Below are 57105 nucleotides of genomic sequence, written 5' to 3'. Positions count from 1 at the left end.
CGGCCAGCGCCGGCGGCGTGGCGCGCAGCAGCGTGTCGCGTAGCCAGGCGGCCGGGCCGGTCCGGGTGGTGAGCCGCGACTGACGGCTGGAGGCGGCCATGAGCCGGTTGGCTCGTGGCCGCCTTTCGGCGTCGTAGCGGCCGAGCCGTTCGGCCGCCTCGGCCGGGGTCGCGCCCTCAAGGTGTTCGACCAGGGCCGCGGCGTCCTCGAAGGCCTGGCTCGCGCCCTGCCCCAGATCGGGGGTCATGCCGTGGGCGGCGTCGCCCAGCAGGCAGATCCTGCCGGTCGCGTAGGTCGCCAGCGGCTTGGCCAGCCGGGTGATGGGGTCGACGTGGACGTCTGCCACGGCGGTCGCCCGCAGGACGGCCGGCACGGCCGGGTGCCAGTCCGCCATGAGCTCGGCCACCTGCTCCCGGGCCTGCTCCGGCTCCGGGACGGTCGCGGGCATGGGGGTGTCGGTGAACCAGTACAGGCCGCCCGGCCCCATCGGGAACAGGCCGAACATCGCGCCGCTGTGCCGGTCGATGAGAATCGCGGTGAGCAGGTCTTCGACGCCGGGGATCGTGCCGAGCGTGCCGCGCAGGTCGAGGCGGCCGGTCCGTTCGGTGCCCGGGTGAGCGGGGAACAGGCGGGCGCGCAGGCGGCTGCCGATCCCGTCGGCCACGACCACGGCGTCGGCGTCGGCGTCGTCGACGCCGTCGACGAGCACGCGACCGGGCTCCTCGGCGAGGCCGCCGACGGCGACGCCCGTCCGGATACAGTCGGCCGGCAGCCGCTCCCGCAGGGTGCGGTGCAGAACGGCGCGGTCGACGACGATGGTCTGGCCGTAGCGTTCCTGGGCCTTGGCGGCGTCGGTGACCAGGAGCGGACGGCCGGCGCGGTCGCGCAGCCCGCCCTGGGTGGTGGGCGCGGCGTGCTCCCGCAGGGGCGCGCCCAGGCCGAGGCTGTCGAGGGCGGCGAGGCCGTTGGGCATGACGACGATGCCGGTGCCGGTTTCGCGCAGGTCGGGGGCGCGTTCGTAGAGGGTGACGTCGTGGCCGGTCAGGTGGAGGCCGGTGGCGGCGGTGACGCCGCCGAGCCCGGCCCCGACGATGGCGATTCTCATGGGGGTCCCGTCATTCACTACGGTCGTACTAGTACTGCTATTGGTAGCATGGCCGGGTGCCGCCCACCAATCCGGACCGCCGCCGGGCCCTCACCGACGCCGCCATCGCGCTGCTCGCCTCGTCGGGGGTGCACGGCCTGACCCACCGCACCGCCGAACGCGCGGCGGGGCTGCCGACCGGCACGGCCTCCAACTACTTCCGCAACCGTGAGGCCCTGCTCGTCGCCGCGGCCGAACGGGTGGTCGAGCTCCACCTGGCCGACATGGACGCCGCCGCCGGCCGCCTGACGGGAGAGCCCGACCTGGTCGAGTTGCTGACCGACTCGCTCCTGGGCGCGGCGACCGTGCTGCGCGACCGCTACCTGGCCATCTTCGAGCTCCGCCTGGAGGCGGTCCGCCGCCCCGAACTCAACCGGGCCCTGGAGGGCCTTCAGGCGGTGGCGACGGTGTTCACGGCCGGGCACCATGCCCAGCTCGGGCTCGCGATCCCGCCCGAGCGGGTGCCGGGGCTGATCGCGCTCTACGGCGGCGCGCTGTTCACCCTGGTCACAGCCCCGGCGGGCACGGTCACGCGGGAAGGGGTCGAGCGGATCGTGCGCGCGATGGTCCCCGCGCCGCCGCCGGTCGCGGGCGGCGGCGGGCGGGCCGGCTAGGGCTCCTGGCGGGTGATGGCCGGGTGCAGGGCGACGACGATCCGGTGGTCGCGGCCTCCCGGTGACTGTTCGTCGTGGTAGCGGGAGACGAGGGAGGCCACGGCGGCCGACAGTTCCTCGGCGAAGGCGGCCCGGTCGCGGGGGCTGGCGAAGCGGACGGCGCCGTCGATCGCGAACGTGGCGACCTTCTGCTGGGCGCGCTCCGAGCGGGTGATCAGCGCGCCGACGTCCTTCACGAGCTGGGCCGCCACGGCGAGCAGCCACGCCGCCGACAGGCGGTCGGGCCGCCGGGAGGGATCGGGTTCGACCGCGCCCAGCGCGGCGGGCGAGATGACGTAGGAACCGGCGGTGGCGCGCATGACCCGCTCGGTGACGTTGCCCTTGCGGCGTTCTTCGACGAGCTCGACCAGGCCGTGCTTCTCCAGCGTCTTCAGGTGGTAGTTGACCTTCTGCCGGGGCAGGCCGATCTTGGTGGCGAGCTGCGTGGCCGAGCCGGGCTCGGCCAGTTCGGCCAGGATGCGGGCGCGGACCGGGTCGAGGGAGACCTCGGCGGCCGCGGGGTCGTCGATGACCGCCACTTCGAACATGGCCTCAGGTTCTCACCGACAAGAAAAATTGTCAAAAGCCCCGCAAGAAATCGGCCGCCACGGGCGCGGCCACCTTGCCGCCGCCTCCGCCGCCCTCCACCACGACCGCGAACGCCACGTCGTCGCGGTAGCCGTGGAACCACGCGTGGGAGGGCAGCTCGGGCCCGCTGCCGTATTCGGCCGTGCCCGTCTTGCCGTAGGCGCCGCTGGGCAGCCCGGCCGACTTGGCGGTGCCCTTCGAGACCACGGCCCGCATCATCCCGCGCAGGTCGTCGGCCACCCCGTCGGGCAGCGGCCGTTCCTTGGCCTTCTGCTTCAGGCCCGGGACCAGCGTCGGGGGCCGCCAGGTGCCGTCGGCGACGGCCGCCGCGACCGAGGCCATGATCAGCGGGCTGGCGATGATCTTCGCCTGGCCGAACGACTCGGCGGCGAGCTCGGCGTCGGAGGTCGCCTTCGGCATGCTGCCCTTGCTCGCCGGCACGCCGATGTTGAGCGGCTGGTTGAAGCCGAGGCTGCCGGCGGCGTCGTAGAGGCCCTCGGCGCCGAGGTGCTCCTGGGCCAGCGGGGCGAAGGTGGTGTTGCAGGAGTAGGCGAAGGAGTCGCTGAAGCTGATCGTCCCGTACTCCGCGTTGTCGCTGTTGCGGATCTTCAGGCCGCCGACGACCGCGTTCTCCGGGCAGGTCACGCTCTCGCCCGGGTCGACGCCCTTGGCCAGCAGGGCGGCGGCGGTGACCGTCTTGAAGGTCGAGCCGGGGGCGTACTGGCCGTTGAGGGCGCGGTTGAAGTCGCCGCGGTTGTTGGCGATGGCCAGGACCTCGCCGGTCGAGGGGCGGATGGCCACGAGCGAGGCGGGCTTGTCGAGATCGCGGATGGCGTTGGCGGCGGCGTTCTGGATCGTCATGTCCAGGCTGGTCCTGACCGGTTCGCCCTTCTCGCCCTTGATCGACTCAAGGGGTTTGTCGCCGGCCATGACGTCGGTGGTGGGGGTGCCGGCCAGGCGTTTCTGGAAGGTCTCCTGGAGGCCGCCGCGTCCGATCGCCTGGTTCTTCCGGTAGGCGGGGCCGAGTTTCGCGACGTCCTTGTCGTCCGCCTTGTCGAGGAACCCGGCCAGTTGCTGCACCGACCCGCCCACGTCGGTGCCGTCGATGCGGTTGCCGTCGGCGTCGGTGAGCGCGGCCCGCTGCGGCCAGGTGGTCTTCAGCGCCAGCTTGGCGGTGCCGTCGATGCCGGGGTGGAGCGCCTGCGGCTTCCAGTCGACCTTCCACTGCCGGTCGAACACGACCAGGTCGAAGGTGCCCGTGTACGTCCAGGGCCCGACGTCGGCGATGTCGAGGGTGGCCGTGTAGGACGCCTCGTAGCGGTCGTCGCCGGCGGGGGCGACCTGGCCCAGCTCGACGTCCTTGACGGTCGCCTTCAGATCCTTCGCGATCGAGGCGGTGACGGTGTCGAAGGCGGCCGGAACCGGGGTGACCAGCTGGCCCTTCATCGCCGTCAGGTCGTCGGCCGCCCAGGCGGCGGCGTAGAGACGGGCGGTCTCCTGAGGGGTGCCGCGTGTGTGCAGCACCCACCAGGCGCCGGCTCCGCCGCCCGCGGCGGCGACCACGCACGCCACCGAAATGATCGCTATCGTTCGTCCCCGCACGGCGACGAGCTTAGCGAATTCGTTACGAATTGGGCCGTTTGGCGTAGCTGGGCACGTACTCCTGGCCGGAGAGTTCGCGGATGGCGTCCATGATCTGGTCGGTGACCTCGCGCCGGTCGCGGGCCTTGGCGGCGTCGCCCTCGAAGGTCATCGGCTTGCCGATCGTGACGTCGATGCGGTGCACGCGCGGCACCGACGCGCCCGGCGGCAGCACCTTGTCGGTGCCCGCCAGCGCCACCGGCAGCACCGGCGCGCCGGTGGTCAGGGTCAGCCAGGCGACGCCGATCTTGCCCTTGTAGAGGCGGCCGTCGGGGGAGCGGGTGCCCTCGGGGTAGATGCCGAACAGCCCGCCGTCGTTCAGGATGCCGGCGGCGGCGTCGAGCATCGCCTGGGCGGCGCCGGCGCTGTCGCGGTCGATCGCGAGGTTGCCGCTCATGATCACGCGGGTGATCGGGCTGCCGGTGAAGTATTCGTTCTTGGCGACGAAGGTGACCGGGCGGGGCATCAGCGCGGGCAGGAAGAAGGAGTCGAGCGCGGACAGGTGGTTGGCGGCGATGATCGCCGGACCCGTCTCCGGGACGTGCTCCATCCCCACGACGCGCGGACGCCAGAGCGCGTGCATCACGGGAACGCTGACGACTTTGGCGACGCGGTAGAACAGCGACGACAAGGGGGCTCCTCCCTCGGTTGACCGCTCCAAGCCTAGGTGTCGCCGGGACCGAGAGACGACGATGCCCCGCGCTGGGGCGGGGCATCGCTGGAGAACGTTTTAGGCCGGTGTGGTGGTCGCCTCCTCGGCGAGATGCACAACACGGTTCCAGCCGAACGGTATTCCGTGAAGGCGGTATATGCGGCCCGGGGGACACATCCACACCGGCACTACGTAGTTAACCACACGCGGGGGCTCCGTGTTCCCGCCCCGTAGGCTGGCCGCATGCCGATCACGACCCGCGCCCTCAACCGTGCCCTGCTCGCCCGCCAGGGTCTGCTGGAGCGGATGCGGCTCCCGCTGCCCGTCGTGGCGGAGCGGATCGGCGCGCTGCAGATGCAGTACTGGCCCGCGCTGGGCCCCGCGTTGTGGAGCCGCGCCCACGAGCTCGCGCCCGAGTCGCACTGGCACGCCCACTCCACCGGCGACCTGGTCACCGGCACCCTGCTGCGCGGCACCATCCACACCGTCACCCCGGCCGACTACCCGGCCTACGCGGCGGTGTCGGCGGCCTCCAAGGTGGGGTCGTTCCGGGCCGGTCCAGAACCCGAGATCGGCGAGCTGCTCGACCTGGTGCGCGAGATGGGCGCCACCCCGCGTCCGGTCGCCGAACTGGTGGCCGCGATCGACGAGTGGGTGGTCGCGCACCCGGGCGTGTTGTCCGACCGCGAGATCGAGCTCCAGCGCCTCTACCGGTGGACGTCGGTGATGATGCGGGTCGGGTTCATCCGCGTTCCGGCCGAGGGCACGTGGTCGAGGCGCACCCCGGTGCTGTTCGCGGCCGGCCCGGCCAAGGAGTTCCCGCCGCTGCCGGAGGCGCTCGACTTCGTCGTCCGCCGCCACCTGGGGGCGTTCGGCCCGGCCGCCGCCGAGGACGTCGCGTCGTGGATCGCCTGGAACATCACACCGGTCCGCGCCGCCCTGGAGGCCATGCCCGACCTGGTCACGTTCACCGACGAGGACGGCCGCACCCTCTACGACCTGCCCGGCGCGCCCCGGCCGGGCGAAGACGCCGAGGCGCCGGTCCGGCTGCTGCCGTGGTTCGACAGCACCCTGCTGGCCTACGCCCCCGCCCGCCGCGCCCGCATCCTGCCCGAAGCCCACAAGGACCAGGTCTACGTGAAGGCCAACGGCCAGTTCAAGCCGTCGTTCCTGGTCGACGGGCGGGTCGCCGGGTTGTGGACGATGGCGACGGCCAAGGGCGGGGCGGTGACGCTGGTCCTGACCCCGCTGGAGCCGGTCCCGACCCTGGCCAAGGCCGAGCTGGTCGCCGAGGCCAAGCGGTTGCTGGAGTTCACCCACCCGACCGCGACCTCCCATGAGGTGGTGTTCCGGGGTTAGAGTCCCCGCGCCATGCGGCGCCGGGCCAGGTGGAGCCCGAGGAGCGCGGTCACCACGGCCGCCGACGCGCCCCACACGACCGGCGCGTCGAGGAACCGCCCGGCGAACAGGGCACGCTCGGCCTCCACGACGTAGGTGACCGGGTTGGCGGCGGCGGCCACCTGCAACCAGCCCGGCCCGTTCTCCACCGGCAGCAGCACGCCCGACAGCAGCAGCAGCGGGAACATGACGACCTGGGTGACCCCGTAGAACAGCTCCCCGCCGGGCGCCGAGACGATGGCCAGCAGGAACGACAACCCGCCGAGCCCGATCCCGAACACGACGAGCAGCGTCAGCCCGGTCAGCACGCCCGGGACGTGCAGGTCGAGGCCGAGCGGGACGGCCAGCCCGATGATCAGGACCGCCTGGGCCAGCAGGACGACGAACTCCTTCAGCGTCCGGCCGACCAGCAGGGCGGTCCGGCTGACCGGGGTGACGAGCAGGCGCTCCATCGAGCCGCCGATGAGGTCGAGGAGCAGGAAGTATCCGGCCATCAGCGGCCCCGACAGGCACATCATGATCAGGATGCCGGGCACGAACCACTGCCAGGCCGGGCCCGGCGTGTCGGTGCCCTTCTCCAGCAGGGGGCCGAACAGATAGAGGAACAGCAGCGGCTGGGCCATGGTGAAGACGAGCGAGAGGGGATCGCGCCAGACGGGGGCGAACTCGCGGGTGAAGATCGTGGCGGTGTCGCGGAGGAAGGTCATGGTCAGGCGTCCTCGTCCTGGATGGTGCGGCCCGTCAGGGCCAGGAACACGTCGTCGAGGGTCGGGCGGGAGCTCTCGGCCGTGTCGGCCTTCAAGCCGGCCGCGTCCAGGGCGCGCAGGAACTCGGGCAGCGCGCGGTCGGCCGCCGCCACGCGCAAGGTCAGCTTCGGGCCGTCGCGGGTGACGTCGGCCGCGCCGGGCAGGCCCATCGCCAGTTCGGCCGCGCGGGGCGTGTCGGCCGGGTCGTGGAGGGTGACGGTCAGGCGGTCGCCGGCCAGGTCGGCCTTGAGGCCGCGGGCGGTGCCGTCGGCGATGATGCGGCCCTGGTCGATGACGACGACGCGTTCGGCCATCGCGTCGGCCTCGTCCAGGTAGTGGGTGGTCAGGAACAGGGTGGTGCCGTGGTCGGCGCGCAGGCGCAGGATGTGCGACCAGATGTCGGCGCGGCTGGCCGGGTCGAGGCCGGTCGAGGGTTCGTCCAGGAACAGCAGGGGCGGGCGGTTCATCAGGCCGAGCGCGATGTCCAGGCGGCGGCGCTGGCCGCCCGACAACGTCGACGGCTTGCGGGCGAACAGGCCGTCGAGGCCGACCACCGTCAGCAGTTCCTCGGCCCGCGACCGGGCCGCGCGGCGGGTCATGCCGTAGCAGCGGCCCTGGGTGACCAGTTCGTCGCCGATCCGGAACGCCTCGCCGGCGCCGCCCTTCTGGCCGATGTAGCCGATCCGGGCGCGCACGGCCGCCGCCTCGGTGGTGACGTCGTGACCGGCCACCCGGGCCGTCCCGGAGGTCGGCGGGAGCAGCCCGGTCAGCATCCGCAGGCAGGTCGACTTGCCGGCGCCGTTGGGGCCGAGGAAGGCCACGAGCTGACCGGCCGCCACGTCGAGGTCGACGCCGCGCACGGCGTCGACGGAGGTCTTCTTGAGGGTGTACGTCTTGGTCAGGCCACGGGCATGGATCATGAACCCTCCAGGTTTCGGGTTTTGGGGCAGGCCAAAGAAACCCCTGGTCGGGGGCGTTTCGGGATCGCCCCCATCCTGACCGGCCCGCGGGGCCCCAGGCAAACGTGAAAAGTACATTCACATTCGCTCTGACCTGCGGAAACGCCGGAGGGTGGCAGGTGTGCACCGAGGGTGAAACGGCCTTTGAGCTGGGCGGCAACCGGTTTTTGAAGATTTTTTGATCGGGGGCGATACGGTCGGGTCCATGAAGTACGCGCTGATGATCTACGGCACGCAGGCGGGGTACGCGGCGTTCTCGCCCGAGGAGTTCCAGACCCTGGTCGACCGCCACGACGCCTGGATCGCCGAACTCCGCGAGACCGGCGAGCTGGTGGCCGCGCAGGGCCTCGAAGGCGAAGACCAGGCCAGGTCGGTGCGGGTGCGCGACGGGATCCCCGTGGTCACCGACGGGCCGTTCGTGGAGGCCAAGGAGTTCCTGGCCAGTTTCTACATCGTCGAGTGCTCGGCCGAACGGGCCGTCGAACTGGCGGCCGGGCTGCCGGAGGCCGAGTTCTCCGCCGTCGAGGTGAGACCGGTGTACGAGGGCTCATGACCGGCGTCGACGCGGTGACCGACCGCCTGCTGCGGGAGCTGGCGCCGCAGGTGCTCGCGGTGCTGGTGCGCCGCTGGGGCCGCTTCGACGCGTGCGAGGACGCCGTCCAGGAGGCCCTGCTGGCAGCGGCGCTCCAGTGGCCCGTCGAGGGCGTCCCGGCGTCCCCGAAGGCGTGGCTGGTGACCGTCGCCGGCCGCCGCCTGGCCGACGAGGCGCGCGGCGACCAGGCGCGCGAACGCCGCGAGGAACGCGTCGCGGCGATGCCCGGCCCCGGCGACGACGTGGAGCACCACGACGACACCCTCACCCTGCTGTTCCTGTGCTGCCATCCGTCGATCTCGCCGTCGTCGCAGGTCGCCCTCACCCTGCGGGCCGTGGGCGGGTTGACGACGGGGCAGATCGCGCGGGCGTTCCTGGTCCCCGAGGCGACCATGGGCCAGCGCATCAGCCGGGCCAAGCAGTCGGTCAGGGCCGCCGGAGCCCGGTTCGAGCCGCCCCCGGCGGCCGAGTGGGAGGGACGGCTCGCGGTCGTCCTGCACGTCCTCTACCTGATCTTCAACGAGGGCTACGCCGCCAGCGCCGGAGAGGGGCTGCTCGACGTCGAGCTGACCGCCGAGGCGATCCGGCTGACCCGGCGGCTCCACGGGCTGCTGCCCGGCGACGGCGAGGTGTCCGGGCTGCTGGCCCTGATGCTGCTCACCGACGCCCGCCGCCCCGCCCGGACCGGCCCCGGCGGGACCCTGATCCCACTCGCCGAACAGGACCGTTCCCGCTGGAACCGGGCCCTCATCGCCGAGGGCACCGACCTGATCACCGAGACCCTGCGCTCGGCGTCGCTCGGCCCCTACCAGGTGCAGGCCGCCATCGCGGCCGTCCACGACGAGGCCCCCAGCGCCGCCCAGACCGACTGGCGGCAGATCCTGGTCCTGTACGCCACCCTCAAGCGCTTCTGGCCCGGCCCCATGGTGTCCCTCAACCACGCCGTCGCCGTCGCCATGGTCGACGGCCCCGCCGCCGGCCTCGACCTCCTGACCGAGGTCGAGCAGGACCCCCGGCTGAAGGGCCACCACCGCGTGGAGGCGGTCCGGGCCCACCTGCTCGACATGGCCGGCGACCTCGACGGCGCCCGCGCCGCCTACGCCAAGGCCGCGCGCCAGACCGCGAACCAGCCCGAACGGCGCTACCTGGAGCACAAGGCACGCCAGGCGGACCGCAGAATGGACAGGTGATGCGAGAACTCGCCGGCCTGGTCGGCGACGGGGGCGTGGTGGTCCTCAGCGGCGCGGGCCTGTCGACCGAGTCGGGCATCCCCGACTACCGGGGCGAGACCGGCCGGGCCCGCCGAGCCGACCCGATGACCTACCAGACCTTCACCACCAGCGCCGCCGCCCGGCGCCGCTACTGGGCCCGCAGCCACGTCGGCTGGCGCCACATGGGCCGCGTCGAACCCAACGCCGGCCACCACGCGGTCGCCCGCCTCGAACGGCTCGGCCTCGTCGACGGCGTGGTGACCCAGAACGTCGACGGCCTCCACCAGGCGGCCGGCAGCCGGCGCGTGGTCGAGCTCCACGGCGGCCTCGACCGGGTCGCCTGCCTCCGCTGCCGGGCCCGTGTCCCCCGCACCGAACTCGACGACCGCCTGAGGGCGGCCAACCCCGGCTTCGACGCGGCCGTCGGCCCCATCAACCCCGACGGAGACGCCGTCGTCCCCGACGAACTGGTGGCCGGGTTCACCGTGGTCGACTGCGCGGGCTGCGGCGGCCTGCTCAAGCCCGACGTGGTCTTCTTCGGCGAGAACGTGCCCCGGCCGCGCGTCGACGAGTGCTTCGCGATGGTGGCCGCGGCCCGGCTGCTGCTGGTGCTGGGCTCGTCGCTGACCGTCCGGTCGGGGCGCCGTTTCGTCGACCGGGCCGAGGCGCTCGGCATCCCGATCGCGATCGTCAACCAGGGCCCGACCGGCGGAGACGCCCAGGCGCTCCTCAAACTCGACGCGCCCCTCGGAGAGACGCTGACGGTGCTGGCGGGCTGACTTCAACACTTCGGCGGCGAGAGCCGTCTAGGTGATGTGACCTCCGACCCCGACTTCGCCGCGTTCGCCGCCGAACGCGCCGACGCCCTCTTACGGTACGGCTACGTCCTGAGCGGCGACCCCCACGACGCGGCCGACCTCACGCAGGAGGCGCTGGCGCGGCTGCACCGGGCGTGGCCGCGCGTCCGGCGGAAGGACGACCCGGAGGCCTACGTGCGGGTCGTCATGGCCCGCCTGCACATCAGCGTCTGGCGGCGGCGCCGCCGCGAGAGCCTGTCCGTCGACCCGCCCGACCGAGCGTGGGAGGACGAGCGTCCCTCCGACCGCGAGCAGGGACTGTGGCGGGCGCTGACGGTGCTGCCCCGCAAACAGCGCGCCGTGCTGGTGCTGCGCTACTACGAGGACCTGACCGACGCCGAGATAGCCCGGGTGCTGGGCATCGCGCGCGGCACCGTCCGCAGCCACGCGAGCCACGGCCTGGCCCGCCTGCGCACCGTCATCGGAGACACCGCGACCGACAGGAGCCTGCGATGACGCTGGAAGACGACCTGCGCGCCACGCTGGCGCGCGCCGCGACCCACGCCCCCGTCGCCCCGCCCGGCCTGCTCGACGGGGTCGCCCGCCGTCGCCGCCGCCGGGCCCGGTCCCGGCTGCTCGCCTCGGCGGCCGCCGTCGTGCTGGCCGCGACCGGGACGGTGCTCGCCGTCCGGCACGAGAGGCCCGAGCCCGTGGTGGTCACCCCGTCCCTGCCGGCCATCACCCAGGAGCAGGTGGCGGGGTCGCCGCCGGTCGAAGAGGTGTGGCCCGGCGCGGTCCAGATCGCCCCGGCCTCATTGAAGAACGGCAAGCGGCTGCGGCCGCTGCTCATCGCCGACGACCACACCACGCTGCTGACGACCTGGAGCTCCCACGAGAGGGCCGGCGCGGTCTACGCCTACGACCAGCGCACCCGCGAGTTGCGCCAGGTCACGCTCGTGCCCTCCCGCAAGGGCGAGATCGCCGACGGATTCGTGGTCGCGGGTGACCGGCTGGTCTGGCACGTCAAGACCGACACCTCCGCGACCCTGTGGCGGGCGCCGCTGGCCGGGGGGACCGCCGAACGGCTGCCGGGCACGCTGCCGCACGTGCCGTGGGCCACCGACCTGGTCCGCGACCGCCTCGTCTACTCCGCGGGCGACATCGGCGTCTTCAGCGTCCCGGTGACGGGCGGGCCGCCCGCGCCGGTGCCGGGCGGCGAGGGGCTGCACCTGCTGGAGTGGCCCTGGGCGGGCGACCCCTTCCGGCCCTCCGACGGCGAGAAGGACGTGCGCTTCCGGCGGCTCGTCAACCTGGAGACCGGGGAGGTCCGCCACGCCGCCCTCACTCCGGGCGACCGCTACGTCGTCTGCGGGGTGAGCACCTGCTCCGGGCTGCACGCCGACGGCAGGCCCTACGCGCGCGCCCGGGACGGGTCGGGCGAGCGGCAGGTGCCCGACCTGCCGCAGGGGCTGGCCGCCGACCGGTTCATGGCCCCGACGGTCACCGGCCGGGACGAGGTCGAGCAGTACGTCGTCGACGTGGTCACCGGGCGGTCCGGCAGCCTGGAGCTGAACGTCCCCCTGGACGGGGGCGAGCGGTCCTTCACCACGATGGGCGTGACCGTGGACGACCGGGACATGCTCAGCGCGCATCGGACCGGAGACGACACATTGGTGTTCATCGACCTGAAGCGGATAACCTCGGGCTCGTGATCGACGAGATCGGCGCCGTGGCGGCGCGTCATCTGGGGCGTCCGGCCCGGTCGGTGGTCAAGCTCGGCGAAGGCTGGGACAACGTCGCCTACGAGGTCGACGGCGACCTGATCGTGCGCGGCAGCAAGGAGGGCGGCGCGGAGGAGGTCCGCCGCGAGGCCGCGCTGCTCGCCGTCGTCGCGGAGGTCTCGCCCGTGCCGACCCCTCAGGTCGTCTTCGTGGACGATCAGGCGGGTGTGATGGCGTACCGGAAACTGGCGGGGGAACCCCTCGACAGCCGGCTCGGGCTCGCGGTCGCCGCACCACTGGGGGCCTTCCTCGCGGCCATGAACGCGGTGCCGAGGGAGCGCGTCGCCGACCTGGTGGAGGTCGACGACGAACCGTTCTACGCCTGGCTGGCCGGGACCATCGAGGAGTACAAGGAGGTCGTCAGGGACCATGTGCCCGACGACCTGCGCGACCCCGTTGAGAGGTTCCTCCGCGAGAACCCGCCGCGGAACGAGACCAAGACGCTGGCGTTCTGCCACAACGACCTCGGCGCCGAACACGTGCTGACCGACGGCACGACCGTCACCGGGGTCATCGACTGGACCGACGCCGCGATCTCCGACCCCGCCTACGACCTCGGCCTGGTCCTGCGCGACCTCGGCCCCGAGGTGTTCGCCGAGACGCTGCGCCACTACCGCGCCCACGGCGGCGACGCCGGGCCGACGGTGGAGACGCGCGCCCGGTTCTACGCGCGCTGCGCGCTCATCGAGGACATCGCCTACGGCCTGACCCAGCCCGGCGCCCGCCACTACGCCGAAGAGGGCCTGTCCCACCTGGCCTGGACGTTCGCCGACAACTGACGCAACACCCGCATCGTGTCGCCGGCCCGCTCCGGCGGCACGAACAGGTGGTCGTGGAAGTAGGCGGCCACCACGTTGCACGGGATGCCCTCCGCCGCCAGCGCGGCCGTGACGGCGGCCAGCATCCCGACGGCGGCCAGCGACGAGTGCACCCGCAACGTGATCCAGCGGCACGGGAAGACGCCCTCGGCCTGGCCGTGCGGGACCACCAGGGTCACGCCTTCGGGCTCGGTGAACGTCAGCACCGGGGTGAGGCCCGGTGGCGGCTCGGCGGCGGTAGCGAAGACGTAGACGCCGTCGTGGAGCACGGGGTCGAGGCCGGCCAGCAGGGTGGCGAGGTCGTGTTCGCCGGGCGTCATCCGATGACCGCCGCGACGATCTGGGACGGGTCGCGTTCGAGGTTGTCGCGGCTGTGGATGTAGATGTCGGTGGTCGACGAACTCGAATGGCCGAGCGCCTGCTGCAGTTGCTTGACCGAGGCGCCCCGGTCGCTGGCGACCGTCGCGAAGGTGTGGCGCAGGGCGTGGGGGGTCACCTTCGACTCCAGGCCCGCGGCCTTGGCGACCTTCACGACCAGGCGGTAGGCGTCGGCGCGGTCGAGGGCCCGGCCGCCCGCCGTGGCGAAGAGCGGGCCCGACAACCGCTCCCTGGCGACGCCCGCCAGGCGGGCGCGGTCGTCGAGATAGGCGTCGAGGGCGGCCGCGGTGGCGGGCGGCAGGTTGCGCACGCGGGTCTTCTGCCCCTTCCCGACGATCCTGAGGGTACGGTGGCCGCGCTGGTGACCCAGGTCGTCGATCGTGGCCGCCAGCGCCTCCGACACACGCGGGCCCAGCTCGATCATCAGCCGGATGAACGCGGCCGTGCGGAGGGCGGTCGGGCCCCTCGTCGCGTCGGCCGCCGCCACGAGGGCGCGGGCCTCCTCTTCGGTGAGGCCGACGGTCTCCGACTGGAAACGTTCGACCTTGGGGCGGCGTACCCGGGTGAAGGGGTTGGACTCCAGGACGCCCTCGTCGGTCGCGTAGGCGTACCACGACGAGATCGCCGACAACTTCCGCGCGAGGGTGCGCGGGGAGACCGGTTCGAGCCAGCGGGCGAACGCGTCGCCGTGGACGCGGACGGCCCGCAGCGGGTGGATCTCGTGCCGCTCGCAGAAGGCGAGCCACTGACCCAGGTCGGAGCCGTAGGCCGAGCGCGTGTGGGGGGAGGAGAACGACAGCAGCCAGGCCTGGGTGAGCCGGTCGAGCACCGCCTCGACGTCACGGGCCACCACGCCGTCGATCACACGTTCGGGCAGACTCATGATCGTCAGGATACTCCGGCGCGCGCCAGCAGCAGGGCCCTCTCGCGCTCGTTGCGCGTCAGCGCCGCCGCCCGGCGGAACTCGGCCCTGGCCTCCTCGTCGCGGCCCAGCCTGGCCAGCAGATCGCCCCGCACGCTGGGCAGCAGGTGGTAACTCCGCAGCGCCGGCTCGCCGGCCAGCTCGTCGACCAGGGCCAGCCCGGCCGCGGGACCGTAGGCCATCGCCAGCGCCACCGCCCGGTTCAGCTCCACGACCGGCGACGGCACCTCTTCGGCCAGCCGTTCGTAGAGGGCCGCGATGCGGGCCCAGTCGGTCGCCTCCGCCGTCTCGGCCCGCGCGTGACAGGCGGCGATGGCGGCCTGGAGCGCGTACGGCCCCGTCCCCGCCCGCTCCAGCGCCGCCAGCCCCGCCGCGATCCGGTCGCGGTCCCACTTCGAGCGGTCCTGGTCGGACAGGAGGATCGGATCGCCGTGCTCGTCGGTACGCGCGCCCAACCGTGACGCCTGGATCTCCAGGAGCGCCCGCAGCCCGTAGACCTCGGGCTCCTTCGGCAGGAGGTCGGCCAGCAGGCGGGCCAGCCGCAGCGCCTCCGCGCACAGGTGCGGCCTGATCCAGTCGTCTCCCGCGGTGGCGGTGTACCCCTCGTTGAAGATCAGGTAGACCACCTCCAGCACGGCTTCCAGGCGCTCGCCCAGCTCCTCGCGGCCCGGCACCTCGAAGGGCACCCGCTCGCCCGCGAGGGTCTTCTTCGCACGGGAGATCCGCTGGGCCATCGTCGCCTCCGGGGACAGGAACGCCCGCGCGATCTCGTCGGTGCTCAGCCCGCCGAGCAGCCGCAACGTCAGCGCCACCCGCGTCTGCGTGGTCAGGACCGGATGACAGGCGACGAAGACCAGCCGCAGGACGTCGTCCTCGATGGCGTCCGGATCGGGTTGCTCCTCGACGCCGGTGACGGTCCGGGCCAGTTCGGCGAGCTTCTCGTCGTGGCGTTCCCGGCGCCGGAACAGGTCGACGGCCCGGCGTTTCGCGACCGTGGTCAGCCACGCCCCCGGCCGGTCCGGCACGCCGTCCCGCGGCCACTGTTCGAGGGCCGCCAGCAGGGCGTCCTGGGCCAGCTCCTCGGCCAGGCCGACATCGCCGGTGAGCCGCGTCAGCCCGGCGACGACCCGGGCCGCCTCGGCCCGCCAGACCTCTTCCACCACGTGGTGCGCCTTGTTGGTCACCGCGCCATTCCACCAGACTGGGCGGATGCGATTCATGATCATGGGCCGGGGGAACGAGGCCACCGAAGCCGGGGTGTTGCCGAGTGACGAACTCATCGAGGCCATGCAGGCCTACAACGACTCCATGGCGGAGGCCGGCGTCCTGCTGTCGGCCGAGGCGCTGCACCCGATGACGCGGGGGGCGCGGATCTCGTACCGGAAGGGGAAGGCCGTCGTCATCGACGGGCCGTTCACCGAGACGAAGGAGGTCATCGCCGGGTTCTGGATCATCGAGGTGGAATCCAAGGAGGAGGCGGTGGCCTGGGCGTTGAAGATGCCCTACGTCCAGGACGGGGAGGAGGGGGTGGAGATCCGGGAGGTGTTCGAGGTGCCGGAACTGGACGAACGCATCGCGGAGGAACGGGCTCGGGGGGAGCGGTGAGGGGGCGTGGGTCGTCTGGGCCGGCTCGTGATCGGTGTTCAGGTTCGTCGGCTCGTCGGAGACGAATCGGCGGGTCCGTCTTGATGCCCGGCCTCTTCGGCCGGTCGGCGCACGGGACCGCGTGGCCGCTGACGGGGTTCGGGCGGCAGGCGTTAAATCGGTGGGAAACCGCGGGTGGGGACCGGCATGGTGGACGGCATGTTCTCTGATCGTCTGGCCGAAGGCCTGGCCGTTCCCGTCGAAGGGTGGGACTTCTCCTGGTTCGACGGGCGGGCCACCGAGCAGCGGGCCTCCTGGGGATACGCGCGGCTGCTCGCCGACCGGGCCGCCTCGGCGAAGGCGCTGCTCGACGTGCAGACCGGTGGGGGTGAGGTGCTGGCGTCCGTGCCGGTTCTGCCGCCGGTGGTGGCGGCGACCGAATCGTGGGAGCCGAATCTCGCCCTCGCCCGGCGGCGGCTCGGCGGCGCCGTCGCCCACGTCGCCGACGACGCCGACCTGCCCTTTCCCGACAGGCACTTCGATCTCGTCGTCTCCCGCCACCCCGTCGCCACCCGCTGGGACGAGATCGCGCGTGTGCTCACCCCCGGCGGTTGTTACCTGGCCCAGCACGTCGGGTCCGGGACGGTGCGCGAACTGACCGAGTTCATGATGGGCCCGGTCACCGGCCGCCGCCGTGACGGGGATGCCCGCACGACATATTCCGGCGTGGACGTCGTGTCTCTCGTGACCGCCGCCGAACGGGCCGGGCTGGACGTGGTCGACGTCCGGCACGAGGCGTTGCGGATGGAGTTCTTCGACGTCGCCGCCGTCGTGGTGTTCCTGCGCAAGGTCATCTGGACGGTCCCCGGGTTCACCGTCGACGCCTACCGCGACCGCCTGGAGACGCTGCACGACTTCATCGAGCGGCACGGGCCGTTCGTGGCCCACTCGCAGCGGATCCTCATCGAGGCGGTTCGCTGACCAGGGCCCGCGTCGCGATCTGCACCAGGGTGCCGAACCCGAACGCGGCGACACGTGGGTCGTGACCGGCAGGCCGCTCAAGTGGGGTTCGGCGCCGATCCGGGCGTTGACGGCCGGTCGGCGCCCGACGCCGTCGAGCGCCTGGGTCTAGCGCCCGGCCATGCCCGGCCCGACGCCTTCGCCGTGACCGAGAGCACCGACGAGCCGGCGGCCAGCACCAGGCAGACGGCGATCAGCCCCCCGATGAGCGGCCAGGGGATCACCAGCGGGACGTCGGCGTTCATCGCCTCGGCGAACGCGCCGCGGATGCCGAGCAGCGCGGGCAACGCGACCACCAGGCCCAGCCCGGCGCCGAGCAGCACCACGAGCGCCGACTCCGCCGCGACGATGCCGCGCGCCTGCCGGGGCGTCGCCCCCGACAGACGCAGCACCTCCAGATCACGGCCCCGGCCGGCGGCCGACATCACCATCGTGTTCACGATCGCCACTCCCGCGTACGCGGTGGACACCACGACCAGGAGCAGGGTCGCGACCCACACCAGCCGGTCTTCCTCGGCGTCGGCCTCGGCCGCGTAGGTCGCCACGTCGACGACCCGCGCCCCCGGACCAGGGTCGGGAGCCGCGCCGACGACGTAGGCCTCGTCGGCGAGGACCGCCGGGTCGTGCCGTCTCAGCAACTCCCGCGACACGAGCACGTCGGCGTCCGCGTCCCGGACGGTGCCAGCGACGGTCAGCCGCACCGAGGTGCCGTCTTCGAAGGACACCGGCAGCACCGCGCCCGGACGAAGCCCCCGATCCTCGGCCAGCCAGTCGGCCAGGAGGACCCGGTCGTCGTGGCGGAGCTGGTCGAGCGGGCCGGAGGCCTCACCGGCCCGCTCCAGGAGCTCCGGTGTGGCCCCGATGGTGCTCAGCGGGTCGCCGTTCGCCTCGAACACCGCGCTGAACAGGGACGACTCCCCGCCGGACGCATCGGTCAGGCCAGGTGTGCCGTCGGGCACGATGACCGCGTCGGCGCGGATCGTGGTGGCCCGGACGGCCGCGAAACCGGCGGCGGTCGTCTGCACCATCCCGGTGATCAGCACCGCGCACCCGATGGTGACCAGCACCGGCGTGGCCGTCGCGGCGGTCCGGCGGACCGCGGTTCTGGCGTTCTCCCGGACCAGCATCCCGACCGCGCCGCGCCCCCGGGTGAACGGCCACGACGCGTATCGCGCCACCGGCGGGACCACCACCGGCGACAGCAGCGCCAGACCGGCGATCACGCCCACCGCGGCGACCAGGCCCGACATCACGAACGCGCCCTCACCGTCCGAGCTCACCGCCGAGGCCACGCCCAGCGCGCACAAGGCCAGCCCGGTGATCCACCGCAGGCGCGGCATCGGACGGTCGTCGACCTCGGCCTCGCGCAGCGCCTCCAGGGGACCGACCCGCGCCGCCCGCCTCGACGCCGACCAGACCGCCACCAGCGTCAGCAGCACCCCGCCCGCGAACGACCCCGCCAGCGCGAGCGGCGACAGGCCGACCGCGAAGCCCGCCGGTTCGAACCCGACGTCGACCAGCACGGCGCCCAGCACCGGGGCGAGCAGCGCGCTGGCCACCACACCCGCCGCCGTCGCGGCGACGCCGACCACCAGCGCCTCGCCGTAGACCATGGCCCGGATCTGGCGCGGCGTCGCGCCGACGGCCCGCAGCAGCCCGAACTCCCGGCGCCGCTGCGCCACCCCGACGGCGAACGTCGACCCCACCACCAGGACGGACACGAGCGCCGAGAGCACGGCCATGCCGGTGAGGATCTGCATGCCGATCCAGCGGGTGCGTTCGTCGTCACGGGATTCCAGGACACTCCGGCCCTCGCCCGTGAGCACGTCGGCGAACCTGCCCGCCGCCTTCGCGATCGCGGTCACGTCGGCCCCCGGTTCGACGATCAGGCCGATCGCGCGCACTCCCGCCGAGAGGGGGGCCGCGTCGGCGTCGTTGAGGAAGACCCCCGGCCCGTCGACCGTGCCCGAGACGGTGTAGGTCACCGGGCCGCGCACCGTCAGCACCGGCACCCGGCTCCCCGGCGTCAACCCCGATGACCGGCCGGCGGCCACCTCGCCCGTTCGCGGCGCGGCCCCGGCCGTCAGCCGGTAGGGCGCCAGCATCGCCGTCGACCACGCGTAACCGCGTTCGGACGCCGCCGGTCTGCCGTCGATCACGGGCTGCGCGTAGAACGCGCGGTCGGGAACCGCCCGCGCGACCCCCGGGATCGCGGAGAGCTCCTTCAGCAGTGACGTGACCGTCTCGGGTGACCACGGGCGGTCGGGGGCGAAGCTGCCGTCTGCCCGCTCGGCCCTCGGCGCAGAGACGAACACGGGCGTGCCCGCCAGCCGGTCGGGCACTCTCGGTCCCGCCGAGGCCAGCGCCAGCACGCTCATCGACACCAGCGCCATGCCGAGGAACAGCACGACGAAACCGCCGGCGAACGAGTGCCACCGGTCTCTCACCGTCTCTCTCACCATCGCGAGGCTCACCATGTTCCCGCCATCCGGGCGGCGACGGTCTCGGCCGTCAGGGCGCCGGTGAACTCGTCGACGACGCGCCCGTCCTCCAGGAAGACCACCCGGTCGGCGTAGGACGCCGTCACCGGGTCGTGGGTCACCGTGATCATCGTTTGGCCGTGGTCGTCGACCAGGCGGCGCAGCATGCCGAGGACCTGGCGTGAGGTCTGGGTGTCGAGCTGGCCGGTCGGCTCGTCGGCGAACACCACGGCGGGCCTGGTGATCAGCGCCCGCGCGATCGCCACCCGCTGCTGCTCGCCACCCGACAGGCCGTTCGGCCGATGGCGGGCCCGATCGGCGAGGCCGACCTGGGCCAGCGCCTGGAGAACCAGCCCGGGGTCGGCGGGACGCCCGGCGAGGCGGAGCGGCAGCGCCACGTTCTGCTCGGCGGTCAATGACGAGACCAGGTTGAACGCCTGGAAGACGAACCCGATCCGCTCGCGCCGCAGCACGGTCAGGCCGTGTTCGTTCAGCGAGCCCAGGTCGGTGCCATCGATGACGACCGTTCCCCCGGTCGGGCGGTCGAGACCCGCGGCGCAGTGCAGCAGCGTCGACTTCCCCGACCCCGACGGGCCCATGATCGCCGTCAGGGTGCCCGCCTCGAAGCCGGCCGTCACCCCGTCGAGCGCCGCCACCGTTCCGTAGACGCGGCGTACCGCTTCCAATCGAACCTTCATGGCGTCAAGCGAAGCCGACCGGGTCGGGCCGGCGCATTGGTGCTGCGGCGAGGAGTGAGAGTAGTCCTGGCACTACCGTGCCGGTCCGGCTCGATCGGTTACGGTCGGGGCGTGCTGACCAGAACCGCGATGGCGGCGATGACGCGTCGGCCACTGGCGTTCCTGTGTTCGTCGTGGCCGTGGCGCGCGCTCGCCTATCTGCTGTGCAGCGCGGTCTACGCGGTGGCCGTGTGCCTGCTCATCTACACGGCCTATGTCTTCGGCGCCGGGACGGCGTTCGTCGCCGCTCTGCTCACCCTGATCGTGCTGGCGCTGCCGCTGGCGGCGTTCGAGCGGATGCGGATGCGGCTGGTCGACCGCACGCCCGCGGGCAATCCGCACGTGAAGCCGCCGGAATCGGGTCCGCGGTCCTGGCTCACCACACGCGTGCGGGAGCAGGCGACCTGGCGTGATCTCGGGTTCACGGTCGTCGCGCTGTCGGTGTTGTGCTGGATGGACCTCGGGCTGGTCTCATCGGCGTTCTGGTTGCCGCTGCTGCTGATGTCGGCGCCGTTCCAGCCGGGCATGCACTGGACCGACGGCCTGCCGCTGGTCGCGGCCGGCGTGTTGCTGGTGCCGCTGTCGGCCTACATGCTGGCGGCGTGGGCGGGCACCCGGGCCATGATCGCGCGGGCGGTCGTCGCGCCCGGCGACGCCGAGATCATCCGCTCGCGGGCGCGGCTGGTCGACGCGTTCGAGGCCGAACGCCGCCGCATCGAGCGCGACCTCCACGACGGCGCCCAGCAGCGGCTGGTGTCCCTCAGCATGAAACTCGGCCTGGCCCGCCTCGACCTGCCGCCCGGCTCGCCCGCCGAGGCCCAGGTCGCCGAGGCCCACGAGGAGGCCAAACGTGTGCTGGCCGAACTGCGCGAACTGATCCGGGGCATCCATCCCCAGGTGCTCACCGACCGGGGGCTCGGCGCGGCCGTCGAAGACGTGGCGGGGCGGTCGCCGGTCCCGGTCGACGTCGACGTGTCGCTTCCCGGGCGGTTGCCTCCGCCGATCGAGGCGGCCGCCTATTACGTCGTGTCCGAGGCGATGGCGAACATCGCCAAACACAGCGGGGCCCGGCACGGCTTCGTCTACGGCCGTCTCCACGAGGGCGCCCTCGTCCTGGAGGTCCGCGACGACGGCGTGGGCGGCGCCGACCCGGCCGCGGGTTCGGGCCTGGCCGGCCTGGCCGACCGTGTGGCCGTCACCGACGGCGTGATGAGCCTGTCCAGTCCGCGCGGTGGCCCGACCTTGTTACGGGTGGAGATTCCGTGTCCCGTATCCGGATAGATCGAGTGGTCATGGCGCGTCATCGCAGGCGGGTGACAAGGTCGGCCGCCCTGTCCTCGGTGGCCTTGGAGGTCGGGAAGGGGTGTTTCTCCGGTGGGCGGTTTCGCGGAGTTCCGGGTTCTCCGGTGACCCTGACGAGTCGGCCTCGAAGTGGCGTGTCCCGTGTCGTTGTGGAGGCCACCTACGGTCGGGCGCCGCATCTCCCCTGGCCGTCTTCGCAGGGCCCTGGCGGTGGTCCCGTGTCCCATCTCCCGGTAGCCGGGGCGAAGGTCCCTTTCGTGGAGGTCATGTGCCCCGTCTCCGGGTAGCTCTGGCCGAAGACGGCGTGCTCCTGCGTGAAGGGCTCGCCGGCCTTCTGGAGCGGTTCGGCCACGAGGTCGTCGCCGCGGTCGGCGACGGTGACGCGCTCATCGAGGCCGTGACCGCCCACGAACCCGACATCGTCGTCGCCGACGCCCGCATGCCGCCCGGCTTCTCCGACGAAGGCCTGCGCGCCGCGCTCGCCCTGCGCGCCACCCGTCCCCACCTCGCCGTTCTGGTGCTCAGTCAGTACGTCGAGCAGACCTACGCCGCCGAACTCCTCGACTCGGGCGGCGGCGTCGGCATCGGATATCTCCTGAAAGACCGCATCGGCGAGGTGCGCGAGTTCGTCGAGGCGGTCGAACACGTCGCGGAGGGCCACACGGTCGTCGATCCGGAGGTGGTGCGGCAACTGCTCAGCCGCCGCCGCGAACCGCTGGCCCGGCTGACCCCGCGCGAACTCGAGGTCCTCGGCCTGGTCGCCGAAGGCCGCTCCAACGCCGCCATCGCCCGCGCGCTGGTGGTCACCGAGGCGGCGGTCGCCAAGCACATCGCCAGCATCCTGGCCAAGCTCGACCTGCCCCCGGCCGAAGACGACCACCGCCGGGTGCTGGCCGTGCTGGCCTACCTCAGAGGCCGCTGATCCGGAGTTCCGGCGCTATCATTCCCTATCGTTCCCTATAATAGGGAATATGCAGCCCTATTCGGTCGAACAGGTAGCGAATCTGCTGGGCCTTCACGTCAAGACCGTGCGCAACTACGTCCGTGACGGGAAGCTGAAGGCGGTCCGCATCGGCAAGCAATATCGCATCACCCGTGAAGACCTGGAGGCCTTCACGGGCCGGCCGGTGGTCGCCGAGGCGGTGCGGCGGCAGCGGGCGGTCGAGGTGTCCAGCGTCGTCCAGGTCGACGCGATCAGCCGGGAGCGGACCGATCGGCTCTCCAACGCGCTGATCGCCGCCGCCAACAGCGGCGGCGGCGAGGGGAAGCTCCGGGTCGAGACCATCTACGACGAGGTCAGGGCCTCGTTGAAGATCATCGTGATCGGCGGGGTCGCCGACACCGCCGCGCTGCTCGCCATCGTCGACGCCCTCACCGAGGAGTGACCGTGCACTTCGTCCTGCCCGCCGACGGGCCCCCGATCGCCAGTGAGGCCGACGCGCTCGACGTCATCGGCGCGACCTTCGGGCAGGGGGTGACCTGGGTGGTCATCCCGGCCGAGCGGCTGCCCGCCGCCTTCTTCTCCCTGCGGACCGGGCTCGCGGGCGTGATCCTGCAGAAGTTCGCCCAGTACGGCTTCCGCCTGGCCGTCGTCGGAGACGTCTCCCGCCATGTCGCGGCCAGTGACGCCTTCCGTGACCTGGTCCGTGAATGCAACCGCGGCGACCAGACGTGGTTCCTGCCGACCCGTGAGGAGTTCGACGCCCGCGTCACGGCAGCCCGATGAGCCGCAGCGTGGCCGTGGTCGCCGCCGCCGCGATCACGATCACCGGGAACGGCGCCTTCCGGATGGCCAGCACTCCCGCCACCAGCACTCCGCCCGGCCGCGCCCATCCGGCGAACGACGAGGTCACGACCAGCGCGAACAGTAGAACGAGCGCGGCCAGCGACAGCAGGTCCTCCAGGCGGGGCGGAATCCGTACCCGATCCCGGAACAGAGGGCCGGCCAGCCGGAACGCCAGCGTCCCGGCGGCGAGCACCGCGATGGCGACGATCGGCATGTCCATGTTCAGGCCTCCTTCGGCCGGGCCGGCAGCCCCAGCAGCGACAGCGGCGCTGGCACCCGGGCGGGCGGGGTCGTTGGCATGTCCGTGTTCAGGGTTGCTTCGGCGGGGCCTGGCAGTCCCGGCGGGGGCAGCGGCGCTGGCATCCGGGTGGGCGGCGTCGTTGGCATGTCCGTGTTCAGGGTTGCTTCGGCGGGGCCTGGCAGTCCCGGCGGGGGCAGCGGCATTGGCATCCGGGTGGGCGGCATCGTCGGCATGTCCATTTCAGGCCTCCTTCGGCCGGGCCAGTAGCCCCAGCAGGGACAGCAGCACCGGCACCCCGGCGGGCAGCACCGTCGAAGCCGCCAAGGCGATCGCCCCGCCCGCCAGCACGGGCATGCGCACCCCGCGGTCGGACAGCGCGGGCATGATCAACGCCAGCAGCACCGCCGGGAACATCGCGTCCAGGCCCAGGGCGTCGGTGTCGCCGATGAAGGTCCCGGCCAGCGCGCCCACGACCACCGACACGTTCCACGCCGCGAAGAGCGCCAGGCCGCTGACCCAGAAGTAGTCGTGGCGTTCCCGTGCGTCCCGCCCTTTCAGGGCGAAGGCCACCGTCTCGTCGGTGATGAGCTGGGCGCCGTACAGGCGGCCCTTCACCGTGTCGGCGACGGCGAAGCCGAAGGGGAGGAGGCGGGCGTTCAGCACCAGGCCGGTCGCGACCGCGGCCACGGCGCCGCCGCCGCCCATCACGATGCCGATGGCGGCGAACTGGGCTCCTCCGGCGAACACGATCAGTGACATCACCACGGGGACCCACGGGTCGAAGCCGCCGGACACGGCGATCGCGCCGAAGGACGCCCCGACGATGGCGTCGGCCACGCAGACGAGGGCTATGTCGCGCAAAGCCGTTCGTGATATCGAACGCATGGCCATTAGGATGAACATAAACGGCAATGTTCGTCAAGGCGAACAATTAGACTTGTGGAGCGAACGGCTTGGACACCTCCGCCGCGTTGATCACGCTCATCGCCGCGTCGATACGGCGCGAACGCGACCGGGCCGGTCTGTCGCTGACCGAGCTCGCCAAGCGGGCCGGGATCGCCAAGTCGACGCTCTCGCAGCTCGAATCGGGCGCCGGCAATCCCAGCGTGGAGACGTTGTGGGCGCTGGCGGTCGCGCTGGGGGTGCCGATCAGCCGGCTCATCGATCCGCCCCGGCCGCACGTGCGGGTGATCCGGGCGGGGGAGGGGCCGGTCACGCACTCCGAGCGGGCCGACTACGCCGCGACGCTGCTGGCCTCGTGCCCGCCCGGGGCGCGGCGCGACCTGTTCCGCATCGACGCCGAGCCGGGGGAGGCGCGGGCGTCCGATCCGCACAACCCGGGCACGATGGAGCACGCGATCATCGGGCGGGGGCGGGCGCTCGTCGGGCCGACCGAGGGGCCCGTGGAGCTCGGGCCGGGGGATTACATCACCTACCCTGGCGACGTGCCGCATGTCTTCCGGGCACTCGAACCCCAGACCACCGCCGTGATCGTCATGGAGCACGTGTGATCGACCTGCGCTCCGACTGCGCCTCCTGCGCGGGGTTGTGCTGCGTGGAGCTGCCGTTCACCCGATCGGCCGACTTCGCCGCCGACAAGCCCGCCGGCACGCCCTGCGCCAATCTGACCGGCGACTTCCGCTGCCGCATCCACGACCGGCTGCTCGACAGCGGCTACCAGGGTTGTGTCACCTTCGACTGCTTCGGCGCCGGGCAGCGGGTCACGCGGGAGAAGCGCGACGTCGCGCTGTTCCCGCTGATGCGGCAGCTCCACGAGCTGCTGTGCTACCTCGACGAGGCCGGCCGGTACGGCCACGCCGCCGACCTGCGCGAGGAGACCGAGGCGCTGGCCGCGTCCCCGGTGATCGACGCCTTCGCGGTCGCCGAGTTGCGGGGGCGGGTCGGGGCGCGGCTCGGGGAGATCAGCGAGCAGGTGCGCGGGCCGGCCAAGGAGATGCGCCGTGACCTGGCGGGAGCCCGGCTGCGCGGGCACGACCTGCGCGGCGTGAGCCTGCGGGGGCGGCTGCTGATCGGGGCCGACCTGCGCGGCGCCGACCTCCGCGGGGCCGACCTGCTGGGGGCCGACCTGCGCGGGGCCGACGTGCGGGGCGCCGATCTACGGGGTGCGCTGTTCCTGACCCGTCCGCAGGTCGCCGCCGCCCGGGGCGACCGGGAGACCCGGCTCGACCTCGACCGGCCCGCCCACTGGCGCTGAGCGCATCCCCCGCCACTCGGGGCGCAGGCCGGTGAGGGTGGTGATCAGGAAGTAGGCCACGCCGCAGAAGACCAGCACCGGCACCAGGCCGGCGGCCGCCACCGCCGCGCCGGCCGCCAGGCCGCCGAGGGGCATGCCCGACCAGGCCACCGCGTCGCTGAGGGCGTTGACGCGGCCCAGCATCGCCCTCGGCACCCGTTCGAAGTAGATCGCGCCGATGATCGGGTTCAGGAAGCCGCTGCCGAAGCCGCCGATCGCGAAGACGGCGATGACCGCCCACAGCGGCACGTCGACCGCCAGGATCAGGAACCTCGGGGCGCCGATGACGAGGAAGCCGAGGAAGAAGACCATCCGGCGGGGCAGCCGGTGCGCGACCATCGCCGCGATCAGGGCACCGGCCACCGCCGAGACGCCCATGACGCTGGTGGCCAGGCCGATGGCGGCCGGGCCCCCGCCCGTCTCCTTCGCCCAGACCGGGAGGAGCAGGGAGGCGAAGGCGGCGTCCAGGAAGTTGGTGAGGCCGACCATGATCGTGATGGTCAGCATGAGGCGCTCGTTCCTCAGGAAGGCGAAGCCCTCGCCGAACCGGCGCCAGTAGCCGACCCTCGGGCCCGGCTCGGCATGGCGGTGGCCCATGTCCTTCGGCAGGACGGTGGCGATGATCACCGAGCCGAGGGCGAAGCAGGCGGCGTTGGCGATCAGGGCGACCATCGGGCCGGTCAGGGCCACCAGCGCGCCCGCGACCGCCGGGCCGACCGTGGAGGCCAGGCGTTCGGCGACGCCCGCGAGGCCGGCCGCCCGCTCCAGGGGGATGCGGCCGAGCTCCGCCGCCTCGGGGACCATGATCTCCTTGGCCAGGTCGCCCGGCCCGCGCACGGCCCCGATGACGGCGACGAGGACCAGCAGCAGGGGGAAGGACAACACGCCCGAGAAGTGCAGGATCGGGATCAGCATGGCCGCTCCGGCGCTGACCGCGTCGGTCCGCCACGACATCGTCCTGGGCCCCACCCGGTCGACGACCGGTCCGGCCAGGGCCTTGACCAGCACGTACGGAGCCAGCTCGCAGAACGCCACCAGGCCGGTCTGGGTCACGCTGCCGGTGGTGACCAGCACGAACCAGGGGATGGCGATCGCGGAGACGCGGGTGCCCGTGTGGGCGACGAGGGAGGCGGCGAACAGGCCCGCGACCGGGCGCCACGAGCGGCTCATGACGGCTCCGGCAGGGAGTGGATGACGATCACGACGCGTTCGGCGTCGTCGGGGGCTCCGGCGTCGGGGCCGTCGAAGCGGTAGCGGCCGACGACGGCGTGGAGTTCCTCGATCAGGCTGTGGGCCTCCTCGGGGGTCAGGCGCAGGGACCAGTCGCTGAGGTCGAAGACGTCGCGCCACGGGCCGGGCATCGTCTGGTGGGCGGACAGGGTGCGCTGGGCGCGCTGTCCCTGGACGTCGATCACCGACTGGAGGTACATGAACGCGGCCTCCGGTTCCTGGTCGGCCAGTTCCCGGCCTTCGAAGTGGGTGATGCGGTGGACCGCCCGCCACCAGCGCTCGCGGCCGTTGCCCCGGTTCACGTCCTCCTCCACGAACCCGCCGCCCGCGAGCTGGCGGAGGTGGTAGCTGGTCGCGCCGGAGGTGAGGCCCAGCCGGTCGGCGAGGCCGGTCGCGGTCTGGGGGCCGTAGAGCCGCAGCAGGCCGAGCAACTGCACGCGGACCGGGTGTGCCAGCGCGCGCAGGCCCTTGGCGTCGAGGAACACGGACTCGTTCATGCCGACCACCATAAACCGCAAAGAACTCTTTGCAAAGAACTCTTTGCGATTGGGGATGGCCGAAATCGGTACGCCACCGTAGGATCCGGGAGAAAGGGGATCATGCGCGCGTTCGTCATCACCGGCCCGTTCCAGGGCGAAGTCCTGGACGTCGAGCCGCCCGTGCCGGGGCCCGGCGAAGTGGTCGTCCGGGTCGAACGGGCCGGCGTGTGCGGCACCGACGCCGAGTTCTTCACCGGCGAGATGGCCTACCTGCACGACGGCCAGGCCCGCTACCCCCTCCGGATCGGGCACGAGTGGTGCGGTGTGGTGGCCGCCCTCGGGGCCGGCGTCTCCCGCGAGTGGCTCGGCCGCCGGGTCACCGGGGACACCATGCTCGGGTGCCAGACCTGTCACCGCTGTCTGGGCGGACGGCAGCACCTGTGCGCCGATCGGTTCGAGATCGGGATCCGGCACGGCCGCCCGGGGGCCCTGGCCGAATACCTGCCGGTGCCCGTTTTCGCCCTCCACGTCCTGCCCGACGCCGTCGGGCCCGCGCTGGGGGCGATGATCGAGCCGGGCGGGAACGCGCTGCGCGCCGTCCGGGCCGCCCGGCTGCGGGCGGGCGACCGGCTGCTGATCCTCGGGCCGGGCACGATCGGGCTGCTGGCGGCCATGTTCGCGGCGGCCGAGGGCGCCGAGGTCCACCTGCTCGGCCTGTCGACGGCGTTCGCCCGGTCGCTCGGCTTCGCCTGCCACACGGAGGTGCCCGACCTGCCGTTCGACGCGGTGATCGACGCCTCCAACGCCGCCCGCCTGCCCGCGCTGGCCGTCGAGAGGGTCGAACCCGGCGGGCGGGTGGTCTACATCGGCCTGGCCGGGGAGCCCAGCCTGGTCGACACCCGCGTGATCGCGCTGAAGGATCTGCGGGTGACCGGCGTGCTCAGCGCCTCAGGCGGCCTGGCCGGGACCATCGAGCGCTACGCCTCCGGCGCGGTCGACCCGACCCCGCTGATCGCCGCGACCGTCGGGCTCGACGACGTGGCCGGGGCGTTGACCGGGACATTGACAGGGACGTCGGCGGGGGAGCGGGATCCCGGTCAGCCCCCCAAGATCCACATCGACCCGTCGGCCCAGACCGAGTGCTCGTCGACGTAGGGCGCCAGCAGGCCCGCCAGCAGCCGGTCGCCCCGGCCGTGCAGCTCGTCGGCGGCGATGCCCCGGGCGATGCCGGCCAGCAGGTCGGCCACCTGGATGCGCGCGTCGAGATGGGATTCCACCAGCCGCAGCTCCTCCAGGGGGCAGGCCCGCTTCAGCAGGTCGACGCGTTCCTCGGTGAGGCTCGTCTGGCGGTCGTGGACGACCGTCACCGGGTGGCCCCGGCCCCAGTACTCCACCGCCCGAACGATCGCCGGCAGCAGCGGGTCGAGAGGCGCGGCGGTGCCCGGGTCGCGGGCCAGGCGCACCCGCAGGTCTTCGATCTGGGGGCGGGTCTTGGCCAGCCGGCGCAGCAGGTCGCCGGCCTCGCCGGGCGCCTGGGCCAGGTCGTCGACCAGGGCGAACACGTCGTCGATCGACCGGTCGGCGTAGGGGCGCATCAGGTCGTTGAAGCCCTCCAGCAGGTCCCGCCACCGGGTGCCGAAGGCCGCCGGGCCGAGCCGGTAGAGGCGGTCGCCGTCCTCGCCGATGAGGTCGGCGACGCGGCGGGTCATGTGGAGGGTCTTGTCGGTCAGGTGGACGTGGGCGCGGCCCTGGAGCGGACCCGTCGGGCCGAGCAGCCATTGGCGGGCCAGCCGGTGTTTGGCCCGCCGGATGACGAAGGCCTTGTATTCGGTGATGGGCGAGGGGGCGCGGCGCCGCACCTCGTCCATGCAGGCCTCGGCCTCGTCGAGGGTGAGCGCGACGCCGGCGTGGGCGAACACGTCGGTCACCCCGCCGATGAGCTTCTCGCCCTCCGCCCCCGACTCGTCACACCCGATCTCCATGCTGGCCATTAGACAATACGGGGCGTACTCCCCGCCTCCAGGTATGTGTCCGGTATGTGTATGGTGCCGCCCATGGACCAGCCCGAATGGTGGCGGCTCGAACGCCGCGCGGCCCGCGCCTGGCCGGCCGTCGACGTGGAGGAGAGGGACGGCTGGCTGCTCCGGCACACCCCCTCGGTGCCGCGCCGCCGCGTCAACTCCGCCCTGCCGCTGCCCGGATCGGCCCCGTCGATCGAGGCGGTCGAGCGCTACTACCGTGATCGCGGCCGGGCCGTCTGCGTCCAGGTCAGCCCGGCCGAGGTCCACACCGGCCTCGACGGCACGCTGGCCGCGCGGGGTTACCGCCGCGACGGCCCGACGCTGATCCTCACCGCCCCCACGTCGGCCGTCGCGGGCGAGGCCGCCTCGGTGGAGCGGGTCCGCGACCGGGCCCGCTGGCCGGAGGTCTTCGCGGCCCTCGACGACCGGGCCGGCACCGCCGGGGTGATCCTGCGCATCCCCGAACCGGTCGCCTTCTTCGCCGCGACCGTCGGCGGTGAGGTCGCCGGCATGGGGGTCTTCGCGGTGGAGGACGGCTACGCGGGCGTCTTCTGCATGGCCACCCGGCCCGATCACCGCCGCCGGGGGATCGCGTCGGAGGTGCTCGCGGCGGGCGCGGCCTGGGCCGAAGGGGAGGGCGCCCGGTGTCTCTACCTCCAGGTCGAGGAGGACAACCCGGGCGCCAGGGCCCTCTACGCCCGGCGCGGGTTCACCCCGTCCCACGCCTACCACTACCGGATCAGCGACTGAAGACCTCGTCGAGGACGCGCTCCACGAACTTCTGGAAGGTCGCCGCCTGGGACATCGCGGCGTCGTCCACGAAGGTGATCGACCCGGTCAGGGTGGTGCCGCCGTCGGGGGTGCCGTACATGAGCGTCGCGTAGCCCGACAGGCCGCCGTTGTGGTTGAGCAGGGCGCCGTCCCGCAGGACGAACAGGCCGAGGCCGTAGCCCGCCTTCGGGTGGGGGGTGCGCATCTCGTCCAGGAGCGGGGCCGGGAGGAGGCGGCCGCTCATCAGCGCCGAGAAGAACGTGTGCAGGTCCTCGGTGGTGGAGATCATGTCGCCGCCGGTGGAGATCCACGACGGGTTCTGGACGGTGACGTCGACCGTCTTCTCGGCCCCGTCCTCCTCGTAGCGGTAGTAGGCGTGGGCGTGCGGGCCGGGGATCTCCGTGTCGGCGCCCGGCAGGAAGGTGCCGGTCAGGCCGAGCGGGCCGAGGATCAGCCGGTGCGTCTCCTCGGCGAGCGAGCGGCCGGTGACCCGCTCGACCAGGAGCCGGGCCAGCACGTAGTTGGTGTTGGAGTAGCTCCAGTCGGCGCCCGGCTCGAACCGCGCGGGCCTGGCCAGCGCGAACCGCGCCAGCTCCTCCGGCGGGTACGTCCGGAAGCGGCCGTCCACCCACTCTTCGCCCAGCGCCGGGATGCCGGGGACGACCGTGCCGTCCTCGAAGTACTCGCCGGTGAAGTTGAACACCCCGCTGGTGTGCTGCAGCAGCATGCGCACCGTGATCCGGGGGTCGAGGCCGAAGCCGGGCAGGTGGCCGGCGACCGGGTCGTCCAGCCCGAACCTGCCCTCGGCGACCAGGCCCAGCACCACGGTCGCGGCGAAGGTCTTGGTGGCGCTGCCGATCCGGAACCGCCCGTCGGCCGGGGGACCCGCCGGCTCGCCCAGCCGGGCGACCCCGGCGGTGCCCACCCAGACCTCTCCCCGGTCGTGCAGGCGCAACTGCGCGCTGAGGATGCCGGCGCCGACGAGCTCGTCGATGGTCGCCTGAAGGGTGGCGGTGGTGGTGGACATCCGGTGCTCCTCGTGTTCGCGGTGATCGATGGGTCAACCGTCGCCGACCGCGCTGACATGGGACCGTCGTGGCACTGACACGCGGCGGCTACCGCAGCGGACGTAGCCGACGGGCCATCCCCGGCAGGACGCGCCGGGCCACGCCGGGCGGCGACGATCGGCCCATGAACACGGCATATCTGGGCGCGCGGCGGATCGTGACGCTGGTCCTCGCGGCCGCACTCCTCATTCAGGGCATCACCGCCGGGTTGCTGCTCGCCTCACCGGGCGGGCGCGGCATGCACCGGGCCAGCGCGATCCTGGTGCTGCTGGCGGCGCTGGCCTCTCTGGTGGTCTCGATCATGACGAAGGACCGGAAGGTGATCGTCCCGGCGGCGCTGACGCTGCTGCTGGTCTTCGTGCAGATGTACTTGGGATTCGCGCACTTCAAGGCGCTGCACGTGCCGATCGGCATGCTCATGTTCGGGGGCGTGGTCCACTCGCTGGGCTACCTCTATCCGGCCCGGCGGACCGCGTCGGCGGCGGCGTGAGGCTCACCCGGCGTGAGGCCCTGGCCACCATCGGCCTGGGCGGGTTCGCCCTGGTCACGGGGTGCTCGCTGCTGGCGGGCACCCCGGTGCCGCAGGTCCTGCGCAGCACCGCACCGCTTCCCGAACCGTTCGCCGTCCCGCTGCCCGTCCCGCCGGTGGCCCGCCCGGTCCGGCGCGGCGACGCCGACCACTACGACCTCACCGCCCGTCAGGCGGTCGCCGCCATCCTGCCGGGGCTGCGCACGCCCGTCTGGGGCTACGACGGCGTCTTCCCCGGCCCGACGATCGAGACCCGGCGCGACCGCAGGACGGTGGTGCGGCTCACCAACGGCCTGGCCGAGCCGACCGTGCTGCACCTCCACGGAGGCCACACCCCGGCGGCCTCGGACGGGCATCCGGCCGACCTCGTACTCCCGGGGGCGACCCGCGAATACGACTATCCGATGACGCAGCGCGCCGCCACGCTCTGGTATCACGACCACCGCATGGACCACACCGGCCCGCAGGTCTGGCGCGGCCTGGCCGGCCTGTTCCTGGTCCGCGACGACGAGGAGGACGCCCTGCCGCTCCCGAAGGGGGAACGCGAGATCCCGCTGGTGATCTGCGACCGCTCCTTCGCCGCCGACGGCACGATGCCCTACCCCGGCGTGCCGGGGAGGCCCGGCGCCAAGGAGGCCTACATGGGCGGGGTGCTGGGCGACGTCACGCTGGTCAACGGCGCGCCGTGGCCGGTGCTGAAGGTGGCCCGCGCCCGCTACCGGCTGCGGGTGGTCAACGCGTCGAACGCGCGGCCCTACGAGTTGTCGACCGGCGGCCCGATCGTCCAGATCGGCACCGACGGCGGCCTGCTGCCCGCGCCGAGAACCCTCGACTCGGTACGGCTCGCGCCCGGCGAACGGGCCGACCTCGTCGTCGACTTCGCCGCCCACCGGATCGGCGACCGCGTCGAACTGCGCGACCTCGCCGACGACGGCCGCGTCATGCGGTTCGACGTCGACCGCGACGCCCCCGACGACTCCGCGATCCCGGCCGTGCTCTCCCGCGTCGACCGGCTCGACCCGGCGTCGGCCACGGCGACCCGCGACTTCGAGTTCACCAGCGGCAACCTGCACGGCGGCACCGGCTGGCTGATCAACGGAAAGCCGTACGCCGCCGACCGGGTCGACGCCACGGTCAAGCTCGGCGCGACCGAGATCTGGCGCTTCACCAGCGACGTCAGCCACCCCATCCACCTCCACCTGGCGCACTTCCAGGTGATCGCCGACGGCACGCCGAACCCCGAGTGGAAGGACACCGTCGAACTGCGGGAGGCGCAGACCCTCGAAGTGATCGCCCGGTTCGACGGCTATCCGGGGCGGTACGTCTTCCACTGCCACAACCTCGAACACGAGGACATGGCCATGATGGCCACCTTCGACGTCATCCCCTGAACCGGGGCACCACCAGGCCCGACTCGTAGGCCGCGACCACGGCCTGCGTCCGGTCGCGCAGGCCCAGCTTGTTCAGCACCCGGCTGACGTGGGTCTTCACCGTCTCCTCGGTGACGGTCAGCCGGGCCGCGATCTCCGGGTTCGACAGCCCCTCGGCGATCAGCCGCAGCACCTGCGTCTCCCGGGGCGTCAGGCCCTCGACGGAGACCCTGGGCCGGAGCTGCGCGAACTCGCCGATGAGCCGCCGCGTGACCGTGGGCGCCAGCAGCGCCTCACCGGCGGCCACGACCCGGACGGCGTCGAAGAGGCGCTCGGCGGTGACGTCCTTGAGCAGGAACCCGCTGGCCCCCGCGCGCAGCGCGTCGTAGACGTACTCGTCGAGGTCGAAGGTGGTGAGGATGAGCACCCGGGCCTCCGGGGACAACCGCCGGGTGGCCTCGATGCCGTCCATCACGGGCATCCGGACGTCCATCAGCACCAGGTCGGGGGCGGTCCGGGCGCACACCCGGACCGCCTCCGCGCCGTCGGAGGCGGTGCCGACCACGGTGAAGTCGGGCTGGGTGGACAGCAGATCGGCGAACGCCGCCCGGACGACGGGGTGGTCGTCGGCGATGACGACGCGGATCACGCCGTCGCCCCGGGGAGGACCGCCTCGACCATGAACCCGCCGCCTCTCACCGCTCCGGCCCGCAGCGTGCCGCCCACCGCGCACGCGCGTTCCCGCATGCCCGCCAGTCCCAGCCCCTCGACCGGGTCGCCGAGCGCGGGCCCGTTGTCCCGCACCACCACCCGCAGCACGCCGTCGCCGTAGGCGAACTCCACGTCGACCGCCGCGCCCGGCGCGTGCCGCCGCGTGTTCGTCAGCGCCTCCTGGACGATCCGGTACGCCGCCAGTTCCGCCACCGGATCGAGGGCGATCGGCGTGCCGCGCAGGATGAGCCTGGTGGTGCCGCCGGAGGCGGCGCGGGCCGTGTCGACCAGCACGTTCAGCTCCCGCAGCCCCGGCTGGGGCGCCCGCTCCGGCTGCCCGGTGTCCTCGCGCAGGACGCCGAGCAGGCGGCGCATCTCGGTCAGCGCGCTCCGCGCGGTGTCGCCGATCGCGCGCAGCCGGTCGGCCCCGGCGGGCGGCAGGCCGGGGGTGGCCAGGCGGGCCGCCTCGGCCTGGACGGCGACCATCGAGATGTGGTGGGCCACCACGTCGTGCAGCTCCCGCGCGATCCTGGCGCGTTCACCGGCCGCGCTGCGGCGCAGCAGGCTCTCCTCGATGACGTCGCGCGCGGCGGCGGTCACCCGGGCCCTCCTCCTGGCCTGCCAGGCGATCCCGGCCAGGGCGGCGCTGGGGGCGAGCGCCGCCGCGACATGGGCGTGCCCGGTCAGCGCCAGCGCCAGGCACGGGACCGAGCAGGCCAGCGCCGGCCCGCCGGACGTCTCGCCCAGGCGGAACAGCGCGATCATGGTCGCCGCCAGGCCGGCGTACGCGGGCTGCCGGAAGGCCGTCACCGACAACACCGTGGCCACCGTGACCAGCACGGCGGCCGCCGCGCGCTGCGGCCACAACAACACCAGCGGCAGCGTCGTCGCCAGGCCCACCAACGCCAGGGCCATCGACTCGGACACACCCAGGACGAAGGCGGCCACCACGAGGAGAGCTGCGACGACACGCCCGTTCACGCAGGTCATTCTGCCCTTCCGGGGAGCGGCCGGCATCCCTCGTACGAGCTATCCCAAGACCGCTCCGGCGCGGGACGCCCCACCGCGGCACCGACCCTAGGGTTCCGGAGCATGGACGTGACCGTAGAAGTCAACGGGCTCCGGAAACGGTTCGGAGCGACGCGGGCCCTCGATGACATGACCTTCACCGTCAGGCCGGGCGTGGTCACCGGGTTCGTCGGCCCCAACGGGGCGGGCAAGTCGACCACGATGCGGATCGTCGTCGGCCTCGACCGGCCCGACGCGGGGTCGGCGCTGGTGGGCGGAGTGGCGTACCGGACCCTGAAGAGGCCCCTGACCCACGTCGGCGCCCTGCTGGACGCCGCGGCGCTGCAGCCGGGCAGGACCGCCCGGAACCACCTGCTCTGGCTGGCGCACTCGCAGGGCATCGGCGCCCGCCGGGTCGACGAGGTGATCGGGCTGGTCGGCCTCGAACCGGCGGCGCGGCGCAGGGCGGGCGGCTACTCCCTCGGGATGCGGCAGCGGCTCGGCATCGCGGCGGCGCTGCTCGGCGACCCGCCGGTGCTGCTGTTCGACGAGCCGTTCAACGGCCTCGACCCCGAGGGCATCGGGTGGATCCGCGGCCTGCTGCGGTCGCTGGCGGCCGGCGGACGCGCGGTGCTCGTGTCGAGCCACCTGATGGGCGAGCTCCAGGACGTCGCCGGGCACCTGATCGTCGCCGGTCGCGGCCGGGTAGTCGCCGACCGCGACGTGGCGGGCCTGATCGCGGCCGCCTCCGACGGCCGGGTGACCCTGCGCACGACCGCCCGCGAGGACGCCATGGAGGCGCTGGCCCGCGCGGGCGCGACCGTGACGGTGACCGGGAGCGACACGCTGACCGTGTCGGGGCTGCCGGGGGCCGCGACGGTGGCGGCGCTGACGGCGGCCGGGGTGCCGTTCGCCGAGGTGGGCGCCCACCGGGCGACGCTGGAGGAGGCCTACATGGAGCTCACCCGAGAGAGCGTGGAGTTCCGGTGATCCCGCTGCTGAGGTCCGAATGGACCAAGTTCCGCACGGTACGCGGCTGGATCGCCGGGTCGATCGTCGCGATCCTGCTCACCGCCGGCGTCGGCCTCCTGGGCGCGGCCGGGACGGTGCGCTCGTGCGAGGGACCGCAGGGGAACGTCTGCCCGGAGATCCCCATCGGGCCCGGCGGCCAGGCCGTCAGCGACCGGTTCTCCTTCTACCACCGGGCGCTCCCCGGCGACGGCGCGATCACGGTCAAGGTCACCGGCGTCAGCGGCGTCATCACCTACCCGCCGCCCGGCCACGACCAGATCGTCCCGGGCGTGGTGCCCTGGGCCAAGGTCGGCGTGATGGTCAAGCGCGACCTCACGCAGGGCTCCGCCTACACGGCCGTCATGGTCACCGGCGACCACGGCACCCGCGTGCAGGACGACTTCGTCAACGACCTCGCCGCCGGGCGCGACCCCTGGTTGCGGCTCACCCGCACCGGCGACGTGCTGACCGGCGCGACCTCGCCCGACGGGACGTCATGGCGGACGGTCTCCTCCACGCGCCTCGCCGGACCGGCGGTCATCGGGTTGTTCGCCACCTCGCCCTGCGACGTCACCCTCGGCCAGGGCTCCCTCGGCGGGGTCGTCGGCGCCTGCCGGCTCACCAACGTGACCGGGAAGTTCGAGCACATCGGCGTCGAGGGGGCGGCCGGGCCGTGGACCCACGACGACGTCGGGGCCGAACCCGGCGCGCCGTCGTTGTCGGTCGGGTCGGCGCGCGACTGGGGGAGCACGATCCAGCTCACCGGCTCGGGCGACATCGCCCCGGCGGGCATCGACGGCGGCGCGGTCATCGAACGCACCCTCAGCGGCGCGACCATCGGCCTGATCGCCGTGATCGTCGTCGGGGTGCTGTTCGTGACGGCCGAATACCGGCGCGGCCTGATCGGCGCGACGCTGGCCGCCAGTCCCGGCCGGACCGGCGTCCTGCCCGCCAAGGCCGTCGTGGTCGCGGCGGTGACGTTCGCGGGCGGGCTGGTCGCGGCGGCGGTCGCGGTGCCGATCGGCCTGCGGCTGATGCGCGACCGGAACAACGCCATCGCGCCGGTCACCACGCTCACCGAGGTCAGGGTGATCGTCGGCACGGCGGCGCTGCTGGCGGTGACGGCCGTGCTGGCCCTCGCCCTGGGGGCGCTGTTCCGGCGCAGCGCGGCGGCGGTCATCACCACGATCATGCTGGTCCTGCTGCCGCAACTGCTCGCCACGGCCTCGGTGATCCCGGCGCCGGCGGCCGAGTGGCTGCTGCGGCTCACCCCGGCGGCCGGCTTCGCCATCCAGCAGAGCATCCCCGCCTATCCGCAGGTCGAGGACTACTCCATCCCGGCGCTCGGCTACTACCCCCTGCCGCCGTGGGGCGGCTTCGCGGTGACCTGCCTGTACGCGGCGGCGGCCCTCGCCGCGGCCGTCGTGACGCTGCGCCGGAGGGACGCGTGACGGCGATCCGGTCGGAGTGGACCAAGTTCCGCACCCTCCCCGGCCTGCCGTGGCTCGTCGTCCTGCTGGTCGTGGTGACCGTCGGGGTCGGGGCGGCGGCCGCCGCGCTCGTGCCCTGCTGCGACGTGCTCCCGTCGCGGGTGTCCCTCGCGGGCGTCCTGGCCGGGCAGGTCGCCGCCGTCGCGCTGGCGGTCGGCGTCGTGTCGGGGGAGTACGCCACCGGCATGATCACCACGAGCCTGCTCGCCGTGCCGGGCCGGGGGCGGCTGCTCGCCGCCAAGGCCCTGCTGACGGGAGGCCTCACGCTGGCCGGGGCGCTGGTGGCGATCCCGGTGTCGGCGGCGGTCGGGCCCGGCGCCACGCCGACGGCCGTGGCCGGGTCGATCGTCTACCTCGTCCTGGTCTCGCAGCTCGCCGTCGGGGTGGCCGCGCTGGTCCGCGACCCGGCGGTGGCGATGGGGGTCACACTGGGCGTCCTGTACGGATTCCCGCTGGTCGCCCGCATGGTCCAGGATCCCGCCTGGCAGGAGCGGCTGGTCTGGATCTCGCCCATGGAGGCGGGGCTGGCGGTGCAGGGCGGGCTGGAACCCGTCGGCACCTGGGCCGGGCTGGCGGTGCCGGCGGTCTGGGCGGCGGTCGCGCTCGCGGCCGGCCGGGCGCGGGCGGGCCGGGCAAGGCTCACCGGGCCTTAAGACGGCCGTCACCCGGGCGGCGCGAACCAGACAGGCGGGGCTGGTGCCATCGTCGCGCACGCGTCCTCCCGCCGGGCGCTCGACCGCACCAGACCCCGTGAGCGCAGGGAGCCGGCATGCGCTATCTCCGTTACGTCGCCGTCGGCGACAGCCAGACCGAAGGCCTCAACGACGGCGACGAGTCCGCGGGTTACCGGGGCTGGGCCGACCGGTTCGCCGAGATGCTCGCCGTCCACCATCCCGGCCTCCAGTACGCCAACCTCGCCATCCGCGGCCACCGCACCCGCCACGTCAGGTCGGTGCAGCTCGGTCCCGCCCTGGCGATGAAGCCCGACCTGGTCTCCGTCATGGTCGGCATGAACGATCTGGTCCGTCCCGGATTCGACGTCGACGCGGTGATGGCCGACCTCGACGCCGTCTACGCCGCCTTCGCCGACGCTGGGGCGACCGTCCTCACCTTCACCTATCCCGACGTGACCAGGATCTCCGCGATGACCCGCCACCTGCGGCCCAGGCTGCTGGAGTTCAACCGGCGCATCCGCGAGTCGGCGCGGCGCCTCGGGGTGATCGTGGTCGACACGGAGTCCTGCGAGATCGGGGTCGACCCGCGGCTGTGGTGCCGCGACCGCGTCCACGCGACGCCTCTCGGTCATTCGCTGATCGCGGCGGGCGCGGCCCACGCCCTCGGCCTGCCGGGCGCCGACGACTCCTGGGCCGCGCCGCTGCCGCCGCTGGAGCCGCCGAACCGGCTGGCCCGTTGTCGCGCGGAGGTGGTCTGGGTGGTCACCTTCCTCGGCCCCTGGCTGATCCGCCGCCTGACCGGCCGCTCGTCCGGGAACGGCCGCGACGCCAAACGCCCCGCCCTCGCCGACGTCGTCTCCGGCCCAGCCTGATCACGCATTCCGGCAGACCGATAACCGGGACCTCGGTCACGGCGCATACCGGTGGAAATCTATCCGCGAGGTTACCCCCGCCGTCCGCAAGCGGACGGTTACCTGTTCCCACTGATGGGTGTGCGTTCACGAAGGCGGGGGCACATGGGCCTGATCCGTGGCGAACTGATCGACATCGTCGAGTGGAGGGGCGGGCGGCCGGGGGTCGTCGCCTGGCGGTACGACCGGCCGTTCGACGAACTCAAGAACGGCAGCAAACTGATCGTCCGGGAATGGCAGGTCGCGCTGTTCGTCCGGGGCGGCCAGATCGTCCGGGAGTGTCATGCCGGCACGCAGACCCTGCGGACCGGCAACGCCCCCGTGACCAGCAGGCTTCGTGGTTTCCGCTACGGCTTCCGCTCGCCGGACAAGGCCGAGGTGCACTTCGTCAGCACCCGCAGGTTCACCGGCCTCAAGTGGGGCACCCGGCGGCCCGTGCAGCTCCGCGACCCCGAGACGGGGCCGGTGCTGCTCGCCGCGCACGGGACCTTCTCCTTCCGGGTGGCCGACCCGACCGCCTTCCTCACCCAGCTCGTCGCCGGGCAGCCGATCGTCGAGGCCGGGCAGGTCGCCGAGGCGGTCAGGGGGCCGCTGCTCCGGCGGCTGACGAACACGCTCGCGGCCTGGTCGGAGCGGCGGACGGTCATCGGCGTGCTCAACGACGCGGCGCTGGCCGACGAGGTGGCCGCCGCCGTCAGCCGGGACCTGGCCGAGACCGGGCTGGAGATCTGCGACATCGACATCGGGGGCCGGACCACGCCCCTGCCACCGTGGGGGTAGCACGTGCACTGTGAGCTCTGTGGCGGCGTGACCGAGTACGTCCCTGGGGGCGAAGGCATGCGCTGCCCGTACTGTCAGGATTTCCAGCCTCTCGTGGTGACCGGGCCGGTGGCCCGGCGGCCGGTGGAGGCGCTGCGCGGGCGGCTGCCCGTGACCGTCACCGACGAGCATCGGGTGGTGTGTCCCCGGTGCGCGACCACGTCCACGCCCGCGTTGTTGTCGTCGCGGTGCCCGGCCTGTGAGACGCCGATCGTCCGGGAACTGGGCGGCGAGGTGCGGCCCGGCGCGCTGGTCCCGTTCGCGGTCGACCGGCGGGGCGCGTCCGCGGCCCTGGACGGGTGGGCGGCCTCGTTGTGGTTCGCGCCCGGATCCCTCGCCCGGGTGTCCGACACCGCCTCGACGCGCGCCACCTTCCTGCCGGCCTGGGTGTTCGACCTGGAGACCGTGACCCGCTACCGGGGACGGCGCGGCGACCACCACTACCGGATCGAGACCGACGGCGACGGGCGACGCCGCCAGGTGCGGCGCACCCGCTGGACGTACGCGCGCGGCACGGTCGGCCGCCGGTTCGCCGACGTGGTCGTGCCCGGGGTCCGGCACCTGGAGACGGCGCGACTGCCCGCCGCGACGGTGCCGTTCCGGGCCGAATACCTGTCGGGGGTGGAGACCGCGCGCTACACCGTCGCGCCCGACCAGGCGCTCGACCAGGCCAAGACGGCGGTGAGACCCCGCGTCAGGGCGGCCTGCCTGGCCGACATCGGCGGCGACGACCGGCGGCTGCACTCCGTCGTCACCACGTATCCCTCGATCGACGGGGATCTCGTCCTGTTGCCGTACTGGACCGGAACCTACCTGCTCGACGGGAGGACCTGGCGGTTCACCGTCGACGGCGTCACCGGGGAGGTGCGCGGGGAGCGGCCCTACAGCGCGGCCAAGCTGACCGTGCCGGTCGCCGTGCTCGTGCTGGTCGTGGTGGCGGCGCTGCTGGTGCTGCTCAGCCGGTGAGCCCCGCCGCCGTGATCATCGCGGTGCGGCCCCGGTCAGCGCGACCGGATCTCATCCCGTAACGCCCGCGCCACCTGAGCCATCAGCGCCTCCGCGCCGGGCTGGCGGACCGCCGCGACGCGCGACTCCGTCAGCGCCGCCACGGCGTAGACCCGGCCGTCCGCGTGTTCCACCACGCCGACCTCGTGGCGCAGGTTGAGCATGGTGCCGGTCTTGGACGACCACGTCGTCAGGTCGGAGGTGAAGTCGGGGGCCAGGCGCTGGCGGAGCACGTTGTCGCCCATCAGCTCGCGCACCCGCCCGGCCACCCAGGGGTCGATCCTGGACGGCCGCCACAACGCCGCCAGCAGGTCGACGAAGGCGCGGGCCGAGCCCGACGACCCCCGGGTCACGTCGAGCTCGGGCACCGGGTGGCCGCGTCCGGCGGTCGTGCCCTCGATGGCCAGCACATGGGCCAGGTGGCCGCCGAGCGCCTGCACCGGGCTCTCGGTCAGGTGGCGCAGCGTGTGGCGGACGGAGATGCCGCGCAGGCCGTGCTCCTCCAGGAAGGCGGCCACCATCGCGGGCGGGGTCAGCTCGAACAGGGCGTCGCCGGCGGTGTTGTCGCTGACCGTCATCGTCAGGTGGAGCAGGTCGTCGACGGCGATGTCGGCCGGGTGGCGGAACCGGCTGGTGCCCGTCGGGCCGGGGGAGTGGCGGGCGCCGGGGCCGACCGTCAGGCGGGCGGCGCCGTCGAGTTCGCCGCGCCGGATGCGGTCGAGGGTGGCGGCGGCCAGCGGGATCTTGACCAGGGACGCGGTGGTGTACTCGTCGTCGGGGTCGATGCCGATCTCCTCGCCGGTGCGCAGGTCGCGCACCAGGAACGAGCCGCGCAGGCCGCCCTCGTCGAGCATCCGGCGCAGGTCACGGATCACGCGTCAACCCCCAGGCAGGCGGCCACCCGACGCCATCCCCGCACCCGCTCGGCGTCGTCCCCGATGGCGGAGGCCACAGCGTACCCGCGCGTGAGGCGGATCTCACCGGCGGGCCGCCACGCCAGGCCGAGGTCGGCGGCCTGGCGGGGGGAGCACAACAGCAGGTCGGCCGAGACCATCACCTCGGCGGCGGCCGTCACCAGCGAGGGCGCGACGGCGACCTGGGAGGGGAGCAGGCCGGCGGCGTCCCTGATCCGGAAGAGGCGGTCCCTGATGTGCGGGACGTCGTCCTCCGGCTGGATCCAGATCCTCGGCCGGCGGCCCGACCTGTCGGCGCGGCCCGGCCGGAGGCTCTCGACGTACACGACCGGACCCGGCGGACCCGTCAGGCCGGCCAGGCCCAGATCGACCACCCACGTCGCGCCGTCCTCCGGCGTGGCGACCAGGGCGGCGCGGACCTCGCGGGAGCGCGCCAGTTCGGCCCTGATCCCGGCGGCGGCGGCGACCACGTCGAGGTGCACGCCCTCCTGCCGGGCCTCCACCGTCAGCAGGGCCAGGTCGCGGACCGCGCAGATCTCCGGGACGGCCAGCCGGAGCGGCTTGAGCCGGGCCTGTCCGGCCTCCCACTCCATGTCGTCGGCGAGCCGCACCAGGCGCTGCGCCGACGGGAGCAGGTCGCGGCCGAAGTCGGTCAGCAGCGCGCCCCGCGCGGACCGGTCGAAGAGCTTGGCGCCGAGGTGCTGTTCGAGGGCGGCGATGCGGCGGCTGGCCACGGGCTGGGGGACCTGGGAGGCGGCGGCGCCCTCGGTGAAGCTGCCGCGTTCGCTCACGTTGACGAACACTCTCCAGGCCGCGAGGAGGTCCACGACCAGGAATTATGTCATGAACGCATAATGTACGCTTTAGCTGTCTTTGACGGTATTTACGCTGACAGAACAGACTCCTCGGCATGCTTTCCTTCGTGATGTCCCTCGCCCTGCTCTCCGGTGGCGTCACCGCGCCGACGACCTCGGCGGTCGCGGAACTGCGCGCGCTGGAGACCTCCTTCAAAGGCCGCATCGGCGTGTACGCCCTCGACACCGCCACCGGCCGGACCGTCGCCTACCGGTCGGGCGAGCGCTTCCCGCTGGCCTCGACCTTCAAGGGAGTGCTCGCGGCGGCCGTGCTGGACAAGAAGCCCGACATCCTCGGAAAGCGGATCCTCGTCAGGAAGAAGGACCTGCTGCCGAACTCGCCCGAGACCCGGAAGCACGTCGGCTCGCGCATGACCGTGGCCGAGCTGGCCAAGGCGGCCGTCACCAAGAGCGACAACGCCGCCGCGAACCTGCTGCTCCGCCAGGTCGGCGGCCCCAAGGGCCTGACCCGGTACTTCCGGAGCCTGGACGACCACGTGTCGCGCCTCGACCGCGACGAACCCGGTCTCAACCGCTGGCACCCGGGGGAGCTCCGCGACACCACCACGCCGGCCGCCATCGCCGCGGATCTGAAGGTCCTCACCGTGGGCGGCGCCCTCGACGCGGGCGACCGCCGCACGTTCACCGGCTGGCTCGTCGCCAACGAGACCGGCGACGACCGGATCCGCGCCGGGCTGCCCAAGAGCTGGCGGATCGGCGACAAGACAGGGACCGGCGGCACCTACGGGACCGCCAACGACTACGCGATCATCTGGCCGAAGGGGTCGAAGAAACCGATCATCATGGCGATCTACACCAACCGCACCGACCGGAACGCCGCCGCCGACGAATCCGTCATCGCCAAGACCGCCACGATCGCGGCACGTGGCCTCGGGAAACTTTGATGCGCCTGCGTAACATGCCCGGCCTGCTCGTGGCCGGAATCGCCGCCGGGGTGCTCACCGCCGGCCTCGCCGTCCCGGCCGGGATCGCCCTGAGCGGGGTGGCCGAGACCATCGACCTGAGCCCCATGGAACTGGCCGAACCGCCGCTGGCCGAGAAGACCACCCTCCTCGACGCCGACGGCAGGCGGATCGCCCAGTTCTACGACCAGTACCGCGAGATCGTCACCATCGACAAGGTCGCGCCCGTCATGCGCACCGCGATCGTGGCCATCGAGGACGACCGCTTCTACCAGCACGGCGCCATCGACATCGAGGGCACCATCCGCGCCCTGGCCGCCAACCTCAGCGCGGGCGGCGTCGCCCAGGGCGGCTCCAGCATCACCCAGCAGTACGTCAAGCAGGTCCTTCTCAACAGCGCCACCACCGACGAGCAGAAGGAGGCGGCGCTCGCGCCGAGCTACGTCCGCAAGCTGAACGAACTCCGCTACGCGCTGTCGGTCGAGGAGAAGTACACCAAGGACCAGATCCTCGAGAAGTACCTGAACATCGCCTACTTCGGCGCGGGCGCCCACGGCATCCAGGCCGCGGCCAAACGCTTCTTCGGCGTCCCGGCGGCCAAGCTGAACCTGGCCCAGTCGGCGACGCTGGCGGCGGCGGTCCGGCTGCCGACCGCCACCGACCCCGAGGGCGGCAAGACCAACCGCGACGCGCTGGTCGCCCGCCGCAACGTCGTCCTCGACCGGATGGCCGAACTCGGCAAGATCACCCCCGCCGAGGCGGCGAAGGCGAAGAAGACCAAGCTCGGCTACAAGGGCGTGCCGATCCCCGGCGGGTGCGAGACGAGCGACTACCGCTACTTCTGCCAGTACGTCGCCGCCGAGGTCCTGGCCGACAAACGTTTCGGCAAGACCCGGTCGGACCGCGAACGCGCCCTCAGGCAGGGCGGCATGACGATCCGCACCACCCTGAACCCGACGATGCAGGACGCCGCCCAGAAGGGCATCGAGGCGTACGTCGGGAAGAAGGACGGGCCGGTGGCCGCCCAGGCGCTCGTCGAACCGGGCACCGGCGCGATCCGCGCGATGGCCGCCAGCCGCGACAACCTCGACTACAACGTGGTCGCCGACCGCGCCCACGGCGGGCTCGGGGGCGTCCAGGCGGGCTCGACGTTCAAGACGTTCACGCTGCTCACGGCGTTGGGCCAGGGCATGCGGCTGAGCGACGGGTTCAACGTCGGCGGGTCGTACACCGCGCCGTCGCCCTCGGCGTTCACCGACTGCGCCGGCAACGCCGTCGGCGACCCGAACCACGCGGTGACCAACGACGAGGGCTCGCCCGGCTACACCACCCTCCAGACCGGGACGTGGGGCTCGGTCAACACGTTCTTCATGGAACTGGAGGCGCGCGTCGGGCTGTGCGAGACGGTCAAGACGGCCAAGTCGCTCGGCATCAAGCGCGCCGACGGCAAGAAGCTCCAGGAGTTCGAGACCTTCACGCTCGGCATCAACGAGATGGACCCGGTGACCGTCGCCAACGCCTACGCGGCGATCGGCGCGCGCGGCAAGTACTGCGAGCCGATGGCCATCACCGCCGTCACCGACCGCGACGGGAAGAAGACGTCGTTCACGCCGGACTGCACGCAGGCCATCGAGGCGGAGGTCGCCGACGCCGCCGCCGACATCCTGTCCGGGGTGTTCACCGAGGGCACCATGAGGAGCGTCGGCGGCATCGGCCGCCCGGCGGCCGGCAAGACCGGCACCAACGACAACCAGTCGAGCGCCTGGTTCGCCGGCTTCACCCCCGACCTGGCCGGCGCGGTCAGCCTGGCCGACCCGCGCGGCGCCAGCACCCACAAGCTGAACAACGTGACGATCGGCGGCCGCTGGTACGGCTCGGTCTTCGGCGCGACCGTCCCGGGCCCGATCTGGAAGGCGACCATGCTGGCCGCGCTGGAAGGCGTTCCCGCGACGCCGTTCACCCCGATCGACCAGGCGCGGTTCGGCGCGGAGGAACGCTGGGACTTCTGGGACGACAACCCCTACGGCCAGGACCCGTGGGACCAGTACGGCCCCCCGGACGGCTGGGACCAGACCGGCCCCGGCACGACCGACCCGGGCACCGACGGTCCCGGGCCCGACGACCCCGGCCCGAACGACCCGGGCCCCAATGACCCCGGCCCCAACGACCCCGGGCCCGGCAACCCGGGGAACGGCGATCCGGGTCAGAACGACCCGGGACAGAACGGTCCCGGAAACGGGCCGGGCCAGGGTGGCACGCCGACCCCGTCGCCCGGGGCGGGCGGGGGCTGATCCCGTGGACTTCGAGCCTCACCGGGCCGGGAGCGGGAGGGCGGCACGTCAGGTGACGTCGTAGGCGTCCCGGGCCGACAACACCTTCGGGAGGTTGGCCCGGGACCAGGCGCACAGGGTGTCGAGCGGTTCGACCAGGGAGTGGCCGAGGGGCGAGAGTTCGTACACGACCTTCGGCGGGATGCCCGGATGGGCGGTCCGGGTCAGCAGGCCGTCGCGTTCCATCGAGCGCAGCGACTCGGTCAGCACCTTCGGGGTGATGCCGGTCAGCGGGACCTTGAGCTCGGAGTAGCGCCGGGGGCCGTCCTGGAGGCAGCGGATGATCTTCGCGGTCCACTTGTCGCCGATCCGGACGGGCGCGGTGACGGGTGCGCATCCGGCGAACATGTCGGGGTCGAGAGGCTCTGCCACCCTCGGGAGGGTACGTGAGTATCGTTGCGGAAACCAAGGGTGCGCAGGTTAGCGTCACGCCCCATGAGAATCGTGGTTTTCGGAGCGGGCGGCCGGGCGGGCCGCAGGATCGTGACCGAGGCGGGCGCGCGCGGGCACGAGGTGACCGGCGTCTCCCGCCGTCCGGGCGACTGGACGGTCGGCGACGTCACCGACCCCGTGTCGGTGGCCTCCCTGGTCGCCGGGCAGGACGCGGTCGTGATGGCGGCGGGCCGGCATGAGCCGGGCTTCTTCGCGCGGGCGGCCCGGTCCCTGGCCGACGGGATGGCCGGGGCCGGCGTGACCCGGCTCGTGGCGGTCGGCATCGGCACGACGCTGGAGACGCCGGAGGGCGTGCCGCTGTACGAGACGCCCGGCTTCCCGGAGGACGCGCGGGCCTTCACCCTCGGGCACGTCGAGGAGCTCGGCGTGCTGCGGGGATCGGGGCTCGACTGGGTGGTGCTCGCCCCGCCGCCGGTCTTCCTGAACGAGGAACCGGCGACCGGGCGGCACCGGATCGGCGGGCGCGCGGCGCCCGCAGACGAGACCTTCGGCTACGCCGACCTGGCGGCGGCCGTGGTCGACGAGGCGGAGCGGCCCACCCGCCACCGGGAACTGGTGGCCGTCACGGCCCGCTAGACCCATTCGCCCGCGAGGTGGAGCGGCGCGGCCTCGACCCCGGCGGCGGTCATCGCGCGCCACCAGGCGAGGGCCGTCTCCGGGTCGACCAGGCCGAGCACCGGCGGCAGGCCGGGGACGAGGGACTCCAGGCGGCAGGAGGCGATGGTGCCGGGCAACCAGGGCGCCGGCACGTCCTCGGCCAGCCGCCGTTCGATCCCCGGCATCGACAGCAGGCCGCCGCCGACCACCGTGACGTCCCGCCGGGCCCGCGCCTTGGCGACGTCGAAGCAGTGGGGGAAGGAGTCGTCCACGACGATCGTGCCGGGCCGCAGCCGGTCGACGTCGATGACGGCCTCGTGGCCGCTCACCGCCGCGACGATCAGGCCGGCCTCGTAGACCCGGTCGACGCCGCAGCTCTCCGCGCCGGGGTGCAGGCCGTCGAGCGGGGCCGCGCCGTCGCACAGCAGCAGCCGTCCCGGCGGGTCCTCCACAGTCAGCAGCAGGCCGAGGGCCGAGCGGCCGATGGAGCCGAGGCCGACGAAGGCGACGGTCATCTCACGCGGCGAGCGGCCCGCCAGCGCCTTCTGGACGGTCAGCACCACCGACACGGCCGTCGCGGCGTGGCCGGTGGTGACGGGCACGCCGGTCCGCCGTGCCACGTCGAAGCCGTAGCCGGTCAGCGACGGGATCATCCCGGCCAGCGACACGGTCCGCGCGCCCAGCGCGGCGGCGTGCTCGACGGCCTCGGCGGTGCGCGCGGCCAGGCCGGGCGTGCTCGCGAGCTCGTCGGCGAACAGCGGCAGGCAGACGAAGCCCGACCGGCCGAGCGGGGTGCGCAGCTCCTCGGCCAGGCGCGGGCGGCCGTCGGGGAAGAGCAGGGCGCGCACGCCCTCCCTGGTCAGGGTGGCGTCTCCGGCCAGGACCCGCACCTGGCCGAAGGGAGGCAGATAACCGACCAGGGCGGCGTCCAGGGTCGCGTTCAGGGCGGCGTCTCCGGCGACGGCCCGCACCTGGCCGAGGGGTGGCGGATAACCGACCAGGGCGGCGTCTCCGGCGACGGCCCGCACCTGTTCGAACGGAGGCAGATGGCCGACGAGGGTGGTGTCGCCGGCGAGCGGCCGCACCTGACCGGTCAGCGGCGGGCGGCCGGTCGGGGTCGCGTCCGGGGCCGGTAGTTCGGCTCGCAGCAGTCGTTCGAAACGTTCCGCGTCGGCCACGGCGGTGCGCAGCACCATCCGCAGGTCGCCGCCGGGCGTGGGCCGGACCGACAGGAAGGTCTGCGCGCCCACGGGGGCGATCTCCCCGTCGAGGTCCCAGGTCAGCCGCAGGCTGCGGCCCTCCAGTGGGCCAAGCGCGGTGAAGTCGAGGTAGCTGAAGAAGAACTGGGCCGACCTGATGTCCTCGGCCCCGGCCGCGCGGGCGGCGGTCACCTCCCCGGCCACCGCCCGCAGGTCGCCGGAGGCTGGCCGGACCGGCACCGCGTGCGCGTACGGGCCGAAGACCAGGTGGGCGTCGGGCGGCGCGTCGTCGCGGCCGGACACCGCGACGCCGAGCAGGAGGTCGTCGTGGCCGGTGAACGCGGCCAGCGCCCGGCGGTAGGCGGCCAGCACCGCGACGAACAGCGTCGTGCCCGCCTCCGAGGCGGCCCGCCGCAGCGGTGCCGCGCCGACGGTGAAGGCCGTCGTGCGGGCCGGTCCGGGCGCCACCACGGGTTTCCGGTACGCCGCTCGCCCGCCCGCCGGAGGCCGGAGCCGGGCGACGTGGTCACGGAACGTGCTGCGCGGCGCGGGCGACGCCACCCCGTCGTAGGCGGCCAGCAGCTCGCGCGCCAGCAGCGCGGCGCTGTAGCCGTCGCCGATCAGGTGGTGGGCGTGCACGACCAGCACGTGCTCGTCGGGCGTCAGCGTGACCAGGCGGAGCCGCAGCAGCGGCCACGCCCACGGCTCGAAGACGCGGGCCCGCTCGGCGGCGATCGACGCGGCCGGGTCGGCGGCGTCCTCGAAGATCACGGGCAGCCGCAGGGTGTCGGGAAGCTCCTGCTGCGTCTCGCCGGGGAAGATCGTGCGCAGCATCCCGTGCCGGGCCACGCAGGCGTCGACCGCGTGCTGGAACCGCTCCCGGTCGACCGGCCCGTGCACCCGCAGCGTCGCCAGCCACGCCTGGCCGGCCAGCCGGAATCCGCGCTGCGCGGATGTCAGCGGGAACGGCCCGCCGGCCGGCTGGGGGAGGAAGGCGGCGGGCTCGGCGTCGTCGATGGCCCGGGCCAGCGCGGCCAGCGTGCCGTGCTCGTAGACGACCGTCGGGCGCGGCAGCGGGTCGATGTGCTCACCGAGCATCTCGAACACGCGCAGGATCATGATCGAGTCGCCGCCGAGCGCGAAGAAGTCGTCCTCACGCGACACCCGCGGCACCTCCAGCAGCGCGCGCCACACCTCGGCGACCAGCTCCTCGGTCGGGGTCGCGGGCGGGGTCCCGCCGAGCTCGCGGCGGTCGATCTTGCCCGTGGTGGTCTGCGGGAGCGCGGGCACGATCTCGATCCGGGCCGGGATCATGTACGCGGGCAGCGTCGCCCCCAGGTGCCCGCGCAGCGCGACGGGGTCGGGGTCGCGGCCGGGCCGGGGTTCGACGAAGGCGGTCAGCCGTTCGCCGGTGAGCGCCACGGCGGCCCGCGCGACGTCCGGATGCGTGTGGAACGCCGCCTCGACCTCGCCCGGCTCCACCCGGTGGCCCCGCACCTTGACCTGCGCGTCGAGCCGCCCGAGGAAGACCAGGTCGCCGTTGGCGTCGCGCCGGACGCGGTCGCCGCTGCGGTACCACCGCACGCCGTCGCGTTCGACGAACGCCGTGCCGGGGTCGTCGAGGTAGCCGGGGGTGAGACCGGCCCCGGCGATGAGGAGCTCGCCCGAGTCGTCCACCTCGACGAAGGTGCCCGCGACGGGCCGGCCGATCGGGATGACGGTGACGTCGTCGGCGGGGCGCCCGTCGAGGATGTGGCAGGTGGTGTTGATGGTCGACTCGGTCGGGCCGTAGAGGTTGGCGATGCGGGCGCCGGGGCCGTACAGGTCGAACCAGCGGCGCACGTGCTCCGGCGGCAGCGCCTCGCCGCCGACGTGGATCCAGCGCAGCCGGTGCTCGACGGGCCCGAGGTCCAGCAGCCGCGACCACAGGCTCGGCACCGAGCTCCACACCGTGACGTCGCGGAGCCGCCCGGCCAGCAGGCCGGGGTCGCGCACCTCCTCCCGTGTGAACGTCACCACCGTCGCCCCGGCCAGCAGCGGGGCCAGCAGTTGCCGGACCGAGGCGTCGAAGCAGATCGACGCCGTCTGCGCCAGCCGGTCGCCCGCGTGGTAGCCGAAGGTGTCCAGCGCCCAGTCGAGGTAGTTCTCCACCGACCGGTAGGTGATGGGCACGCCCTTGGGGCGGCCGGTCGAGCCGGAGGTGAAGATGACGTAGGCGGTCGCGTCGGGGGAGACGTCCGGGGTGTCGTCCGGGGCGTCGTAGGAGCCCTCGCCCGAGGTGTCGGTGACGACCGTGGTCACCCCGCAGCGGGCGAGCTGGTCGCGGCGGCGGGCCTCCGGATGGGAGGCGTCGAGCGGCACCCAGCCCGCGCCCGCGCGCACGATGCCGACCAGGCCGACGACCGTGTCGATCCCGGGTTCGGTCATCAGCCCGATCAGGTCGCCGGCCCCGCGCAGCCGGTTGGCCAGCGCGGCGGAGCGCCGGTCGAGCTCGGCGTAGGTCAGCCGGGTGGTGCCGGTGTCGACGGCGACGGCGTCGGGGGTGGCGCGGAACCGCGCGCGCAACCGGGCCGCCAGCCCGGGCCTCCCGGCGACGGAGAGCTCGGCGACGGAGAGCTCGGCCAGGTGCTCGGCCGCCAGCCGGTCGACCGTGGCCCGGCGGAACAGCCGCGACGGGAAGTTCCACGAGAACCGCAACGCGCCGCCGGACTCCCAGCACAGCAGGCCGAGCCTGGTCGCGGCCGACGCGGTCGCGGCGGCGGTCACGACGGCCTCCACCGGGCAGCCGGGTCCGGTCGCGGCCGGGAAGCGGGCGAAGCTGAACGACGCCGGGCTCGCCGTGCGCGGGCCGCCCGCGGCGGGCAGCAGCCGGGCCAGGTCGGCGGCGGCCGGGGTGGCGTGGCGTTCGGCGTCCCGCCAGCGGTCCCGCAGCCGCGCGGCCAGTTCCGGCAGCGGCTCGCCGGGGCGCACGGCGGCGAGCAGCGGGAGGGTGTCGGCCAGCGGGCCGACCAGGCGGTCGACGCCCGGCAGGCGGATCTCGCGGCGCGCCCTGGCGACGTTCACCGCGACCGTGTCGCCGCCGGTCCAGCGGGCGAGGCAGCGGACGTAGGCGGCCAGGAGCAGGTGGAACAGCGAGACGCCGTGCGCGGCGGCCGTCGCCCGCAGGGCGGCCGACCGGTCGCCCGTCAGCGTGACCTGGACGGAGTCGAGGGGCGGCCCGTCCGGGTCGCCGTCGTAGGGGAGGCGCAGGCCGGGGGTGGTCGTCAGCACCTCGGTCCAGTACGCCAGATCGGCCGCGCTCGCGGGTTCCGAGGCGGCGGCGTATTCGGCGAAGGTCGTGACCGGCGGCGGCAGGACCGGGGTGGTCCCGCGTGAGAGGGCGGTGTAGACGGTCCAGAGCTCCTCGCCGAGCACGTTCAGGCTGAAGCCGTCGGCGGCGACGTGGCTGACGACGATCACCAGGTGGGTCCCGGTGGGCGTGCGGGCCAGCACCGCCCGCAGCGGGCCCTCCCTGGTGAGGTCGAAGGGCCGGTTGCGGAGGTCGCGCTCCAGGGCGTCGAGGTCGCCGGTGTCGCGGACCTCCAGGAACGGGGGCGTGGACGGGCCGGCCGACTGCGTGCCGCCGGGATCGACGCGCAGGCGCAGCATCGGGTGCCGGTCGACGAGGTGGCCCAGCGCCGTGTCCAGCAAGGACGGATCGAGGGGGCCGGTGATCGTCTGCCGGACGTGCGCGTACGCCGAGATCCCGGGGTAGAGGCGCTGCTGGGTCTGGAAGGCCACCTGCACCGGCGTGAGCGGGAACGGCCCGTCGGCGTCGAGGTGGGCCGTCAGCTCGCGCAGCGTGCGGAACTCGAAGAACAGGGTGACCGGCAGGGTGCGGCCGAGCTCCTTCTCCAGGCGTTTGACCAGGTCGACGGCGGTGAGCGAGTCGAGCCCGAGGCTGAGGAACGATTCGTCGTCGCCGAGGTCGTCGCGCTTGAGCGCGCCGCCGACCAGCCGCCTGACGACCGTGCGGACGTCACCGGAGGGCCGCGCGGGAGCCGGTTCCGGCACGGCGGCCAGGTCGGCCACCACCACCTGCGCGGCGCCCGATCCGATCGCGCCGCGCAGCGCGGCCAGGGCCGCCGACGGGTCGAGCGCGCCCCGGGTCAGCCCGGCGCGGGCGGCCAGGCCCACCTCCGCGAAGGCGGCGAAGTTCACCGCGATCCACGGCCCCCGTTCGGCCCGGCACAACGCGTCGAGGTAGGCGTTGGCGGCGGCGTAGCCGCCGAGCCCCCCGGCCAGGCCGGGCAGCACCGACGACACCGACGAGAAGGCCACGCACACGACCGGCGTGAGCCCGTGCCGTCGCAGCCCTTCGGCGAGCAGCAGGCCGCCCCGGGTCTTGGCCGCCATGCCCGCCACGATCTCCCCGGGCGAGCCGCCCCGCAGCGCGCCGGGACGCGCCTCCCCGGCGGCGTGGAACAACCCGTCGAGCCGGGGCAGCCGGGCGAGCAGCGCCTCGACGTCGGCCTCCCGCGACACGTCGGCGGCCTGGTAGTCGACGGTCGCGCCCCGGGAGCGCAGGTCGGCCAGCAGCCCGGCGGGCGGCCGGGGCGACCGCCCGGCCAGCACGATCGTGGGCCGCCCCCGGTCGGCCAGATCCCGCGCGAGCGCCGCCCCGACCCCGCCCGCGCCGCCCGTGATCAGGTAGCACCCGTCGGGCGGCAGTTCCCGCGAAGCCGGCGTGAGCGCCTCCGGCTCCCGCTCCAGCCGTCTGCCCTCCCGCCAGGCGACGAGCCCCGGGCCCCGGGCGGCCAGCTCGCGCTCGACCGCGGCGACCCGCCGGTCCAGGGGCTCCCGTGAGGCCAGGTCGGCGACCCGGACCTCGGTCCCCGTCTCCTGGGCCAGCGCCGCCGCGAGCCCTTCGAGGATCGCCTGCTCGGGCCGGTCGACGTGCACGTCCTGGGTGACGACGAGCACCCGCGCCGCGTCGACCGCGACGAGCGCCGCCGTCAGCTCGCGGTGCACGGCGTCGAGCGCCTCGGCCGACGCGGCCCGCCGGGGCGCCCCGGCCACGACGACCGTGACGTCTCCACCGGTGAGCACGGTCACGCCGGGCGCTTCGAGCGCATCCGCCAGCCTGCCGACCGTCACCCGAGGACCGTCGACCGGCCGCTCCCGCCAGACCAGCCGGTGCGGCAGCCGCGAAGACGGCCAGTGGCGGCGGCGCTGGAACGGATACGTCGGCACGCCCACCCGGGCCCGCCCCCGGTCCATGGCGGTGCGGTCGATCGGCAGGCCGCGCTGCCACAACACGCCCACGGTCTCCAGCAGCGCCCGCGCGCCGCCCTCGTGCCCGGCCGCCATCGTCGTCACCGCGCCCGAGGCGGCCCGCACCGCGCCGCCGAGCGCGGGCGACGGCCCGAGCTCCAGGAACGTGTCGTACCCCTCGGCCACCAACCGGCCGACCGCGTCGGCGAACCGCACCGGCCGGGCGGCGTGGTCGCGCAGGTAGGCCGCGTCGAAGGATGGGTTCCACGTGGTGGTGACGGTGCTGAGCAGCGGGATCTCCGGCGGCCGTACGGTGATCCGGCCCGCGGCCTCCGCCAGCGGGTCGAGCGCCGGATCGATCAGCGGCGAGTGGAACGCCCGCGCGACGTCGAGCCGCCGTCCGCCGAGCGCCTCGACGGCCCGCGGAGGCCCGGCCACCACGACCTGGCCGGGGGCGTTGACCGCCGCCACCGTCACCCCGGGCGGCAGGTCGGCGTCGCCGGGCACGACCGCCATCGCGCCCGGCGGGCACAACTCGTGCATCAACCGGCCGCGTTCGGCCGCGAACGTGACGGCGTCGGCGAGGCCGATCCGGCCGGACACGCAGGCGGCGGCGATCTCGCCCACGCTGTGCCCGGCGACCGCGTCCGGTGTCACGCCCCAGGCGTGGAGCTGGCGGGCGAGCGCGATCCCGTACGCGACCAGGAGCGGCTGCACCACGTCGGTGCGGACCACCCCGGCGGCGGGGCCGGCGCACCAGTCCTTCAGGGTCCGCCCGCCGACCGGGCCGACCAGATCGGAGGCCTCGTCGATGACCTGCCGGAACACCGGCGCGTTCGCGTAGAGGTCCGCGCCGGAGCCCTGCGCGCCCTGGCCGGGCAGCAGGAACACCAGCCGGGGACGCGGCCCGGCCACCCGCCCCTCGGCGGTGGTCAGCCGCTCGGCCAGGTCGCCCCCGGCGACGACCGCGAGGCGGTGCGGGCCCTCGTCGCGGGCCAGCGCGACCGATGCGCAGACGTCGCCCTCGTCGTGACCGGGGAGGAAGGCGGCCAGGTCGCCGGCGGCCTGGCGCAGCGCGGGCGCGCTCCACGCCGACAGCGTGAGCAGGCTGAGCCCCTCGTGGGGCGTGCGCTCGACCTCGCGGGCGGGGGCCTCGGACAGGATGGCGTGCGCGTTCGTGCCGCCGAAGCCGAACGCGTTGACCCCGGCGGTCCGCGGGGCGGTCCACTCGACCGGCCGGTCCGGGACCGTGAACCCGTCGAGGCCGCCGGCGGGGGGAGCGGCGTGCAGCGACGGCGGCACCTTCTTCCGCCCCAGCGCCAGCACGACCTTGACCAGGCCCGGCATCGCGGCGGCGTTCAGCAGGTGGCCCACGTTGGTCTTCACCGAGCCCAGCAGCCGGGTGCCGGTCGGGAAGGCGTGCCGCAGCGACCGCAACTCGATCGGGTCGCCGACCGGGGTGCCCGTCCCGTGGGCCTCGACGTAGGTGACCTCGGCCGGGTCGACCCCCGCCTCCGCGTACGCCTGGGTGATCACCTCGCGCTGGGTGAGCGGGTTGGGCGCGAGCAGGCTGAGCGACCGGCCGTCGTTGTTGACGGCGGTGCCCCTGACGACGGCCAGGACGGTGTCACCCGACCGGTCCGCGTCGTCGAGCCGGGCCAGCACCAGCGCCGCGCCGCCCTCGCCCGGCACGAACCCGTCGGCCGCCGCGCCGAACGCGCGGCACCGTCCGGTCGGGGAGAGCGCCCGCGTCTTCCCGAGGGCCCGGTAACCGGCCGGGGTGAGGGTGAGGTTGACGCCCGCCACCACCGCGAGGTCGCACTCGCCCTGCTGGAGGCCGCGCCGGGCCAGGTGGAGGGCGACCAGCGCCGACGAGCAGGCCGTGTCGACGGTCAGCGCCGGGCCGGTCAGGTCGAGGGTGTGGGCGACGCGGGCGGCCAGCAGGTTCGGCAGGTTCCCGGTCAGCGCCTCGGCCGGGAGGCCGCCCGCGCCGTGGGCGGCTTCGAGGATCTCCCGGTAGCCGCTCTCCCCGGCGGCGGCGAACACGCCGACCCGGCGGCCGAGGCGGCGCGGGCCCGCGTACCCGGCCCGTTCGAGCGCCTCGTGGGCGAGTTCGAGCAGGAGCCGGGCCTGCGGGTCGGTCGCGGCGGCCTCCTCGTCGGACAGGCCGAAGAAGGGGGCGTCGAACAGGGCCGGGTCGTCGAGGAACCCGCCGTGGCCCGGGTAATCGAAGCGGGTGACGGGGGTGATGGCGTCGTAGCCGCTTTCGAGCAGCTCCCAGAACCGCTCCGGGGTGTCGGCGCCGGGGAACCGGCAGGCCATCCCGACGATCGCCACCGATGATCCGCCGCTCGTCCGGGCCGGGCGGCGTGCGGGCGCGGCCGGGGCCAGCAGGTGGGCGGCGAGGGCGGCGACGGTGTCGTGGTCGCGCACGTCGGAGGGCCGCAGCGGCACCCCGAACCGGTCCTCCACGGCGGCCAGGACCTGCATCGCCTTGAGCGACGACCCGCCGAGCGCGGCGAACCGGTCGTGCGGCCCCACGGCCTCGACGCCGAGCACCTCGGCCCAGATCGCCGCGACGGCCGCCTCGACGTCGGCCCGGGAGCGCGGGGCCGGGGTGAACTCCCCGGCCTCGAACCGCGCCCGCAGCACCGACCGGCGCAGCTTCCCGCTGGTCGTGCGGGCGAACGCGGTCGACGGCACCACCACGACGGTGACGTCGTCGTGCCCGCACGCCTCCGCGACCCGCCGCCGGACCTCGCCGGCGACCTCGGCCGGGGCGGGCGCCTGGACGAACACCACGACCCGCTCGCCCTCGGGCCCCGACGCGCCGACGACCGCGACCGCGCCCCTCACCGTGCCCGCCGCCACCTCCTCCAGGTCGGCGGCGTGGAAGGTGGCGCCGTTGACGAACACGACGTCCTTGGCCCGGCCGGTGACGCACAACCGGCCCTCGTGCAGGAACCCCAGGTCGCCGGTGTCGAGCCAGGTCCCGAACGGCGCGTCGCGGTGGTAGCCGCGGGCGACCTGCGGCCCCCGCACCTGGATCGGCCCGACCCGGTCGTCCCCGGCGATGCGGACCTCGCAGCCCGGCACCGGCACGCCGACGTCCATGAGCTCGACCGCGTGCGGCCCGGCCGAGGTGAACTCGACCCGGCCCTCGGCCAGCGCCCGCCGGTCGAGCACCAGCGGTTCGGCCGTGGCGCCCGGCGGCGGCACGGTCACCGCGAGCGTCGCCTCGGCCAGCCCGTAGACCGGCTGCGGCACGTGGGGCGGCAGCCCGGTCCTGGCCAGGAAGGCGCGCCAGACGCGCGGCGAGATCGGCTCCGCGCCGACCAGCATCAGCCGCACGCTCGACAGGTCGAGCCGGGCGATCACCTCGTCGGGCACCCGCCGCTCGACCAGCGCCAGCGCGAAGTTGGCCGCCGTCAGCACGGTGGCCCGATGCCGCGCCGCCGTCTCCAGCCAGAGCGCCGGGCGCTTCGCGAAGGCCAGCGGCGACAACTTGACCTGCTTGATCCGCGCGGCCAGCGGCGCGAGATGGGTGCCGATCAGGCCCATGTCGTGGAAGTAGGGCATCCAGCTCACCGAGACGTCGGCGGGGGTGATCGCGGCGGCGGCCCGGATCTGCGCCAGGTTCGCCACGACGGCGGCGTGGGTGAGCTCGACGCCCTTCGGGTCTCCGGTGCTGCCGGAGGAGAACTGGAGGAAGGCCACGTCGTGCGGGGACCGTACCGGCAGATCGGTGGCCTGCTCCCCCCGCAGCAGAGCGGCGGGGGAGAACGTGCGCGCCGCCGCGATC

At 73.8% G+C, this 57105-nt stretch carries 52 protein-coding genes (2 of these 52 running past the window's edge); 29 read left to right on the top strand and 23 right to left on the bottom strand.

The window, feature by feature from the left end:
- Window positions 1-1105 carry the 5' portion of an FAD-dependent monooxygenase gene (locus tag AW273_RS10255; protein WP_062347595.1) on the bottom strand. Its footprint begins 47 nt before the window's first position, so the window shows 1105 of its 1152 coding nt (coding positions 1-1105); it begins with the start codon at window positions 1103-1105; the stop codon falls past the left edge of the window.
- 56 nt (window positions 1106-1161) lie between these two features.
- Here AW273_RS10255 and AW273_RS10250 point away from each other — a divergent pair, with 56 nt between their 5' ends.
- Window positions 1162-1758 carry a TetR/AcrR family transcriptional regulator gene (locus tag AW273_RS10250; RefSeq protein WP_062347592.1) on the top strand — a complete coding sequence of 199 codons (597 nt, stop codon included), beginning with the start codon at window positions 1162-1164 and terminating at the stop codon, window positions 1756-1758.
- Here the strand turns inward: AW273_RS10250 and AW273_RS10245 are convergent.
- Genes AW273_RS10245 through AW273_RS10235 form a run of 3 tightly spaced genes read right to left on the bottom strand, consistent with a single transcriptional unit; the run spans window position 1755 to window position 4657 of the window.
- Window positions 1755-2345 carry an ArsR/SmtB family transcription factor gene (locus AW273_RS10245; protein ID WP_198168099.1) on the bottom strand — a complete coding sequence of 197 codons (591 nt, stop codon included), beginning with the start codon at window positions 2343-2345 and terminating at the stop codon, window positions 1755-1757. The two genes, AW273_RS10250 and AW273_RS10245, sit on opposite strands and share 4 nt — an antisense overlap.
- Window positions 2346-2376: 31 nt before the next feature.
- Window positions 2377-3987 carry a penicillin-binding transpeptidase domain-containing protein gene (locus AW273_RS10240; protein ID WP_062347590.1) on the bottom strand — a complete coding sequence of 537 codons (1611 nt, stop codon included), beginning with the start codon at window positions 3985-3987 and terminating at the stop codon, window positions 2377-2379.
- Window positions 3988-4009: 22 nt separating this feature from the next.
- Window positions 4010-4657 carry a lysophospholipid acyltransferase family protein gene (locus tag AW273_RS10235; protein WP_232327261.1) on the bottom strand — a complete coding sequence of 216 codons (648 nt, stop codon included), beginning with the start codon at window positions 4655-4657 and terminating at the stop codon, window positions 4010-4012.
- Window positions 4658-4921: 264 nt separating this feature from the next.
- Here AW273_RS10235 and AW273_RS10230 point away from each other — a divergent pair, with 264 nt between their 5' ends.
- Window positions 4922-6037, top strand: coding sequence for a winged helix DNA-binding domain-containing protein (locus tag AW273_RS10230; protein ID WP_062347588.1), 1116 nt, complete (start codon window positions 4922-4924; stop codon window positions 6035-6037).
- Here AW273_RS10230 and AW273_RS10225 read toward each other — a convergent pair.
- Entirely contained in the window at window positions 6034-6783 is a 750-nt protein-coding gene (locus AW273_RS10225; protein ID WP_062347586.1) for an ABC transporter permease, read from the bottom strand. The two genes, AW273_RS10230 and AW273_RS10225, sit on opposite strands and share 4 nt — an antisense overlap.
- 2 nt (window positions 6784-6785) lie before the next feature.
- Window positions 6786-7742 carry an ATP-binding cassette domain-containing protein gene (locus AW273_RS10220; RefSeq protein WP_062347585.1) on the bottom strand — a complete coding sequence of 319 codons (957 nt, stop codon included), beginning with the start codon at window positions 7740-7742 and terminating at the stop codon, window positions 6786-6788.
- Window positions 7743-7986: 244 nt separating this feature from the next.
- Here AW273_RS10220 and AW273_RS10215 point away from each other — a divergent pair, with 244 nt between their 5' ends.
- Genes AW273_RS10215 through AW273_RS10190 form a run of 6 tightly spaced genes read left to right on the top strand, consistent with a single transcriptional unit; the run spans window position 7987 to window position 12941 of the window.
- Window positions 7987-8334 carry a YciI family protein gene (locus tag AW273_RS10215; RefSeq protein ID WP_062347583.1) on the top strand — a complete coding sequence of 116 codons (348 nt, stop codon included), beginning with the start codon at window positions 7987-7989 and terminating at the stop codon, window positions 8332-8334.
- On the top strand, window positions 8331-9563 hold the full coding sequence (locus AW273_RS10210) for an RNA polymerase sigma factor (protein ID WP_062347581.1): 1233 nt from the start codon (window positions 8331-8333) through the stop codon (window positions 9561-9563). Before AW273_RS10215 ends, AW273_RS10210 begins: the two co-directional genes overlap by 4 nt.
- Entirely contained in the window at window positions 9563-10363 is an 801-nt protein-coding gene (locus AW273_RS10205; protein ID WP_062347579.1) for an NAD-dependent protein deacetylase, read from the top strand. Before AW273_RS10210 ends, AW273_RS10205 begins: the two co-directional genes overlap by 1 nt.
- 36 nt (window positions 10364-10399) lie before the next feature.
- Window positions 10400-10897: a SigE family RNA polymerase sigma factor gene (locus AW273_RS10200; protein WP_062347577.1), complete on the top strand. Its 498-nt coding sequence runs from the start codon at window positions 10400-10402 to the stop codon at window positions 10895-10897.
- Window positions 10894-12093 carry a hypothetical protein gene (locus AW273_RS10195; RefSeq protein WP_062347575.1) on the top strand — a complete coding sequence of 400 codons (1200 nt, stop codon included), beginning with the start codon at window positions 10894-10896 and terminating at the stop codon, window positions 12091-12093. The genes AW273_RS10200 and AW273_RS10195 overlap by 4 nt, the downstream gene beginning before the upstream one ends.
- Window positions 12090-12941 (top strand): phosphotransferase family protein, encoded by an 852-nt coding sequence (locus AW273_RS10190; RefSeq protein WP_198168098.1) that lies wholly within the window; start codon window positions 12090-12092, stop codon window positions 12939-12941. The genes AW273_RS10195 and AW273_RS10190 overlap by 4 nt, the downstream gene beginning before the upstream one ends.
- Here the strand turns inward: AW273_RS10190 and AW273_RS10185 are convergent.
- Genes AW273_RS10185 through AW273_RS10175 form a run of 3 tightly spaced genes read right to left on the bottom strand, consistent with a single transcriptional unit; the run spans window position 12890 to window position 15464 of the window.
- Window positions 12890-13300: an ACT domain-containing protein gene (locus AW273_RS10185; protein WP_062347573.1), complete on the bottom strand. Its 411-nt coding sequence runs from the start codon at window positions 13298-13300 to the stop codon at window positions 12890-12892. The two genes, AW273_RS10190 and AW273_RS10185, sit on opposite strands and share 52 nt — an antisense overlap.
- A complete protein-coding gene (locus AW273_RS10180; RefSeq protein WP_083949654.1) occupies window positions 13297-14241 on the bottom strand; it encodes a tyrosine-type recombinase/integrase in 945 nt (314 codons plus the stop codon). Before AW273_RS10180 ends, AW273_RS10185 begins: the two co-directional genes overlap by 4 nt.
- Window positions 14242-14246: 5 nt before the next feature.
- Window positions 14247-15464 carry an RNA polymerase sigma factor gene (locus AW273_RS10175; protein WP_232327259.1) on the bottom strand — a complete coding sequence of 406 codons (1218 nt, stop codon included), beginning with the start codon at window positions 15462-15464 and terminating at the stop codon, window positions 14247-14249.
- Window positions 15465-15489: 25 nt separating this feature from the next.
- Here AW273_RS10175 and AW273_RS10170 point away from each other — a divergent pair, with 25 nt between their 5' ends.
- Window positions 15490-15885 carry a YciI family protein gene (locus tag AW273_RS10170; RefSeq protein ID WP_062347569.1) on the top strand — a complete coding sequence of 132 codons (396 nt, stop codon included), beginning with the start codon at window positions 15490-15492 and terminating at the stop codon, window positions 15883-15885.
- A 198-nt stretch (window positions 15886-16083) separates the two neighbouring features.
- The gene (locus tag AW273_RS10165) at window positions 16084-16845 is read left to right on the top strand and encodes a class I SAM-dependent methyltransferase (protein WP_062347974.1); all 762 of its coding nucleotides are present in this window, start codon (window positions 16084-16086) and stop codon (window positions 16843-16845) included.
- A gap of 77 nt (window positions 16846-16922) precedes the next feature.
- Here AW273_RS10165 and AW273_RS10160 read toward each other — a convergent pair whose 3' ends face one another.
- Window positions 16923-19331, bottom strand: coding sequence for an FtsX-like permease family protein (locus tag AW273_RS10160; protein WP_198168096.1), 2409 nt, complete (start codon window positions 19329-19331; stop codon window positions 16923-16925).
- Window positions 19332-19354: 23 nt separating this feature from the next.
- On the bottom strand, window positions 19355-20062 hold the full coding sequence (locus AW273_RS10155) for an ABC transporter ATP-binding protein (protein WP_062347565.1): 708 nt from the start codon (window positions 20060-20062) through the stop codon (window positions 19355-19357).
- Window positions 20063-20173: 111 nt separating this feature from the next.
- Between AW273_RS10155 and AW273_RS10150 the strand changes: the two genes are divergently transcribed.
- The 4 genes from AW273_RS10150 to AW273_RS10135 all read left to right on the top strand — a co-directional run bounded on the left by AW273_RS10150 (window position 20174) and on the right by AW273_RS10135 (window position 23129).
- Window positions 20174-21382 (top strand): sensor histidine kinase, encoded by a 1209-nt coding sequence (locus tag AW273_RS10150; protein WP_157555676.1) that lies wholly within the window; start codon window positions 20174-20176, stop codon window positions 21380-21382.
- 289 nt (window positions 21383-21671) lie between these two features.
- Window positions 21672-22325: a response regulator gene (locus tag AW273_RS10145; RefSeq protein ID WP_062347563.1), complete on the top strand. Its 654-nt coding sequence runs from the start codon at window positions 21672-21674 to the stop codon at window positions 22323-22325.
- Window positions 22326-22374: 49 nt separating this feature from the next.
- Window positions 22375-22788 (top strand): helix-turn-helix domain-containing protein, encoded by a 414-nt coding sequence (locus tag AW273_RS10140; RefSeq protein WP_062347561.1) that lies wholly within the window; start codon window positions 22375-22377, stop codon window positions 22786-22788.
- A gap of 2 nt (window positions 22789-22790) precedes the next feature.
- A complete protein-coding gene (locus AW273_RS10135; protein ID WP_232327258.1) occupies window positions 22791-23129 on the top strand; it encodes a DUF4180 domain-containing protein in 339 nt (112 codons plus the stop codon).
- Here the strand turns inward: AW273_RS10135 and AW273_RS10130 are convergent.
- Both AW273_RS10130 and AW273_RS10125 read right to left on the bottom strand, forming a co-directional pair.
- Entirely contained in the window at window positions 23113-23409 is a 297-nt protein-coding gene (locus AW273_RS10130; RefSeq protein ID WP_062347558.1) for an AzlD domain-containing protein, read from the bottom strand. The two genes, AW273_RS10135 and AW273_RS10130, sit on opposite strands and share 17 nt — an antisense overlap.
- Before the next feature lie 261 nt (window positions 23410-23670).
- The gene (locus AW273_RS10125; protein ID WP_232327257.1) at window positions 23671-24291 is read right to left on the bottom strand and encodes an AzlC family ABC transporter permease; all 621 of its coding nucleotides are present in this window, start codon (window positions 24289-24291) and stop codon (window positions 23671-23673) included.
- A 92-nt stretch (window positions 24292-24383) separates the two neighbouring features.
- On the opposite strand from AW273_RS10125, the gene AW273_RS10120 reads away from it, so the two are divergent.
- Window positions 24384-24941: a helix-turn-helix domain-containing protein gene (locus AW273_RS10120; RefSeq protein WP_062347556.1), complete on the top strand. Its 558-nt coding sequence runs from the start codon at window positions 24384-24386 to the stop codon at window positions 24939-24941.
- Window positions 24938-25645, top strand: a complete 708-nt coding sequence (locus tag AW273_RS10115) for a pentapeptide repeat-containing protein (RefSeq protein WP_062347554.1) — start codon at window positions 24938-24940, stop codon at window positions 25643-25645. Before AW273_RS10120 ends, AW273_RS10115 begins: the two co-directional genes overlap by 4 nt.
- Here the strand turns inward: AW273_RS10115 and AW273_RS10110 are convergent.
- Both AW273_RS10110 and AW273_RS10105 read right to left on the bottom strand, forming a co-directional pair.
- Entirely contained in the window at window positions 25547-26854 is a 1308-nt protein-coding gene (locus AW273_RS10110) for an MFS transporter (RefSeq protein WP_062347552.1), read from the bottom strand. The genes AW273_RS10115 and AW273_RS10110 overlap by 99 nt on opposite strands.
- A complete protein-coding gene (locus AW273_RS10105) occupies window positions 26851-27411 on the bottom strand; it encodes an ArsR/SmtB family transcription factor (protein ID WP_198168095.1) in 561 nt (186 codons plus the stop codon). The genes AW273_RS10110 and AW273_RS10105 overlap by 4 nt, the downstream gene beginning before the upstream one ends.
- 102 nt (window positions 27412-27513) lie before the next feature.
- Here AW273_RS10105 and AW273_RS10100 point away from each other — a divergent pair, with 102 nt between their 5' ends.
- A complete protein-coding gene (locus AW273_RS10100) occupies window positions 27514-28548 on the top strand; it encodes a zinc-dependent alcohol dehydrogenase (protein WP_062347548.1) in 1035 nt (344 codons plus the stop codon).
- On the opposite strand, the gene AW273_RS10095 is transcribed toward AW273_RS10100, so the two are convergent.
- Window positions 28491-29375, bottom strand: coding sequence for a DUF3800 domain-containing protein (locus AW273_RS10095; RefSeq protein ID WP_232327255.1), 885 nt, complete (start codon window positions 29373-29375; stop codon window positions 28491-28493). The two genes, AW273_RS10100 and AW273_RS10095, sit on opposite strands and share 58 nt — an antisense overlap.
- 72 nt (window positions 29376-29447) lie before the next feature.
- Between AW273_RS10095 and AW273_RS10090 the strand changes: the two genes are divergently transcribed.
- Window positions 29448-30164 (top strand): GNAT family N-acetyltransferase, encoded by a 717-nt coding sequence (locus AW273_RS10090; RefSeq protein ID WP_198168094.1) that lies wholly within the window; start codon window positions 29448-29450, stop codon window positions 30162-30164.
- Here the strand turns inward: AW273_RS10090 and AW273_RS10085 are convergent.
- Window positions 30154-31212: a serine hydrolase domain-containing protein gene (locus AW273_RS10085; RefSeq protein WP_062347541.1), complete on the bottom strand. Its 1059-nt coding sequence runs from the start codon at window positions 31210-31212 to the stop codon at window positions 30154-30156. The two genes, AW273_RS10090 and AW273_RS10085, sit on opposite strands and share 11 nt — an antisense overlap.
- A gap of 164 nt (window positions 31213-31376) precedes the next feature.
- Between AW273_RS10085 and AW273_RS10080 the strand changes: the two genes are divergently transcribed.
- Window positions 31377-31742 (top strand): hypothetical protein, encoded by a 366-nt coding sequence (locus tag AW273_RS10080; protein WP_062347538.1) that lies wholly within the window; start codon window positions 31377-31379, stop codon window positions 31740-31742.
- The gene (locus AW273_RS10075) at window positions 31739-33172 is read left to right on the top strand and encodes a multicopper oxidase family protein (protein WP_062347536.1); all 1434 of its coding nucleotides are present in this window, start codon (window positions 31739-31741) and stop codon (window positions 33170-33172) included. The genes AW273_RS10080 and AW273_RS10075 overlap by 4 nt, the downstream gene beginning before the upstream one ends.
- On the opposite strand, the gene AW273_RS10070 is transcribed toward AW273_RS10075, so the two are convergent.
- Window positions 33162-33800 (bottom strand): response regulator, encoded by a 639-nt coding sequence (locus AW273_RS10070; protein WP_062347535.1) that lies wholly within the window; start codon window positions 33798-33800, stop codon window positions 33162-33164. The two genes, AW273_RS10075 and AW273_RS10070, sit on opposite strands and share 11 nt — an antisense overlap.
- Complete coding sequence (locus AW273_RS10065; RefSeq protein ID WP_198168093.1) at window positions 33797-34843, bottom strand: sensor histidine kinase; 1047 nt, start codon at window positions 34841-34843, stop codon at window positions 33797-33799. The genes AW273_RS10070 and AW273_RS10065 overlap by 4 nt, the downstream gene beginning before the upstream one ends.
- A gap of 111 nt (window positions 34844-34954) precedes the next feature.
- On the opposite strand from AW273_RS10065, the gene AW273_RS10060 reads away from it, so the two are divergent.
- The 6 genes from AW273_RS10060 (at window position 34955) to AW273_RS10035 (ending at window position 40741) form a co-directional block, all read left to right on the top strand.
- Window positions 34955-35860, top strand: coding sequence for an ATP-binding cassette domain-containing protein (locus AW273_RS10060; RefSeq protein WP_062347531.1), 906 nt, complete (start codon window positions 34955-34957; stop codon window positions 35858-35860).
- Entirely contained in the window at window positions 35857-37332 is a 1476-nt protein-coding gene (locus AW273_RS10055) for a DUF1349 domain-containing protein (RefSeq protein WP_062347529.1), read from the top strand. Before AW273_RS10060 ends, AW273_RS10055 begins: the two co-directional genes overlap by 4 nt.
- Window positions 37329-38024 carry an ABC transporter permease gene (locus AW273_RS10050; RefSeq protein WP_062347528.1) on the top strand — a complete coding sequence of 232 codons (696 nt, stop codon included), beginning with the start codon at window positions 37329-37331 and terminating at the stop codon, window positions 38022-38024. The genes AW273_RS10055 and AW273_RS10050 overlap by 4 nt, the downstream gene beginning before the upstream one ends.
- A gap of 116 nt (window positions 38025-38140) precedes the next feature.
- A complete protein-coding gene (locus tag AW273_RS10045; protein ID WP_062347526.1) occupies window positions 38141-38917 on the top strand; it encodes an SGNH/GDSL hydrolase family protein in 777 nt (258 codons plus the stop codon).
- Window positions 38918-39031: 114 nt separating this feature from the next.
- Entirely contained in the window at window positions 39032-39736 is a 705-nt protein-coding gene (locus AW273_RS10040) for an SPFH domain-containing protein (protein WP_083949653.1), read from the top strand.
- A 96-nt stretch (window positions 39737-39832) separates the two neighbouring features.
- The gene (locus tag AW273_RS10035) at window positions 39833-40741 is read left to right on the top strand and encodes a hypothetical protein (RefSeq protein ID WP_157555675.1); all 909 of its coding nucleotides are present in this window, start codon (window positions 39833-39835) and stop codon (window positions 40739-40741) included.
- Window positions 40742-40776: 35 nt separating this feature from the next.
- Here AW273_RS10035 and AW273_RS10030 read toward each other — a convergent pair whose 3' ends face one another.
- Window positions 40777-41655 (bottom strand): serine hydrolase, encoded by an 879-nt coding sequence (locus AW273_RS10030; protein ID WP_500778873.1) that lies wholly within the window; start codon window positions 41653-41655, stop codon window positions 40777-40779.
- Complete coding sequence (locus tag AW273_RS10025; protein ID WP_062347521.1) at window positions 41652-42521, bottom strand: LysR family transcriptional regulator; 870 nt, start codon at window positions 42519-42521, stop codon at window positions 41652-41654. The genes AW273_RS10030 and AW273_RS10025 overlap by 4 nt, the downstream gene beginning before the upstream one ends.
- A gap of 83 nt (window positions 42522-42604) precedes the next feature.
- Between AW273_RS10025 and bla the strand changes: the two genes are divergently transcribed.
- Together bla and AW273_RS10015 are read left to right on the top strand one after the other, a co-directional pair.
- Entirely contained in the window at window positions 42605-43453 is an 849-nt protein-coding gene (bla, locus tag AW273_RS10020; RefSeq protein ID WP_062347519.1) for a class A beta-lactamase, read from the top strand.
- Entirely contained in the window at window positions 43453-45762 is a 2310-nt protein-coding gene (locus AW273_RS10015) for a transglycosylase domain-containing protein (protein ID WP_062347517.1), read from the top strand. Before bla ends, AW273_RS10015 begins: the two co-directional genes overlap by 1 nt.
- A 48-nt stretch (window positions 45763-45810) precedes the next feature.
- On the opposite strand, the gene AW273_RS10010 is transcribed toward AW273_RS10015, so the two are convergent.
- The gene (locus AW273_RS10010; protein ID WP_232327253.1) at window positions 45811-46173 is read right to left on the bottom strand and encodes a winged helix-turn-helix transcriptional regulator; all 363 of its coding nucleotides are present in this window, start codon (window positions 46171-46173) and stop codon (window positions 45811-45813) included.
- Between the two features lie 63 nt (window positions 46174-46236).
- On the opposite strand from AW273_RS10010, the gene AW273_RS10005 reads away from it, so the two are divergent.
- Window positions 46237-46830 carry an NAD(P)-dependent oxidoreductase gene (locus AW273_RS10005; protein ID WP_062347513.1) on the top strand — a complete coding sequence of 198 codons (594 nt, stop codon included), beginning with the start codon at window positions 46237-46239 and terminating at the stop codon, window positions 46828-46830.
- On the opposite strand, the gene AW273_RS10000 is transcribed toward AW273_RS10005, so the two are convergent.
- Window positions 46827-57105, bottom strand: the 3' portion of a protein-coding gene (locus tag AW273_RS10000; RefSeq protein WP_062347510.1) for a hybrid non-ribosomal peptide synthetase/type I polyketide synthase. 326 nt of this gene lie beyond the right edge of the window; only the last 10279 of its 10605 coding nucleotides appear in the window; its start codon lies off the right edge, out of view; it ends in the stop codon at window positions 46827-46829. The two genes, AW273_RS10005 and AW273_RS10000, sit on opposite strands and share 4 nt — an antisense overlap.

This window comes from Herbidospora yilanensis, from assembly GCF_001570565.1.
In the GTDB taxonomy this organism is placed as follows: Bacteria; Actinomycetota; Actinomycetes; order Streptosporangiales; family Streptosporangiaceae; genus Herbidospora; species Herbidospora yilanensis.
The sequence above is the reverse complement of the archived record's forward strand: the minus strand, read 5'-3'. Positions and strand labels throughout refer to the sequence as shown.

Bases quoted from the DNA above. Each gene is read 5' to 3' on its own strand.
- AW273_RS10230 (WP_062347588.1), top strand. From the start codon at position 4,922: ATGCCGATCACGACCCGCGCCCTCAACCGTGCCCTGCTCGCCCGCCAG.
- AW273_RS10060 (WP_062347531.1), top strand. From the start codon at position 34,955: ATGGACGTGACCGTAGAAGTCAACGGGCTCCGGAAACGGTTCGGAGCG.
- AW273_RS10215 (WP_062347583.1), top strand. From the start codon at position 7,987: ATGAAGTACGCGCTGATGATCTACGGCACGCAGGCGGGGTACGCGGCG.
- AW273_RS10220 (WP_062347585.1), bottom strand. From the start codon at position 7,742: ATGATCCATGCCCGTGGCCTGACCAAGACGTACACCCTCAAGAAGACC.
- AW273_RS10080 (WP_062347538.1), top strand. From the start codon at position 31,377: ATGAACACGGCATATCTGGGCGCGCGGCGGATCGTGACGCTGGTCCTC.
- AW273_RS10205 (WP_062347579.1), top strand. From the start codon at position 9,563: ATGCGAGAACTCGCCGGCCTGGTCGGCGACGGGGGCGTGGTGGTCCTC.
- AW273_RS10090 (WP_198168094.1), top strand. From the start codon at position 29,448: ATGGACCAGCCCGAATGGTGGCGGCTCGAACGCCGCGCGGCCCGCGCC.
- bla (WP_062347519.1), top strand. From the start codon at position 42,605: ATGCTTTCCTTCGTGATGTCCCTCGCCCTGCTCTCCGGTGGCGTCACC.
- AW273_RS10140 (WP_062347561.1), top strand. From the start codon at position 22,375: ATGCAGCCCTATTCGGTCGAACAGGTAGCGAATCTGCTGGGCCTTCAC.
- AW273_RS10100 (WP_062347548.1), top strand. From the start codon at position 27,514: ATGCGCGCGTTCGTCATCACCGGCCCGTTCCAGGGCGAAGTCCTGGAC.
- AW273_RS10170 (WP_062347569.1), top strand. From the start codon at position 15,490: ATGCGATTCATGATCATGGGCCGGGGGAACGAGGCCACCGAAGCCGGG.
- AW273_RS10180 (WP_083949654.1), bottom strand. From the start codon at position 14,241: ATGAGTCTGCCCGAACGTGTGATCGACGGCGTGGTGGCCCGTGACGTC.
- AW273_RS10045 (WP_062347526.1), top strand. From the start codon at position 38,141: ATGCGCTATCTCCGTTACGTCGCCGTCGGCGACAGCCAGACCGAAGGC.
- AW273_RS10015 (WP_062347517.1), top strand. From the start codon at position 43,453: ATGCGCCTGCGTAACATGCCCGGCCTGCTCGTGGCCGGAATCGCCGCC.
- AW273_RS10095 (WP_232327255.1), bottom strand. From the start codon at position 29,375: ATGGAGATCGGGTGTGACGAGTCGGGGGCGGAGGGCGAGAAGCTCATC.
- AW273_RS10105 (WP_198168095.1), bottom strand. From the start codon at position 27,411: ATGAACGAGTCCGTGTTCCTCGACGCCAAGGGCCTGCGCGCGCTGGCA.
- AW273_RS10165 (WP_062347974.1), top strand. From the start codon at position 16,084: ATGTTCTCTGATCGTCTGGCCGAAGGCCTGGCCGTTCCCGTCGAAGGG.
- AW273_RS10225 (WP_062347586.1), bottom strand. From the start codon at position 6,783: ATGACCTTCCTCCGCGACACCGCCACGATCTTCACCCGCGAGTTCGCC.
- AW273_RS10210 (WP_062347581.1), top strand. From the start codon at position 8,331: ATGACCGGCGTCGACGCGGTGACCGACCGCCTGCTGCGGGAGCTGGCG.
- AW273_RS10155 (WP_062347565.1), bottom strand. From the start codon at position 20,062: ATGAAGGTTCGATTGGAAGCGGTACGCCGCGTCTACGGAACGGTGGCG.
- AW273_RS10085 (WP_062347541.1), bottom strand. From the start codon at position 31,212: ATGTCCACCACCACCGCCACCCTTCAGGCGACCATCGACGAGCTCGTC.
- AW273_RS10005 (WP_062347513.1), top strand. From the start codon at position 46,237: ATGAGAATCGTGGTTTTCGGAGCGGGCGGCCGGGCGGGCCGCAGGATC.
- AW273_RS10130 (WP_062347558.1), bottom strand. From the start codon at position 23,409: ATGGACATGCCGATCGTCGCCATCGCGGTGCTCGCCGCCGGGACGCTG.
- AW273_RS10185 (WP_062347573.1), bottom strand. From the start codon at position 13,300: ATGACGCCCGGCGAACACGACCTCGCCACCCTGCTGGCCGGCCTCGAC.
- AW273_RS10110 (WP_062347552.1), bottom strand. From the start codon at position 26,854: ATGAGCCGCTCGTGGCGCCCGGTCGCGGGCCTGTTCGCCGCCTCCCTC.
- AW273_RS10245 (WP_198168099.1), bottom strand. From the start codon at position 2,345: ATGTTCGAAGTGGCGGTCATCGACGACCCCGCGGCCGCCGAGGTCTCC.
- AW273_RS10195 (WP_062347575.1), top strand. From the start codon at position 10,894: ATGACGCTGGAAGACGACCTGCGCGCCACGCTGGCGCGCGCCGCGACC.
- AW273_RS10040 (WP_083949653.1), top strand. From the start codon at position 39,032: ATGGGTGTGCGTTCACGAAGGCGGGGGCACATGGGCCTGATCCGTGGC.